At 65.8% G+C, this 57,671-nt stretch carries 47 protein-coding genes and 3 pseudogenes (2 of these 50 only partly in view); 26 read left to right on the top strand and 24 right to left on the bottom strand.

Features of this window, described 5'->3' with window-relative positions; translation table 11 throughout:
* Positions 1–211, bottom strand: the beginning of a protein-coding gene (locus AB4Y35_RS21735; protein ID WP_110383740.1) for a DUF4399 domain-containing protein. The gene continues 215 nt to the left of window position 1, outside the view; the window shows 211 of its 426 coding nt (coding positions 1–211); its start codon is at positions 209–211; its stop codon lies off the left edge, out of view.
* 527 nt (positions 212–738) lie between these two features.
* On the opposite strand from AB4Y35_RS21735, the pseudogene AB4Y35_RS21730 reads away from it, so the two are divergent.
* The 5 genes and pseudogenes from AB4Y35_RS21730 to AB4Y35_RS21710 all read left to right on the top strand — a co-directional run.
* Positions 739–1,878, top strand: a pseudogene (locus AB4Y35_RS21730) (formylglycine-generating enzyme family protein); the annotation flags it as partial.
* Between the two features lie 36 nt (positions 1,879–1,914).
* Positions 1,915–4,644 (top strand): xanthine dehydrogenase family protein molybdopterin-binding subunit, encoded by a 2,730-nt coding sequence (locus tag AB4Y35_RS21725; protein ID WP_368705871.1) that lies wholly within the window; start codon positions 1,915–1,917, stop codon positions 4,642–4,644.
* Positions 4,641–5,162 (top strand): (2Fe-2S)-binding protein, encoded by a 522-nt coding sequence (locus AB4Y35_RS21720; RefSeq protein WP_368705870.1) that lies wholly within the window; start codon positions 4,641–4,643, stop codon positions 5,160–5,162. Before AB4Y35_RS21725 ends, AB4Y35_RS21720 begins: the two co-directional genes overlap by 4 nt.
* Before the next feature lie 2 nt (positions 5,163–5,164).
* Entirely contained in the window at positions 5,165–6,193 is a 1,029-nt protein-coding gene (locus AB4Y35_RS21715; RefSeq protein WP_368705869.1) for a hypothetical protein, read from the top strand.
* 19 nt (positions 6,194–6,212) lie between these two features.
* Positions 6,213–6,977, top strand: coding sequence for a hypothetical protein (locus tag AB4Y35_RS21710; RefSeq protein ID WP_368705868.1), 765 nt, complete (start codon positions 6,213–6,215; stop codon positions 6,975–6,977).
* A 19-nt stretch (positions 6,978–6,996) separates the two neighbouring features.
* Here AB4Y35_RS21710 and AB4Y35_RS21705 read toward each other — a convergent pair whose 3' ends face one another.
* Positions 6,997–7,818, bottom strand: coding sequence for a flagellar brake domain-containing protein (locus AB4Y35_RS21705; protein WP_368705867.1), 822 nt, complete (start codon positions 7,816–7,818; stop codon positions 6,997–6,999).
* 296 nt (positions 7,819–8,114) lie between these two features.
* Here AB4Y35_RS21705 and AB4Y35_RS21700 point away from each other — a divergent pair.
* The 4 genes and pseudogenes from AB4Y35_RS21700 (at position 8,115) to AB4Y35_RS21685 (ending at position 12,880) form a co-directional block, all read left to right on the top strand.
* Positions 8,115–8,677, top strand: a pseudogene (locus tag AB4Y35_RS21700) (RNA polymerase sigma factor).
* Between the two features lie 16 nt (positions 8,678–8,693).
* The gene (locus AB4Y35_RS21695) at positions 8,694–8,996 is read left to right on the top strand and encodes a hypothetical protein (RefSeq protein WP_069262268.1); all 303 of its coding nucleotides are present in this window, start codon (positions 8,694–8,696) and stop codon (positions 8,994–8,996) included.
* 73 nt (positions 8,997–9,069) lie between these two features.
* Positions 9,070–10,851 (top strand): ABC transporter transmembrane domain-containing protein, encoded by a 1,782-nt coding sequence (locus AB4Y35_RS21690; RefSeq protein WP_368705866.1) that lies wholly within the window; start codon positions 9,070–9,072, stop codon positions 10,849–10,851.
* Between the two features lie 271 nt (positions 10,852–11,122).
* A complete protein-coding gene (locus AB4Y35_RS21685; protein ID WP_368705865.1) occupies positions 11,123–12,880 on the top strand; it encodes a peroxidase family protein in 1,758 nt (585 codons plus the stop codon).
* An 8-nt stretch (positions 12,881–12,888) separates the two neighbouring features.
* Here AB4Y35_RS21685 and AB4Y35_RS21680 read toward each other — a convergent pair whose 3' ends face one another.
* A complete protein-coding gene (locus AB4Y35_RS21680) occupies positions 12,889–13,629 on the bottom strand; it encodes a hypothetical protein (RefSeq protein WP_368705864.1) in 741 nt (246 codons plus the stop codon).
* Between the two features lie 266 nt (positions 13,630–13,895).
* Between AB4Y35_RS21680 and AB4Y35_RS21675 the strand changes: the two genes are divergently transcribed.
* Entirely contained in the window at positions 13,896–15,266 is a 1,371-nt protein-coding gene (locus tag AB4Y35_RS21675) for an MFS transporter (protein WP_368705863.1), read from the top strand.
* Positions 15,267–15,361: 95 nt separating this feature from the next.
* Here AB4Y35_RS21675 and AB4Y35_RS21670 read toward each other — a convergent pair.
* The 3 genes and pseudogenes from AB4Y35_RS21670 to AB4Y35_RS21660 form a co-directional block, all read right to left on the bottom strand.
* Positions 15,362–16,921 (bottom strand): annotated as a pseudogene (locus AB4Y35_RS21670) (phospholipase C); the annotation flags it as partial.
* A gap of 436 nt (positions 16,922–17,357) precedes the next feature.
* On the bottom strand, positions 17,358–18,104 hold the full coding sequence (locus tag AB4Y35_RS21665; protein WP_368705862.1) for an SDR family NAD(P)-dependent oxidoreductase: 747 nt from the start codon (positions 18,102–18,104) through the stop codon (positions 17,358–17,360).
* 69 nt (positions 18,105–18,173) lie between these two features.
* Positions 18,174–18,389, bottom strand: a complete 216-nt coding sequence (locus tag AB4Y35_RS21660; protein ID WP_368688047.1) for a hypothetical protein — start codon at positions 18,387–18,389, stop codon at positions 18,174–18,176.
* Positions 18,390–18,565: 176 nt separating this feature from the next.
* On the opposite strand from AB4Y35_RS21660, the gene AB4Y35_RS21655 reads away from it, so the two are divergent.
* Positions 18,566–20,509, top strand: a complete 1,944-nt coding sequence (locus AB4Y35_RS21655) for an aconitate hydratase (protein WP_368705861.1) — start codon at positions 18,566–18,568, stop codon at positions 20,507–20,509.
* A 29-nt stretch (positions 20,510–20,538) separates the two neighbouring features.
* Here the strand turns inward: AB4Y35_RS21655 and AB4Y35_RS21650 are convergent, their stop codons facing one another.
* The 7 genes from AB4Y35_RS21650 to sufB are packed head-to-tail and all read right to left on the bottom strand — an operon-like array spanning position 20,539 to position 26,523.
* Entirely contained in the window at positions 20,539–20,871 is a 333-nt protein-coding gene (locus AB4Y35_RS21650; RefSeq protein WP_368705860.1) for a non-heme iron oxygenase ferredoxin subunit, read from the bottom strand.
* A 1-nt stretch (position 20,872) separates the two neighbouring features.
* Positions 20,873–21,199, bottom strand: a complete 327-nt coding sequence (locus AB4Y35_RS21645) for an SUF system Fe-S cluster assembly protein (RefSeq protein WP_368694772.1) — start codon at positions 21,197–21,199, stop codon at positions 20,873–20,875.
* Between the two features lie 28 nt (positions 21,200–21,227).
* Positions 21,228–21,680, bottom strand: a complete 453-nt coding sequence (gene sufU / locus AB4Y35_RS21640; RefSeq protein ID WP_324141839.1) for a Fe-S cluster assembly sulfur transfer protein SufU — start codon at positions 21,678–21,680, stop codon at positions 21,228–21,230.
* Complete coding sequence (locus AB4Y35_RS21635; protein WP_368705859.1) at positions 21,677–22,930, bottom strand: SufS family cysteine desulfurase; 1,254 nt, start codon at positions 22,928–22,930, stop codon at positions 21,677–21,679. The genes sufU and AB4Y35_RS21635 overlap by 4 nt, the downstream gene beginning before the upstream one ends.
* Positions 22,927–24,252: a Fe-S cluster assembly protein SufD gene (gene sufD, locus AB4Y35_RS21630; protein ID WP_368705858.1), complete on the bottom strand. Its 1,326-nt coding sequence runs from the start codon at positions 24,250–24,252 to the stop codon at positions 22,927–22,929. The genes AB4Y35_RS21635 and sufD overlap by 4 nt, the downstream gene beginning before the upstream one ends.
* A complete protein-coding gene (gene sufC / locus AB4Y35_RS21625; RefSeq protein ID WP_368705857.1) occupies positions 24,249–25,061 on the bottom strand; it encodes a Fe-S cluster assembly ATPase SufC in 813 nt (270 codons plus the stop codon). The genes sufD and sufC overlap by 4 nt, the downstream gene beginning before the upstream one ends.
* Positions 25,062–25,074: 13 nt before the next feature.
* Positions 25,075–26,523 (bottom strand): Fe-S cluster assembly protein SufB, encoded by a 1,449-nt coding sequence (gene sufB / locus AB4Y35_RS21620; protein ID WP_368705856.1) that lies wholly within the window; start codon positions 26,521–26,523, stop codon positions 25,075–25,077.
* 157 nt (positions 26,524–26,680) lie between these two features.
* On the opposite strand from sufB, the gene AB4Y35_RS21615 reads away from it, so the two are divergent.
* The 4 genes from AB4Y35_RS21615 (at position 26,681) to AB4Y35_RS21600 (ending at position 29,127) form a co-directional block, all read left to right on the top strand.
* On the top strand, positions 26,681–27,937 hold the full coding sequence (locus AB4Y35_RS21615; RefSeq protein WP_368705855.1) for an MFS transporter: 1,257 nt from the start codon (positions 26,681–26,683) through the stop codon (positions 27,935–27,937).
* A gap of 85 nt (positions 27,938–28,022) precedes the next feature.
* Positions 28,023–28,286, top strand: coding sequence for a hypothetical protein (locus tag AB4Y35_RS21610; RefSeq protein WP_368705854.1), 264 nt, complete (start codon positions 28,023–28,025; stop codon positions 28,284–28,286).
* A gap of 81 nt (positions 28,287–28,367) precedes the next feature.
* Positions 28,368–28,628, top strand: a complete 261-nt coding sequence (locus tag AB4Y35_RS21605; protein ID WP_028204289.1) for a DUF1488 domain-containing protein — start codon at positions 28,368–28,370, stop codon at positions 28,626–28,628.
* Between the two features lie 343 nt (positions 28,629–28,971).
* Positions 28,972–29,127 (top strand): hypothetical protein, encoded by a 156-nt coding sequence (locus AB4Y35_RS21600; protein ID WP_169739106.1) that lies wholly within the window; start codon positions 28,972–28,974, stop codon positions 29,125–29,127.
* Here the strand turns inward: AB4Y35_RS21600 and AB4Y35_RS21595 are convergent.
* Positions 29,124–30,818, bottom strand: coding sequence for an ATP-binding protein (locus tag AB4Y35_RS21595; RefSeq protein WP_368705853.1), 1,695 nt, complete (start codon positions 30,816–30,818; stop codon positions 29,124–29,126). The genes AB4Y35_RS21600 and AB4Y35_RS21595 overlap by 4 nt on opposite strands.
* 259 nt (positions 30,819–31,077) lie before the next feature.
* Positions 31,078–32,499: a hopanoid biosynthesis associated radical SAM protein HpnJ gene (hpnJ, locus tag AB4Y35_RS21590; RefSeq protein ID WP_368688057.1), complete on the bottom strand. Its 1,422-nt coding sequence runs from the start codon at positions 32,497–32,499 to the stop codon at positions 31,078–31,080.
* A 299-nt stretch (positions 32,500–32,798) separates the two neighbouring features.
* On the opposite strand from hpnJ, the gene AB4Y35_RS21585 reads away from it, so the two are divergent.
* A complete protein-coding gene (locus AB4Y35_RS21585; protein ID WP_368705852.1) occupies positions 32,799–33,137 on the top strand; it encodes a hypothetical protein in 339 nt (112 codons plus the stop codon).
* Here the strand turns inward: AB4Y35_RS21585 and AB4Y35_RS21580 are convergent.
* The 3 genes from AB4Y35_RS21580 to AB4Y35_RS21570 all read right to left on the bottom strand — a co-directional run bounded on the left by AB4Y35_RS21580 (position 33,130) and on the right by AB4Y35_RS21570 (position 38,903).
* Positions 33,130–33,723: a recombinase family protein gene (locus AB4Y35_RS21580; protein WP_368705851.1), complete on the bottom strand. Its 594-nt coding sequence runs from the start codon at positions 33,721–33,723 to the stop codon at positions 33,130–33,132. The genes AB4Y35_RS21585 and AB4Y35_RS21580 overlap by 8 nt on opposite strands.
* Before the next feature lie 34 nt (positions 33,724–33,757).
* Positions 33,758–37,837, bottom strand: a complete 4,080-nt coding sequence (locus AB4Y35_RS21575) for a CheR family methyltransferase (RefSeq protein ID WP_368705850.1) — start codon at positions 37,835–37,837, stop codon at positions 33,758–33,760.
* Positions 37,838–37,913: 76 nt separating this feature from the next.
* Positions 37,914–38,903, bottom strand: a complete 990-nt coding sequence (locus AB4Y35_RS21570; protein WP_368705849.1) for a chemotaxis protein CheB — start codon at positions 38,901–38,903, stop codon at positions 37,914–37,916.
* A gap of 151 nt (positions 38,904–39,054) precedes the next feature.
* Between AB4Y35_RS21570 and AB4Y35_RS21565 the strand changes: the two genes are divergently transcribed.
* The 8 genes from AB4Y35_RS21565 to AB4Y35_RS21530 all read left to right on the top strand — a co-directional run bounded on the left by AB4Y35_RS21565 (position 39,055) and on the right by AB4Y35_RS21530 (position 48,101).
* The gene (locus AB4Y35_RS21565; protein ID WP_368705848.1) at positions 39,055–39,987 is read left to right on the top strand and encodes a hypothetical protein; all 933 of its coding nucleotides are present in this window, start codon (positions 39,055–39,057) and stop codon (positions 39,985–39,987) included.
* Entirely contained in the window at positions 39,984–40,655 is a 672-nt protein-coding gene (locus AB4Y35_RS21560; protein WP_368705847.1) for a gluconate 2-dehydrogenase subunit 3 family protein, read from the top strand. Before AB4Y35_RS21565 ends, AB4Y35_RS21560 begins: the two co-directional genes overlap by 4 nt.
* The gene (locus AB4Y35_RS21555) at positions 40,645–42,306 is read left to right on the top strand and encodes a GMC family oxidoreductase (RefSeq protein ID WP_368705846.1); all 1,662 of its coding nucleotides are present in this window, start codon (positions 40,645–40,647) and stop codon (positions 42,304–42,306) included. The genes AB4Y35_RS21560 and AB4Y35_RS21555 overlap by 11 nt, the downstream gene beginning before the upstream one ends.
* Before the next feature lie 60 nt (positions 42,307–42,366).
* Positions 42,367–42,519 (top strand): DUF6496 domain-containing protein, encoded by a 153-nt coding sequence (locus tag AB4Y35_RS21550; RefSeq protein ID WP_176732830.1) that lies wholly within the window; start codon positions 42,367–42,369, stop codon positions 42,517–42,519.
* Positions 42,520–42,684: 165 nt separating this feature from the next.
* Positions 42,685–43,704 carry a cytochrome c oxidase subunit II gene (locus AB4Y35_RS21545; protein ID WP_368705845.1) on the top strand — a complete coding sequence of 340 codons (1,020 nt, stop codon included), beginning with the start codon at positions 42,685–42,687 and terminating at the stop codon, positions 43,702–43,704.
* 1 nt (position 43,705) lies between these two features.
* Entirely contained in the window at positions 43,706–46,360 is a 2,655-nt protein-coding gene (ctaD, locus tag AB4Y35_RS21540; protein WP_368705844.1) for a cytochrome c oxidase subunit I, read from the top strand.
* A complete protein-coding gene (locus tag AB4Y35_RS21535; RefSeq protein WP_368705843.1) occupies positions 46,357–46,806 on the top strand; it encodes a hypothetical protein in 450 nt (149 codons plus the stop codon). The genes ctaD and AB4Y35_RS21535 overlap by 4 nt, the downstream gene beginning before the upstream one ends.
* Positions 46,803–48,101 (top strand): cytochrome c, encoded by a 1,299-nt coding sequence (locus AB4Y35_RS21530; protein ID WP_368705842.1) that lies wholly within the window; start codon positions 46,803–46,805, stop codon positions 48,099–48,101. Before AB4Y35_RS21535 ends, AB4Y35_RS21530 begins: the two co-directional genes overlap by 4 nt.
* A gap of 73 nt (positions 48,102–48,174) precedes the next feature.
* On the opposite strand, the gene AB4Y35_RS21525 is transcribed toward AB4Y35_RS21530, so the two are convergent.
* Positions 48,175–48,474 carry a hypothetical protein gene (locus AB4Y35_RS21525; protein WP_368705841.1) on the bottom strand — a complete coding sequence of 100 codons (300 nt, stop codon included), beginning with the start codon at positions 48,472–48,474 and terminating at the stop codon, positions 48,175–48,177.
* A 171-nt stretch (positions 48,475–48,645) separates the two neighbouring features.
* Here AB4Y35_RS21525 and AB4Y35_RS21520 point away from each other — a divergent pair, with 171 nt between their 5' ends.
* Entirely contained in the window at positions 48,646–49,383 is a 738-nt protein-coding gene (locus tag AB4Y35_RS21520) for an MgtC/SapB family protein (protein ID WP_368705840.1), read from the top strand.
* A gap of 24 nt (positions 49,384–49,407) precedes the next feature.
* Here AB4Y35_RS21520 and AB4Y35_RS21515 read toward each other — a convergent pair whose 3' ends face one another.
* Positions 49,408–51,195 carry a glycoside hydrolase family 15 protein gene (locus AB4Y35_RS21515; RefSeq protein WP_368705839.1) on the bottom strand — a complete coding sequence of 596 codons (1,788 nt, stop codon included), beginning with the start codon at positions 51,193–51,195 and terminating at the stop codon, positions 49,408–49,410.
* 299 nt (positions 51,196–51,494) lie between these two features.
* On the opposite strand from AB4Y35_RS21515, the gene AB4Y35_RS21510 reads away from it, so the two are divergent.
* Entirely contained in the window at positions 51,495–51,932 is a 438-nt protein-coding gene (locus tag AB4Y35_RS21510) for a CBS domain-containing protein (RefSeq protein ID WP_368705838.1), read from the top strand.
* A 15-nt stretch (positions 51,933–51,947) separates the two neighbouring features.
* Here AB4Y35_RS21510 and AB4Y35_RS21505 read toward each other — a convergent pair whose 3' ends face one another.
* The 4 genes from AB4Y35_RS21505 to katE form a co-directional block, all read right to left on the bottom strand.
* The gene (locus AB4Y35_RS21505) at positions 51,948–52,913 is read right to left on the bottom strand and encodes an NADP-dependent oxidoreductase (protein WP_368705837.1); all 966 of its coding nucleotides are present in this window, start codon (positions 52,911–52,913) and stop codon (positions 51,948–51,950) included.
* 21 nt (positions 52,914–52,934) lie between these two features.
* The gene (locus AB4Y35_RS21500; protein ID WP_368705836.1) at positions 52,935–54,728 is read right to left on the bottom strand and encodes a thiamine pyrophosphate-requiring protein; all 1,794 of its coding nucleotides are present in this window, start codon (positions 54,726–54,728) and stop codon (positions 52,935–52,937) included.
* 103 nt (positions 54,729–54,831) lie between these two features.
* The gene (locus AB4Y35_RS21495) at positions 54,832–55,653 is read right to left on the bottom strand and encodes a CHAD domain-containing protein (RefSeq protein WP_368705835.1); all 822 of its coding nucleotides are present in this window, start codon (positions 55,651–55,653) and stop codon (positions 54,832–54,834) included.
* A gap of 24 nt (positions 55,654–55,677) precedes the next feature.
* Positions 55,678–57,671 carry the 3' portion of a catalase HPII gene (gene katE, locus AB4Y35_RS21490; RefSeq protein WP_368705834.1) on the bottom strand. It continues 103 nt past the right edge of the window, so only the last 1,994 of its 2,097 coding nucleotides appear in the window; its start codon lies beyond the right edge, outside the window; the stop codon is at positions 55,678–55,680.

The following is a 57,671-nucleotide window of genomic DNA, read 5'->3' as shown; positions in this document are numbered from 1 at the left end:
CCGTGTTCGCCTTGTTGATCCCCTTGGGGCAGACGCCCATGTTGCGCAACCCCATGCGCACCCAGAACTTGCCGGTGGGAATCGTCGCGCCATCCGGCGGCCAGATGATGTAGACCTCTGCGCCGGGCGGCGACGGGGTGCGCTCGGCAAACGCGAGGCGCGGCATCAGAACGGCCGCTGCCAGGGCCAACAGGGTTGCTCTTCGTTGCATCTTCGTGCTCCTTGTTCGGCAGACGGCGCGCCGCTTTGGAGTTCGGTGCGTGTTCTACAGCTTAGGACGGATTCAAGCGGATGGAGATAAATCGGCGCGGCGCGGGCGGGTGCCACCCAGTTACTGCATCGCCCGGCGTGCGTGCTATTTTGTAGTTGTGCGCAGGCAGTGCGTTTGCCAGCGGCGGCTTGCGTATCACGCGAGCGCAGCCGGCGACTGCAGCGGGGTAGCGCACCGTCGGCATTGAAAGGCGATGACGCCTGGGTTGGCACCCGGGTTGGCACCTGATAGGGAGAACGAACATGTGGCGGCTAGTGTTGCCTGTGTGCCTCTTGATCTCGCTAGGCCTGACCTCGACACTACGCTCGGCCGCGCCCGCAGCGCATGACCGTTCGGCTCCGGCACGCGAGCAGCCGCGTCTCGAGCCGCAAGACCCTGGCCGGTACGCAAGCGCCCACGCCACGCATGAGCGCCTCACCGCGGCCAGCGCAGCGCGGCAACGCTATGGCGTCGCGATCGTGCGCGTCGGCCTGATGCCGAAAGACACCTCCCAGGAATATGAAATCACGTTCTGGAATTCGATCAAGGACAGTCAATACGCGAGCGACTATGAGGCGTACCTCAAGGCCTATCCGAACGGACGCTTCGCGCCGCTCGCGCAGGCCCGCCTGACACGTTTGCGTGCGGAGGCATCGAAACCGGCTGCAGCGTCCGCCGCGCCCGCTACGTCCGCCCAGCACCCAGCTAGCAGCCCCGCTGCCGCCGCGCCCGCACCGGCACCCGCGCCGGCGCCTCAGGCAAAGACACCGCCGCCCCCGGCCGCGCCGCCAGCCGCACAGACCAAGGCAGCGCCCGCCTCCGCACCGCCGGCCGCCGCAACGACCGCGGCAACGGCCGCAGCCGCGGCGGCAGTCGCGGCGAAGGGCAACCCTGCCCTTTCGAAGCCGGGTCCGCACGACATTCAGGACTGCCCATCTTGCCCGGTGCTGGTCGCGGTGACGCCCGGCAACTTCACCATGGGCATCGACACCGACGACGCCTCGGAGCGGCCCGCGCACCACGTGACGATCAGCCATAGCTACGCGCTCGCGAAGTATGCGGTGACGGTGGCGCAGTGGAACGCGTGTGTCGCCGCGAGCGCGTGCCCGCGCCTGTCGAACGAGAACAACGCCTCGCCGAACGCCCCCGTGCGCGACCTGAGCTGGGACGACGCGCAGCAATACGTGAAATGGCTTTCGAAGATCAGCGGCAAACCCTACCGCCTGCCGACGGAGGCGGAATGGGAATATGCCGCGCGCGCCGGCACCGAAACGCGCTACTGGTGGGGCAACGACATGCGCAAGGGTACGGCGAACTGCAAGGACTGTGGGCCGCCGTGGCACGTCGAGGCGCCCGACGACGTCGGCTCGTTCCCGGCCAATGCGTTCGGCTTCTACGACATGGCCGGCGGCGTTTGGGAATGGGTCAGCGACTGCTGGCACAACTCGTACAAGAACGCGCCGAACGATGGCCACTCGTGGGACGAGCCCAACTGCCAGACGCGCGTGATCCGCGGCGGATCGTGGCGCGACGGCGCGGGCTATATGCTCGCCGCCACGCGCTTCAAATACGACAGCAGCGTTCGCTACGAGGCCAATGGATTTCGCGTAGCGCGCGACATGAAATAACGCAGATTACGCTGCGGGTCTCGCCTGGAGACGCACATGGCTTGCGATGTTCCGATCACTCGCCGGACATTCCTCAAGGCCATGGGGAGCGGCGCGGTCACGATGTCGGTCAGTTCCATTACCGCATACGCGGCCGCCAGCCCAGCCGCACATGCCGCAACGGGCGCCCACGCCGCGCCACAGGCACCGAACGGCGCGCCCGACTGGGCGCCGGAGCCTGGCAAGGCGCGCTGGCGCATCGACGGCGTGAGCAAGGTCACGGGCGCGAAGATCTACGCACGCGATTACAAGGCGCGCGACTTCGACGGCTGGCCGAAAGAAGAAAACTGGCTATACGCGCTGCGGTGCAATTGTGTCGACAAGAATTTCGAAGACTTCGACCTGAGCGTATTGCCGCACGATCTTCGCCCGATCGCCGTGGTTTCCAACCAGACGTTGAATGACAATCGCATCTATCTCGCTGCCGAGAAAGATCCGGTAGCGAGCCAGGATATCTATCTTTTCGCACAGAAAGGCAAACCCGCCAATTGCTACGGCCAGCCCGTCGCCTTATTGATCTTCGAAGACTTCGACACGTATCGCCGCGCGAAGAAACTGCTCGATTTCAACGAGTCGGTGATCCGGTACGGCGCAACGGTACCGGAAAGCGCCATCACCACCTTGTATGCGACCGCATCCAAGGTTTATGTGCGCGACGACGCGAGGTCGTTTTCGAACCTCCAGAGGAGCAGCCTCCCCGTTGAGAAATTCACCAACGCACGCAACAGTGCAAGTAAAGAAATTTACGATCGGGCCAGCGCCAAGGTCGACAGCAAGGCCTGGCGCCAGTTCGACGGTGCTTTCAAAACGCCCGCCATCGATCCTGTCTTCATGGAGCCGGAGTCGGGGCTGGCGTGGTTTCAAGCGGATTCCGGTTGTCTGAATCTGGTGCTCGGTACACAATCGCCGCTCGGCGACGGCAAAGCCGTATGCAATGTGTTCAAGGACAGCAATATCGACGTCAAACACGTTCACGTGATCAGCTGCTACCCAGGCGGCGGATTTGGCGGCCGCGACGAGTCGTATTTTCCCGTTTATCTCGCGCTCGCCGCGCCCTTCGCGAAGGGGGCGTTGCGCTGGCAGCAGTCGCGCTATGAACAATTTCAGGTCGGCTTGAAACGCGCGGAAACGGATTTCACCGAGTCCATCTGGCTCGACGATAGCGGCAAGCTCCAGGCGCTCGTCAGTTCCTTCAGCTTCAATGGCGGCGCCAAGGAAAATCTCACGGGCCCGGTTGGCGACCTTGCCGCCATGAGCGCCATGAGCTGCTACGACATTCCGCGCGCCATTGCGCAAAGCTCCGTGAGTTATACACCCGCGTTGTTCGGCGGCTCGCAGCGCGGCTTCGGCGGTCCTCAGGCTTATCTCGCCATCGAAACGCTCATGGACGAGGCCGCCCAGGCGCTGCACAAAAGTCCATTCGACATCCGGCGCACTAACCTGCTCCGCAAGCAGCACGGCAAAACGCTCACAGGCGCACCCATTCTGTTCCATCTGCAACTCGCCGAGCTGCTGAACCCGCTTGAAGCGCACGAGTTATGGCGCAACAGGGAAAGCGTGCGCGCGCAACGCCACGCGCTCGGGTTGCGATATGGCGTTGGGCTCGCCATGTCGAACCAGGCCTACGGTACCGGCAAAGACGCGGTATTCGCGATGGTGCAGATTCAGCCGAACGCGGGCCTGCATGTGCTCACGCATTACACGGACATGGGCAATGGCGCAGCGACGACGTTGGCCCTGGCTCCTTCCGCATGCCTTGGGCAGAACGCGCAGAAAATCACCATGAACGAAGTCGAGGCGTTTCGGATACCGGGTTTCGATTACACAAAGCTGGGCATCCTGGATGCTCCCGGAAGCAAAGCGATCTCGGCCCCCTTTGGTTCTTCGAGCGCCTGCCTCGGTGCGTTCCATCACTTTCAGGCCGTAGACCGCGCCGCGATGGTGTTGTTGCTGCAAAGCGTGCTGCCTGCCGCACGTGCAATATGGAACAGCCCGCACGTCGAGCGGCATGACCTCGAGTGGACAAATGGCAAGCTGGGCGCCACCGGTCACCCGGCAATCAGCTGGCCCGCGTTGCTCGACGAGATCAACCGCCAGCAGCTGCCTACCGTGGCCGCCGCCCATGTCACCTATGCCGGCGGCTTCTGGAGAAGCCAGTACACGTTCGCGTCGGGCGCCGTCGTGATGGACTGCGACTACATCGCCGTTGGACCCGATACGCACCATCTCAAGGGCTTGCCTCACGGCGCGTTGCTGCCGCCACGCGATACGTTCAATTTCGGGCGCACGAACTATGCGCCTTCGGCGGCGCTTGTCGCGGTCTCCGTGAGCCCCGAATCCGGGCACGTGAGGGTCGAACATGTCGTCACGACGCTCAGCGCCGGCCGCCTGATCTGTCCAGAGATCGTGCAAGGCCAGTCGCAAGGCGCGGTGGCCATGGCGATGAGCAATGTGCTGAGCGAATCGTGCCCGCTGGGCAATGACGGCCCCGGCAACGGCACGTGGAATCTCGACCGCTACCTGATCACGCGCATGACCGACGTCCCGCGGCAGGAACTGATCACGCTGCCGCCGCCAGATGGAGACCATCACAGCGCGCGCGGCATCGGCGAGGCCGTGATGTGCCCCATCGCGCCGGCGCTGCTGAACGCGCTGGCCATGGCGACCGGGCATCGCTTCAGGGAAACCCCCGTCACGCCCGACAAGATACGCGAGGCCCTGAAGTGAACGAAGCCAACATCAGGATTCACGTAAACGGACGCGCTGTCACCGTTCCGGCCGCCGATACCGACATGAGCCTCGCCGAATTTCTTCACGAGCGAATGGACCTGACGGGAACCAAGGTGTGCTGCGGCATTGGCGCGTGCCGTGCGTGCACCGTGGGCCTGCGCAGCAGCCGCGACGCGCTGATGGAAAAGACCCTGGCGTGCGTCACGCCCGTGAGCGCGGTCGCGAATCAACATATCTACACCGTGGAGAGCCTCGCGGACGGCAACCGGCTTTCTCCGCTGCAGCAGACGTTTCTCGAGTCTTTCGCGTTTCAGTGCGGCTACTGCACGCCGGGCTTTTTGATGGCGGCGACCGCCATGCTCGAACATTTGAAGGCGTACCGCGTGAGCGCAGATCAGCTCGAAACGGAAATCGACACCTGGGTGGGGGGAAACCTGTGCCGCTGCACAGGCTACGTGAAGTATCGCGAAGCGATTCGCAAAGTCGCGCAAATGCAGATGAAAAGCGGAGGATGACCATGTCTGTCCGCGCCCGCCTGTTCGCTCTGTGCTTCCTCTTCGCCGTGCCGCTTGCTGCCTTTACGCATGAGCAGACCTTGCTCGAATACGCCGATCAATGCGTGAGGGAAATTGGCGAGATGCCGCCATTCAACTGCAATGACGGGACGGATATTCCCATTACGATCGATGGAAAGCCGCCCGGGCCCAAAGAGTCCCCTACGCGATGCGACAAGCCTTCTTTGTTGAGCCCGACTTCAGAAGCAAAAGGTCAATGCATTCCGTTTTCGAAAATCCTGAATCTTTCGCGCGGCAACACGCAAATTTCCGCGTATTGCCGTCGCGATGTGCTGCGCGAAGACAAGAGTCGGTTCTATGACCTCGTGGTCGTCGTGATGCATCACTCGGGCAACGGCAAGACCTGCTGGTTCGCCTCGAAGCCGCCACCGCCACCACCGATATCGCAAGCTGACGTGCCCGCGAGTACCGGAATCGTTGCGACACGTGTGCCGCCGCCCAACGAGAGAAAGCCGCCTGCAGGACAGCCCTCCGCAGTCGAATTCTGGGCGACACCCACCATGGTTGCCACCAGCACGCCGAAGAACCCCACCTGCCTCAAATGCCACGACGCCGGGCCCTTCATCTTCAGCCCGTATATCGGGCAAGTGTGGGACAAGGTGCCCACCGATCCATGGGGGAAGTATTCGAGCATCGGACAGGCTTTCTCGTCGTATCACCTCATGACGATGAGCACACCGGGCAACACCTGCATTGGCTGTCACCGCATCGGCAGCGAGCAGAGCTGCACCGCCTTTCTCGGGCTCTCTGTGGGCAATCAGAAAGCGCCTGGAAACGACCGGCTCGCCAACAGCTATCCATGGGACCACTGGATGCCGACCGACAACGCCATGAGCAATGAACAATGGGACAAGGCAAACCTCGCGTCAGTCAAAGCCTTGCTGGACTGCTGCAAAGACGCGGCCCACAAAGACCCGAATTGCACGTTCACACCCATGCCATCGGGTTCGAACAACCGGTCATTGCACTGACCCAAACGAGGAGCCTGAAATGGCAGCGAACGTGAGTGCGAGCAACGTCATATCCGATGTCACGCAAACCCTGCAGACCTTCGATCTGCTCGAACTGCAGCAATACACCCGCGAAAAGAGCTACTCGAGCACGGCCAGCAAGGACTTCCATCTCTTCTATGTAGGGCGCGACGACGTTCACAACATCCTCAAGTACGTCCTTTCCCGCGCGAGCGTTTCGCTTTACATGAACATGTTCGGATTCGACGACGAAGAACTCAACGAAATCCTCATGCAGCAGGCGCTCGACCCGACCATCACCATGATGATCACGCTCGACAAGAGCCAGGCGGGCGGCGTGCACGAAAAGAAGCTACTCGAATCCGATATCGCGCAGAACCCGGTCAAATTCAACACGTTCTTCGTGATCGGCGAGTCGGCGGCCCATCAAATCAGTCATACGAAGGGATTCGTGGCCGATGGCAAGGTGGGCGGCGAGGGATCGGTGAACTGGTCGGCGTCCGGCGAGGGCACGTTCGTGATCAAGGGCGCGCCGGGAGGTCCGGGCTACCTGGCGCAAAACAACACGCAGACCATCTTTACGGACCCCGACACGATCAACCGGTTTCAGACCGAATTGATCGCCGAGCACATGACGGCGAAAGCGCAGGGCTACACACTCGCCGCTGCACCATCGACCGCCACGCCGGCCGCGCCGGCCGTCAAAACCGCCGCGAAGACCACGACCACCGCTGCGGCCGCCAAAAAAATTGCGGCGGCGGCAAAACGCAGCAAGCGGAATTGAGCGCTATCGCGCGGCCCGTTCAGGTCGGCATGCCAGCCCAGTAAGACACGGCGTCCTGCCGGTCGAACACGAACGTCTTGAGGGCGACCTGGCTCTCGGGAGAAAGCGTGTCGAACTCGAGACCATGCAGGGTGAGCCCTGCCTGTGGGGTATCGGCGCGCAGATTGCGTATCACGGCGACGGCCTGGAACGTCGCCCCGACGTTGCCTGCTTCGATGGGGAACACCACGCATATGCGCTCGCCGACCTCGCCGATCTTGCGTCCGGCGGCGAGCGACATGCCCAGCACGCTGATATCGCAGCCAATGCCGAGCCGGTCCAGTTCCGAGCCCGTCAGGTCCACGCCATAGCGCACCGCGAGTTGCGTGCGTACGCGCACGGCCCGGCGTTCGCGCAGCCGGCGAATCGTGCCCGGTTCGGAGAGCACGAGATAGCGGAACGGATGCGTGCAGACCGCCTCGACCGTGCAGACGAGCCAGAACACGGCTTGTGTTGCGATCGCAACGATCTCGACCTGTTCGCCCTGGAACGGCTCCCACGCGGGTTTGGCCGCGGCGGGTGGCGTGACGAACATCGCGCCGCCCGGCCGGAAGCCGATCAGCCGGCACGGCAGCATCTCGCGCCCCGTGCCCGCCTGGCTGCGTATGCCCAGCAGCGCGCCAATGGCGAGGTTCATGTCGTCCAGCGTCAACGGCCCTTTGCCACGCTCGCCACGATCGGCCAGGCCGTCTTGCGTGCTCGCGAGATTCGCCTCCTCCGCCGTGTTGCGATAAGGCTGGAAGTGCGCGAAGAGGAAGTCGCGCTGCTCGCTGTTCAGCACCCCGCCTTGCGGCAGCAGCATCGTTCCGTCATGGTGAAACACCGCCAATGGCAGCGGCGTTTCGAGGGGCAGTTGCCCAGGGTCCCCGAGGAGTTCGAGAGTTTTTGACGCAGTACCGCTGCCAGGCTCGTGAAAGTGCATGACCGATAGCGTGTGAATTTGTTGGTTTTGTTCGATGCTGCATTGTGACCGAAATATAGCGAGCGATGTCAATAAAAATGCCGCTATTTCTGGCCTTGTTTAACGAAATATGCGCGCCACATAGAACTGCAGAAGAAGCGTCACAATATTTCTCTTTCCGGATCGTCTACACGGGTATGGAACCGCCGCCCACCCCCAGCCCGCAGAGTACGCAGGACCGCGAAATCGCCGACACCGTCGCCCGCGAGCGCCCGAGGCTGCGCAATTTCATCCGCCGCCGCGTGCTCGACCAGGACGAAGCCGAGGACATTCTCCAGGACGTGTTCGAGGAACTGGTTCAGGCGTGGCGGCTGCCGGAGCCCATCGAGCAGGTTGGCGCGTGGCTCTTTCGCGTGGCGCGAAATCGCATCGTCGACCGGTTTCGCAAACGCAAGGAAGTGCCGCTCGTCGAGCCGCAAGAAGATGAAAGCGAATACCGCCTCGACCTCGCGCTGCCCTCGCCCGACGCCGGCCCCGAGGCCGCGTACGAGCGCGCAGCGATGCTCGACGCGCTGCGCTCGACGAATTGCCCGCCAGCCAGCGCGAGGTGTTCATCGCGCACGAACTCGACGGGCGCAGTTTCAAGGAGCTGGCCGCCGCGAGCGGAGTTGGCGTGAATACGCTGCTGGCGCGCAAACGTTATGCGGTGCTGCATCTGCGCGAACGTTTGCGCGCGTCATGGGACGACCTCGAGCATTGAACCGAAGGAGAATCAAATGAAGTTTCGCCGCAAAATATTCGCCAAGGCGCTGCTGATGGTAGCGGTCATCGCCCTGCTGGGCGCCATCGTCATGGGCCTGTGGAACTGGATCGCACCGGCGATCGTGGCCAATGCGCATGCCATCGACTATCCACGCGCGATCGGCTTGCTGGTGCTGTGCCGGATCCTGTTCGGCGGCTTCCGCGGCCATGGCGGCTGCCGCCGACGCATGCACTGGCACCAGTGGCAACAGTGGCAGCACATGACGCCGGAGGAGCGCGAGCAACTGCGCAATGGCGCCACGCCGCCCGCGCAGTAAGCCAGCCCATGGCCAGCCTCGCCCCGCCGCGGGCTGGCACAATCCCTTCATTGCCGATCCGCCAGGAAGCTCCATGTCAGATGTCGCCGCCCGCCGCCCTTCACGCGTCGCGCCCCTTTTCGCCCTTTTGCCCTTCCTGCGCCCCTATGCGGGACGCTGGGCGCTTGCTTTCCTCGCGCTCCTGACCTCGGCGGGCGCGACGCTCGCGCTGCCGGTGGCATTCAAGTATCTGATCGACCGTGGCTTCGCGAGCGGCGATCGCACGCATATCGACCGCTATTTCATCGCGCTCTTCGTGGTTTCGCTGATCCTCGCCGCGGCGACGGCGCTGCGCTTCTACTGGGTCTCGTGGCTCGGCGAGCGGGTGACGGCCGACTTGCGGCGCGCCGTGTACGACCACGTGATCCGCATGAGCCCGCAGTTCTTCGAGACCACCCAAACGGGCGAAGTGCTCTCGCGCCTGACCACCGACACGACCCTGATCCAGACCGTGGTGGGCACCAGCCTCTCGCTGGGCCTGCGCAACGTGCTCCTCACCGTCGGCGGCGTAACGATGCTCGTTGCGACGAGCCCGGTGCTGTCCGGCTACATCATCGCGACACTGGTCGTTGTGGTCGCACCTATCGTCATCTTCGGGCGGCGCGTGCGGCGGCTTTCGCGCGCGAGCCAGGACAAGGTGGCGAGCGCCAGCGCCCTGGCGGGCGAAGTGCTCAACGCCATGCCCACGGTGCAGTCGTATGCCCAGGAGTCGTTCGAGGCAAAGCGCTTCGGCGGCGCCGTGGAAGCGGCCTTCGAAACGGCGCTCACACGCATTCGGGCGCGCGCCGGGCTCACGGCCGTGGTGATCGTGTTCGTGTTCGCCGCTGTCGTGTTCGTGCTCTGGCTCGGCGCGCAGGCCGTACTGGCCGGGCAGATGAGCGCCGGCCAGCTGTCCCAGTTCATTCTCTACGCGGTGTTCACGGCCGGCGCCGTGGGCGCCGTTGCCGAAGTGTGGGGCGATCTGCAACGTGCCGCGGGCGCCACCGAACGGCTGCTGCAACTGCTCGCCGCGCGCTCGCCGGTGGCGCAGGCGGCGGCGACCGTGCCGCTGCCCGCTCACGGCGCGGGCATCCGCTTCGACAACGTTGGCTTCTCCTACCCTTCGCGCCCCGGCATTGCCGCGCTCGACGCCTTCTCGCTCGACGTGCGCCCGGGCGAGCATGTCGCGCTGGTCGGTCCGTCGGGCGCAGGCAAGACCACGCTCTTTCAATTGCTGCTGCGCTTTTACGACCCGCAATCGGGGAGCCTCAGCATCAACGGTGTGCCGACGCAACAGGTTTCGCTCGCCGCGTTGCGCCAGGCGATCGGCGTCGTGCTGCAGGAGTCGGTGATCTTTTCGGGCAGTGTGCTCGACAACATTCGTTACGGCTCGCCCGACGCAACACTCGAAGCCGTCCAGCGCGCCGCGGCCATGGCGGCCGCGGCCGGCTTTATTGAGGAACTGCCGCAAGGCTACGACACCTTCCTCGGCGAGCGCGGCGTACGCCTTTCAGGCGGTCAGCGTCAGCGCATTGCCATCGCGCGCGCGATCCTCAAGAACCCGCCCATTCTGCTGCTCGACGAGGCCACCAGCGCGCTCGACGCCGCGAGCGAACGCCTCGTGCAAACGGCGCTCGACAACGCCGCGCAAAACCGCACGACGCTCGTCATCGCGCATCGTCTCGCCACCGTGCAGCAGGCCGACCGCATCATCGTGATGGAGCAAGGCCGCATCGTGGCGCAAGGCCGGCATGCGGAACTGCTGCAGAGTTCGCCGCTTTACGCGCAGCTCGCGGCGCTGCAGTTCGGCGCGCAACACGCGCATACCGTCACGTAACCAGCAGCCGGGCGGCCTGGGCACGATTGGCGATTGCCTACCTGCGTTGTCGAACGTTCGCAAATCGAAGCGCCGCCCAAGCGTGGGTTAGCGCACATTCAAAGCTTTCAGAAAGATTAATCCTGCTTCCTGTCAATCCGCCCTCTGAATTTGCGGCGATCGTCGCCGCCACCACCTCAAAATAATCCATTCAGTCCGAAGTCGAACGGGGTCCTTCGCCGGCTCGCCCGCGAAGTGTCTTTTCTGCGATGAATTACTTAGGAGAACGACGATGAATCCCCAAGGTACACCGCGCAACCTCGTCGAAGCCCATGCGGGAATGAGCGGCCTGAACGAAGAGTTGACTTCGATGTTCCCGCCGCGCTTCAACCACTATGCCCCCGCGGACCTCGCCGTACTCGCGCGCGGCATGCAGTCGGCGGCGGATACCGTATCGAACGATCCCGACCCGGAGGAGAACCTGTATGTACCGGCCGGCTACACGTATTTCGGCCAGTTCATCGATCACGACCTGACGCTCGATACCACCTCGCAGCTGACCTTGATCCAGGCGCGCACGACCGGCCAGCTGCCGACCAACCTGCGCACGCCGCGCTTCGACCTCGACAACGTATACGGCCCGGGACCCGACGACGCGCCCTACATGTATGCGGACGAGAACCACCCGCACAAGGGGATTTATCAGGGCGCCTCGCTGATCGAAGGGCACGACGATCTGCCGCGAACCCAGAATGCCTACAACGCTCGCGCGATCATCGGCGACAAGCGCAACGACGAGAATTCTATCGTCTGCCAGATCCAGATGCTGTTCCTGCGTTTTCATAACCGCGTGGTCGCGCGGCTCGCGAAAGCCGACGCCACGCTGCGCGGCAGCGATCTGTTCGAAGCGGCGCGCACGCAGGTGCGCTGGGCCTATCAGCGCGTGCTGGTCGAAGACTTCCTGCATCGGATCGTCGATTCGTCCGTCGTCGACGCCTTCGTGACCGCGCACGACCAGGACCGCGCGCATGCCTACAAGCTCTATGGTCCGGGTCCCGCGAGACGCAACCTGCCGCGCGAATTCACGGGGGCCGCGTACCGCTACGGCCACTCGGGCGTGCGCAACGGCTATGTGCTGAACGACAATTTCAAGGCACCGATATTCGACGGCACGAATACGAACGCGGACAGCCTCGTCGGTTTCGACCGGTTGCCCGAAACACACGTGATCGACGACTGGCAGCGCTTCTTCCCGCGCGAGCATCCCTTGCCTGGCGAAAAAGGCGGCCCCGGACTCGACGGCGCGAACAAGCCCGCCGCCGGTGTTGCCGACGATGCTTCGAACGGCGTCAAGCGTCTGCAATACGCGTACAAGCTCGATCCATCGCTCGTCGATCCGCTTTCGCAACTCCCGCACAGCGTGTCCGAAGTGCCGATTCCCGCCGCGGCAGACAAGCTGGCATCGGCAAAGGGCTTTCGCTCGCTCGCCATGCTCAACCTGTTGCGCGGCAACGTCTATGGCCTGCCGAGCGGCGAGACGGTGGCAAGCGCGCTCGGCGTGCCGCCGCTCGGTTCCGACGAACTCGTGGTCCGTACCCAGGTTTCGAGCGATCCGTCGAAGACCTTCCGCTTCGATCGCATCGCCTCGCTGAATGCCGATGGCGCGAGCCCGGCGCTTGGCGACACGTTCAAGGACGACACGCCGCTATGGTTTTATATCCTCGCTGAAGCGCAAGTTCCGATGCTCGAGCTTGCGCCCATCGGCGAGACGTTCAGCGAGGACGCGATGCTCGGCACGCAGGACGGCAAGCTCGGCGTCGGCGCATTGACGCGTCTTGGCCCGGTGGGAGGCCGCATCGTCGTCGAGGTGTTCTACGGGCTGCTGGACGAGGACCCGGATTCGATCATCCATCGCACCGGCAGCGCGCCCGCGCTCGAGGCCGAGATCTTCAGCAACGCGCCCGCCACGTTCTCGCAGATCATCGCGTTCGCGACCGCCGGCGAATGGCGGCTGATACCGCTGAAGGCCGTCGTCGATCTGGCGGCCTGAAGTCCCCGCTACCGAGGGGCGGCCAGGCGCGCGACGCTGCGCGCCTGGCGCGGCAGCACGATATACATGCCCCATGCCACGAGCAGGATCGCACGCAGTGCGTTCGCGAGTGGCTGCGCAGAGGAGACCCCTACATTGGTAATGGCGAGGCTGGCCGGCAAGGTCCACGCGTAAGTGATCACGCCGAGCAGCGTGGCGCGCCAGAAGCCGAACTGCCGGGGCGCGGGCATGGCGTGCGCGGCCAGCCCGCGTCGCACCATGTACCCCACGAGCGGCAGGCTGAGCAGCAAATACGCGAGCATGGGCACGATGAAGGGCATGCCGGCAATCGCAAGGGAAACGGCCGGCGAGGATTGCGCGAGGTCGTGCGGAACCCGGTTCGCGGCGAACGCCATGAGCGGCGTCGCAATCTTTCCGAGCGAGAGACGCAGCACGGAGAAGGCCACCACGAAGAGCAGCGCGCTCGCGAGCCACTGACGCCAGGCGCAGGACCACCAGAGATAAAGACGCCGGCCGAACGACACCCCGGGAGTCAGCGTAAACAGCGCCCACTTGTCACGGCGCGCCCCGATGCATGCGAGCACAACGAACAGCATGCCCGCGATGACGAATACGTCCTCACTCCACACGATCAATTGCAGAGGCTGATCGACGCTCGCCGAAGCCGGCGTGGACGAAGCGAAATTCTGCAGATGCCGCGCAATGTACTCCGAAGGGCTGAGGGCCTGCGCGGATTCCTGTGGCGTCATCGCGCCTCCGTGTTGCGTGATGCACTGCCGCATGGCGAGTTCATTCAAAATACGCACACTGCATCACAACGTGATATATCATCGAGTTGTATAACAACGTCTCAACCCATGCCGATCAAGATGGAGCGATAGCGAGGGACGTATCACTTCCACCCGATCCGGCGAAGCCAACATCCCGGCCGATTGGGGCACGTTTTTTGCGCACCACCGGGACCCTGGTCATGCGTTTTGCATTGGCCATATCGCCCTTGCCTTGGGGGTGCGAAATGAATGTCGATCAACCGGGAGCCACGCTCCTTTCGGAGGAAGACGCCCATCGTCAGTTGCGCCGCGCTGTGATTGCCAGCACCATCGGCACGACGATCGAATGGTACGACTTTTTCCTCTACAGTATTGTCACCGGGCTTATCTTCGCGAAGCTCTACTTTCCCGAATCCGACCCGCTCGTTGGCACCCTGCAAGCTTTTCTGATCTATGCCGTAGGGTTCATTGCACGGCCAGTCGGCGCGGCCATCTTCGGCCACTACGGCGATCGCGTCGGCCGCAAAGCCACGCTGATCGTCACGCTGCTGCTGATGGGGCTCGCCACCTTCGCCGTGGCCTTTGTGCCGACCTATGCATCCATCGGCATCTGGGGCGCCGTTCTGCTCACAGTGCTGCGCTTCATTCAGGGCGTGGGCGTAGGCGGCGAATGGGGCGGCTCGGTCCTGATGTCGATGGAATGGGCGCGCACCAATTCGCACCGCGGCTTCGTCGCTTCGTGGCCGCAATTCGGCGTGCCGGCGGGACTCTTCATCGCCAATCTCGTGGTGCTCGCCGTCAGTGCGTTCTCCGGAGACGCCTTCATGACGTGGGGATGGCGGGTGCCGTTCCTGCTGAGCATCGTGCTCGTCGCGATCGGCCTCTATATCCGGCTGAGCATTCTTGAAACGCCGATCTTCGCGAAGCTCCTCGCCGAGAACAAAATCGAGAAGACGCCGATGCTCGAAGTCATTCGCCGCCAGCCCAAGGACATTCTCCTCTCGGCGTTGGCGCGCATGGCCGAACAGGCGCCGTTCTACATCTACACGGCCTTCGTCTTCACGTATGGCGTGAAGACGCTGCACGTTTCGCGCGACCTCATGCTCACCGCGGTTCTGGCGGCCGCCGTGCTGCAGTTCGCGACCATTCCGTTCTTTGGGCACATGTCCGACCTGATCGGCCGCAAGCGCATGTATATGATCGGCGCGTTGGCCGCGGGCATCTTCGGCTTTATCTACTTCGGCATGCTCGATACGAAAAACACGGCGTTGATTTTCGCGGCCGTGGTGCTGTCGCTCGTGCCGCACGCCATGCTCTATGGTCCGCAGGCGGCGTTCATCGCCGAATCGTTCACGGGGCGGCTGCGGTACAGCGGCGCCTCACTCGGTTATCAGCTGGCTTCCGTGATTGCGGGCGGCCCGGCGCCGCTGATCGCAACGGCGCTCTTCGCGTACTACCGCACGGGTTATGCCATTGCGATCTATATCGCCGTGTGTGGGGTGATCAGTCTGCTCGCCGCCTGGCGCATGGGCGATTACACGAACAAGGATATTTCGCGCGAATACGACGACGCGCGCGGAACAGGCGATCACGGGCACGCATCTCACCCTGCGTGATCGACTGCTGAAAAACACAGCGCGCCCCTGCTGGACGAATCCCGCAGGGGCGCGCTTCTTTTTACCCATCAACAGCGATCAGCGATCCTGAACGCTCAGACCTTCGGTGCCTTGTCGAGCACCACGCCCGTCGTCGGGTCGAGGTACAGCTTGCGGTCTTCGTGGCCGCGGCCGCGGCGGTCGAAGTCGAACATGCCCATGATGCTGCCCGACGTCGCATCGAACGAACCGCCGCCGATGCGCTGACCGTCAAGCCAGTTGTCTTCGATGAAACGCACCACGGAAGACTGGTCGATCAGCGTATGGTCGACGTAGTTCTCGCGCGCCCACGGCGAGATCACGACGAACGGAATGCGCGTGCCCGGACCGCAGCGGCCGTTCACGGGCTTGCCGTTCAGGCCGGCAGGCGCCGAACCCGTGCCGCAGATGCCGGCGGCCGTCAACTGGTCGGCAACGCTGTCGTACGAAGCGCTGGTGGGCTGCGCGTAGGCATGGTCGTACCAGCCGTCCGAGTCATCCCATGCCACGATCACGGCCGTATCTTCCCAGTCGTTCTGCTGCTGCAGGAAGTTCACGACCTTCGCGACGAACGCCTGCTCGTCGAGCGGATCGGAATAACCGGCGTGGCCGTCCTGGTAGGCCGGGGCCTTCAGGAAGCTCACCGACGGGAAATTGCCCGCCTTCACGGCAGCGAAGAAGTCGTCGGTATCGTACTGGTGATTCGCCGGGTCGGGGTTGCCGTTCTTGCCCTCGGTGTGCCCGATCGCGGCGAGCGAGCTGGGACGCAGGTGCTGCGGATTCGAGGTCGAAGCGTAGTACTGGAACCAGTTGTGGTGCGGAATATAGTCGGCCGTCGCCGCACCGACCACCGGCGAGAGCGTGCTGCGCTTGCAGCCGGTCGTGCCGTTGCTGTTCGTCGTCGCGAGGTTGAAGCCGCCCATGAAGCCGCCCCACGAGACGTTACGCGCGTTCAGCAGGTCGCCGATATTCTTGCCGGTCATCTGCGCCGTGTCGGTGGCGCTCGAGCAAAGATCGTAGGCCGGATCGACGTCGTTGATCATCGTAAAGCCGTTCTGGCCGTCGTTCACATAGTACGAACCGGCGACCGAAGGCTTCTTGGTTGTGAGTACAACCTTCATGCCGTTGGTCTGGCCCGAGACCACTTCGAGCGCGCCGGGCGTCGACGGACCGTAGGTCGACGTATAGGCGTTGTCGCTCATCGCGAAGTGCTGGGCGTAGTTCCACAGCGCCGTGACGGTGTTGCCGTCGTAATAGCCCATCACCTGGCCCTTCGTGCCGAACGCGCCCGCGCCGCCGCTCGTGCCGTTACCCGTGTACAACGGGAACAGGTCGGCGTGGCCGTCGTCGTATGCCTGCTGCTCGGCCGTATACGCGTGGTTCTGGTCGGCCGTGGCCGCCTGCGTGCGATCCAGACGGAACGGATTGGCTGCGCCCGTGCCATTGGCCGTGTTCGTGAAGTTCGGGTTCTTCGTCAGCAGCGTGCCAGAAAGACCGTTCACTTCGGGCGTACCGGGTTGCGCCCTGAATGCAGGCTCGCCGGACGGGTTGGTCGCGTGCGGATAAGTCGCGAAGTAATGGTCGAACGAAACGTTCTCGCCATAAATCACGACCAGGTGCTTGATCGGAGTGGCGGTGTGATTGTGTTCCGGATGATTCTTGTCGTGATCGTCACCAGCACTCCACGCAACTGTCGATGCGAGTGCTGCGGCTGTGAGCGAACCAACTGCGACATGACGCCATTGCATTTTCGGCTCCTGGTTGGTTTCGTATTGTCGGGATCACCGTGAAGCCGGGTGAAGGCGTTATGCAGCTCGCATCGTGGCGCTCATGCCAGCTGAATGCGGAGGCTACACGGCATGAGGATTAAAGCATCGGGGTATGAATGCTCAGCGTCAGACTCCTTACGAAATATTTTCGACTGGAAAGTTTGGCGCCGAATCGTCGAAGCGATAAAGCCAGACTAAATTCAGGTATGAAGATTGCGCAGCGCGCTGATGCGCACCGGTTAGCAAACAAGGTGAACTAAATGAACCGGGCCGCGACGCGGCGGCCCGAAAATGAACAGGCGGCCTAGATGAAACTGACGCCGCCGTTGACGGCAATGGTCTGCCCAGTGACGAAGCCGTTGCCGACCACCATCAACACGACCTGTGCGACCTCATCGGCTTCACCGAGGCGGCCAACGGGCAGCCGCTCGGCGACGTTCGCCGCTTTCAGCGGCGCGGCCATTTCCGTGTCGATGGGTCCCGGCGCCACGGCGTTCACGGTCACACCTTCCCGTGCCACGCGCGAGGCGTAGCCGCGCGTCAAGCCTTCGAGGCCCGCTTTCGAAGCGTTGTAATGAACGCCGACGAGGCCCGCGCCGCGCGCGGCCGCCGACGACAGATTGACGATGCGGCCCCAGCGGCGCGCGCGCATGCCGGGCAGCACCGCCTGCGTGCAAAGAAACGCCGACTTGAGATTGACGGCGAGCGTGTGGTCGAATTCGGCCTCTGTAAGCGACTCGATGTCGCTGAACGTGCCTGTGCCGGCGTTGTTCACGAGCACATCGACCGCGCCGAGGCGGCGCTCGATCTCGCCGATCATGCTCGTGACCTCGCTGGCCGACGACACGTCGGCGCGCACCGCGAGCGCGCGGCCCCCGGCGCTTTCGATCTGCGCGACGACCAGGTCCGCCTCGTCAGCGCGCTGGCGGTAGTTCACGCCGACCGCGGCGCCAGCCGAAGCCAGCGCCATGGCAATGGCGCGGCCGATCCCGCGCGAGCCGCCGGTCACGAGCGCAACGCGATGATTGAGGTCGGGTAAAAGAGCGGACATGGCGGACTCCTTCAGCGTTGGGTTGCCACTGCACCGCCGCCCTTGCGCAAGACGCTCGCCTTGACGCGCTCACGGCGCGGTGCCGATGCCGCCGCCCGGGCCCGCCAGTTCGCCGTCTACGCCCAGCCCGGCCGCATGGCCGTGGGCGTTCGCACGGCCGCCACGGCGCGAAAACGGCGGCGTGCGCAGCTTCGCGCGGCGACGCGGCCCGGAAACCGGGTCCAGATAGAACATGACGAGCGTGCCTGCCGCGGCGGCCGCCGCGAGATGGAACAGTGCCTTCATGGATGCCTCTCGATAGTTGCAACGCATGCAAAGCGCGGAGACCGGCGCGATCGGCGTGATCGAGTCGATCGGCCATTGCATCGATCCGCGCACCCATTATGCCGCCGACAGCTGGGCGCAGGCATTGCTCCTTTCGTTTGCAAAGCCCCTATGCCCACCCAGAATGAGGGACGATCATGCACCTCAATGTCGCTCAAAAACTCATCGCTTCGCATCTCGTACACGGCAAGCTTTCCGCGGGCGATGAAATCGGCATCTCCGTCGACCAGACCTTGACCCAGGACGCAACCGGCACGCTCGTCATGCTCGAACTCGAGGCCATGGGCCTCGATTACGCAAGAACGAAGCTCAGCGTGCAGTACGTCGATCACAACCTGATCCAGGAAGATTACCGCAATGCCGACGACCACCTCTTCCTGCGCAGCGCCGCCGAACGTTTTGGCCTGTGGTACTCGAGGCCCGGCAACGGCGTGAGCCACCCCTGTCATCAGGAAAACTTCGGCAAACCCGGCGCAACCCTGCTCGGCTCCGACAGCCACACGCCCGCGGCGGGCGCACTCGGCATGCTGGCGATCGGCGCGGGCGGGCTCGAAGTGGCGCAGGCCATCGCGGGCGAACCGTTCCTCACGCGCATGCCGCAAATATGGGGCATCCGGCTCACGGGCAGCCTGCCCGACTGGGTCAGCGCCAAAGACGTGATTCTCGAAATGCTGCGCCGCCATGGCGTCGATGGCGGCGTCGGCAGGATCATCGAATATCACGGCCCGGGTCTCGCGGGTCTGAGCGCGATGGACCGTCACGTCATCGCCAACATGGGCGCGGAACTCGGCGCGACGGCGAGCGTATTTCCCTCCGACCGCGAAACGCGGCGCTTCTTGCGCGCCTGGCAACGCGAGAACGACTGGAGCGAACTGGGCGCCGATGCGGGGGCCGCTTATGACATCGAGGACGAGATCGATCTCTCGTCGCTTGTGCCGCTCATTGCCATGCCTTCGAGCCCCGGCAATGTGGTCACCGTGAAAGAGGTGGCCGGCGAGCCCATTTATCAGGCCTATATCGGCTCCTCCGCCAATCCCGGTTACCGCGATTTCGCGGTCGCCGCGGCCATCGTGCGCGACAAGGCCGTGCACGAGCGCGTGTCGTTCGACGTCAATCCCACGTCACGCGCGCAGCTCGAGATGCTCTCGCGCGAAGGCTACGTACAGGATCTGCTGCACGCCGGCGCACGCTTGCATCAGGCGGGCTGCAACGGCTGCATCGGCATGGGCCAGGCGCCGGCCACGAGCACGCTGTCGCTGCGCACCGTGCCGCGCAATTTTCCGGGCCGCTCGGGCACGCCCGAAGACAAGGTTTGTCTCGTGAGCCCGGAAACCGCCGCGGCGTCGGCGCTCGCGGGGGAAATCACCGACCCGCGCACGCTGCCCATGCCCTACCCGCGCATCAGCGACCCCGATCACCCCATTGTTCATCGCGCCATGTTCGCGAGACCGCTGGCGCGCGCAGACGCGGCCGAAGTCGCCTTGAAGAAGGGCCCCAACATCGCGAGCCTGCCGGACTTCGAGCCCTTGCCCGAAAGCTTCGATTTACCCGTGTTACTGAAGGCGGGCGACAACGTGTCCACCGACGAAATCCTGCCCGCGGGCGCCCGCGTGCTGCCGTTTCGCAGCAACGTGCCGAAGCTGGCCGAGTTCGCCTTCGAGCGCATCGACGACACTTACGCGAAACGCGCGCGCGACACGGGCGATCACTGCGTGATTGGCGGCGGCAACTACGGGCAGGGCTCGAGCCGCGAACATGCCGCGCTCGCGCCGCGATTTCTCGGCCTGCGCGTGGTGATTGCCAAAAGCTTCGCGCGCATTCATGCCCAGAATCTCGTGAATTTCGGCATTCTGCCGCTCACGTTCGCCAATGAACAGGATTACGAATCGATCGAATCCGGCGACACGCTCCATTTCGAGGGCATCCAGACCGCGCTAGCCTCGGGCAAGCCGTTGAAGATCACGCTGGAGGATGGCAAACGCACGCTCGAAACCCGCCATACGTTGACGCAACGGCAGGTCGAGTACCTTCGCAGTGGCGGCGTGCTCAACTGGACGCAGCAACGACTGCAGCGTACGTAAGACGTGCGGCGTGGGCGCGAGCTCCGCGTTCAGGAAAAGCCTTCGTCCCAGCGTGTATCGCGCACCTGCACCATGCCCGCTTCCACGCGCACCGCGAACACCGCGACGTCCTCATACGCGGGCGGCGCGAGCACCTTGCCCGTCTTGATGCAAAAACGGGCGCCATGGCGCGGGCAAATCACCTCGTCGCCCTCCACGTCGCCGCCCGTGAGCACGCCGCCGTCGTGCGGACAGGTGTCCTCGATCGCATAACAGGTCCCGTCGAGATTGAATACGGCGACCGCTGTGCCGTCCACATCGACGCTGCGTACGGAACCCGGTTGAAATCCGGCGTATGGCGCCACGTCCACCCAGTCGGCCATGTCAGAGCATCCCCAGTTGCAGCAGCGCCGCTTCGGACATGCGCGCCCTCGTCCACGGCGGGTCCCAGACCAGCTCCACGTTCGTCTCGCTCACGCCTTCCACCTCGTTCACGTATTCTTCGACCGTGCCGGGGAAGGTTTGCGCGACCGGGCAGCCCGGCGCGGTCAGCGTCATGCGGATCGTCACGTGACCCGTTTCGGCGTCCACGTCCAGTTGATACACGAGCCCCAGATCGTAAATGTTCACCGGTATCTCCGGATCGAACACCGAGCGCAGCGCGTCGATCACGCGTTCGCGCAGGTCGTTGCTCGCCGTTTGCGTATTCATCGTCAATTGCCTCCAGGCACGCGCAGAGTCATTCCGTCGATACGGTCCCGCGCTCGTCGCGCAACGCGGCGTGCAGCGTGTGCCACGCGAGTGTCGCGCACTTGATGCGCGCCGGAAATTCGCGCACGCCCGCGAGCACCGCGAGCTTGCCGAGCCCTTCGGCAGAGGCCGGGCGGTCCGAAGGCGCCGTTGCCATGGCGTGAAAGCGTTCGAACAGCGCCTCGACTTCCGCTTGCGTGCGGCCCTTGAGCGCTTCGGTCATCAACGAGGCCGAAGCCGTTGCGATCGCGCACCCCGCGCCCTCGAAGCCGGCGTCCTTGACCACGCCGTCCTCGATACGCAGATACAAGGTGACGCGGTCGCCGCACAACGGGTTGTAGCCTTCGGCGCTATGCGTTGCACCGGGCACGGTGTGACAGTTCCGCGGCCGCCGGTAATGGTCGAAGATCGTTTCCTGGTACAGCTCGCGCAAGTCGCTCATAGCGGAAATACCTCCTCGACGCGCGCGAGGCCGTCCAGCAGCGCGTCGACTTCGGCGCGCGTGTTGTACAGCGCAAACGAGGCGCGCACCGTGGCCGGCACGCCATATCGGTCCATCACCGGCATCGCGCAATGATGGCCCGTGCGCACGGCCACCCCGCACTGGTCGAGTATCGTGCCGATGTCGTGGGCGTGCGCGTTCTCCATGACGAACGAGACGATGCCGAGTTTTTCTTTCGCCGTTCCAATCAATCTCACATTAGGCATCGTCCGCAATGCTTCGTCGGCATACGCTAGCAGATCGGCCTCGTGCCGTTGTGCCACTTCCAGGCCGATCGCACTGACGTAGTCCAGCGCAGCGCCGAGCCCGATCGCGCCGGCAATGTTCGGCGTGCCCGCTTCGAAGCGCCACGGAATGACGTTGTACTCGGTCTTCTCGAACGTCACGGAGCGGATCATGTCGCCGCCGCCCTGCCATGGCGGCATGGCTTCCAGCAGCACAGCCTTCGCATACAGCGCGCCAATGCCCGTGGGCCCGTAGATCTTGTGCCCCGAGAACGCGTAGAAGTCGCAATCGAGCGCGGCCACGTCCACGGGAAGATGCGCAATCGCCTGCGCGCCGTCGACCAGCACCGGCACGCCGCGCGCATGCGCAAGCTCGATCATCTGTGCAAGCGGATTGACGGTGCCCAGCGCGTTCGACGCATGCGCCACCGCCGCCATGCGCGTGCGCGGGCCGAGCAGGCGCGCGAAGGCGTCGAGGTCGAGCGTGCCGTCGTCGTCGATCGGCGCCACCTTCAGCAGCGCGCCCGTCTGCGCGCAGACGAGTTGCCACGGCACGATATTCGAGTGATGCTCCATCGCGGTGATGAGCACTTCGTCGCCGGGTTGAAGGCGCGGCCGCGCGTAGCTTTGCGCCACCAGGTTGATCGCTTCCGTGGTGCCGCGCGTGTACACGATCTCCTTCTCGTGCGCCGCGTGGATGAAACGCGCAATGCGCGCGCGGGCGCCCTCGTAGGCATCGGTCGCGCGCTGCGACAGCAGATGCACGCCGCGATGCACGTTGGCATTGTCGTGCTCGTAATAGGCCTGCTCGGCGGCGATCACGCTCGCGGGCTTCTGCGTGGTCGCCGCGTTGTCGAGGTACACGAGCGGCTTGCCGTGCACGCTTTCCCGCAGAATCGGAAAGTCGCGGCGCCAGCCGATGACCGCTTCGGCGTCGGGAATGCCCACCGGTTCGAGTAGATTCATGACAGTCCCCGCAGGTACTCGCCGCCGGGCAGGCGCGCGAGCAGCTGTTGTGTGAGCCGGCCGCGCAGCGCGGCGCTTTCCACGCGATCCACGCTCACGCGCGCGAACGACCACACGAGGAGCGCTCGCGCCATGCGCTCGTCTATGCCGCGCGAGCGCAGATAAAAGAGCGGGCTCTCGTCGAGCTGGCCGACGGTCGCGCCGTGCGTGCACTTCACGTCGTCGGCGTGAATCTCCAGTTGCGGCTTCGTGTCGATCTCGGCGTTGCGCGAGAGCAGCAGATTGTCGTTGCCTTGATGCGCGTTCGTCTGCTGCGCGTCCTGATGCACGATCACGCGGCCATCGAATACCGCATGCGAAGCGCCGTCGAGCACGCCGCGATAGTATTCCCGGCTCGTGCCGCGCGGCATCTCATGGTCGATGCGCGTGTGATGATCCACGTGCTGCCGCGCGCTGACGAAATACAGGCCGTTCAGGTCGGCTTGCGCGTCTTCCGCGTCGAGGCGCGTGTCGATCTGCGTGCGCGACAACGCGCCGCCGAACGCGAACGAGTGCGAGGTGAAGCGGCTCGCGCGCCGCTGCGAAACGCCCAAGTGCGCGATATGAAACGCGCTGCGCGCTTCCTGCTGGATACGGCAATGCTGAACGTCGGCCTCTTCGTCGGCGACGATTTCCGTGGCGGTGTTGACGAAATAGGCTTCGTCGGTAATGCCCGCGAACTGCTCGACGATCGAGCAACGCGCCCCCCGCTCCGCCACCACCGCGTTGAACGGATGCATGGCGAGCGCGGCCTCGCTGCTGAAGAACAGCACGTGCAGCGGCCAGTCCAGCGCGCAGCCGGGCGGCAGCACGACCACGTAGCCGTCGCTGCGAAACGCGCCGTTGAGCGCCGCGAAGCCGTCCTCGGGCGCACGCCGCGCCATGATCGATTCGACCCGCTCAGGAATCCTGCGCATCGCCTGCGCGAGCGTGCCGACGAACGCGCCTTCCGGCAAAGGCGGCAAGGACGAGAGCTTCGGCACGTGGCGGCCGTTCACGAACACGATACGGCCGCCCGCGTCGGCGGGCACGAGGTCGTCGATCAGGCGGGCGTAGTCGGTTTGCTCGCCGTCCGAAGGCATGAAATGCCAATGCGGCTTCGCAATCGGCATCACATTGGTGTATTTCCACGCTTCGAGTTGCGTGCCGGGAAAGCCCAGCGTCTCGAACCGGTCGAACGCGTGCCGTCTCGCCTTGCGCAACCACGGCAGCTCGACGCCCGCCAGCGTCCCCGCCATCGTGCGGAAGGCGTCGCGGTAATGCTCGCGCGTTGATTCGCTCATCGTTGCTCCCTGGCCGCTGCCGTGTGATGCGTGCCGGCGCCTTGCCCCGCTGCCGGTCCGTCGCCATCCTGCTCGCCGAGCCAGCCATAGCCCTTGCGCTCCAGCTCGAGCGCGAGCTCACGCGAACCCGAGCGCACGATGCGCCCCTGCGAAAGCACGTGCACCTGGTCCGGCACGATGTAGTCGAGCAGGCGCTGGTAGTGCGTCACGAGCACGATGGCCCGGTCCGCGCTGCGCATCTGGTTCACACCACGGGCGACGAGTTGCAACGCGTCGATATCGAGCCCCGAGTCGGTCTCGTCGAGAATGGCGAGACGCGGCTCCAGCACCGTCATCTGCAGCACCTCGTTGCGCTTTTTCTCGCCGCCCGAAAACCCTTCGTTCACGCCCCGATAGAGCAGGTCTTCCTTCATCTCCATGGCCGCCATTTTTTCCTTCACGAGCGCGAGAAAGTCCATGGCGTCGAGTTCCGCTTCGCCACGATGCTTGCGCTGCGCGTTGAGCGCGGCCTTGAGCAGATAGATATTGCTCACGCCCGGTATTTCCACCGGATACTGAAACGCGAGAAAGAGCCCGCGGCGCGCGCGCTCGTCGGGCGCAAGCGCGAGCAGGTCGCAGCCGTCGTACTGCACGCTGCCCCCCGTGACCACGTATTGCTCGCGCCCCGCCAGCACATGGGCGAGTGTGCTTTTGCCGGAGCCGTTCGGCCCCATGATCGCGTGAACCTCGCCCGCATTCACGCGTAAATCCACCCCGCGCAGAATCGGCTTGCTTTCCACTTCGACATTCAGATTGCGAATTTCCAGCATTCTTTTCTCCCTCTCAACCTACGCTGCCTTCCAGGCTCACGCCCAGCAGCTTCTGCGCTTCCACGGCGAATTCCATCGGCAGTTCCTTGAGCACGTCCTTGCAAAAACCGTTGACGATCATCGACACCGCGTCCTCCTCACTGAGCCCGCGCTGCCGGCAATAGAACAGCTGGTCTTCGCCGATCCGCGACGTGGACGCTTCGTGTTCGACTTTCCCGCTCGGGTTCTTCACCTCGATATAGGGAAACGTGAAGGCGCTGCAGCGGTCGCCGAGCAGCAGCGAATCGCACTGCGTGTAGTTGCGCGCGTTCTCGGCCGAGCGCGCCATTTTCACGAGCCCGCGATAGGCGTTCTTGCCGCGGCCGGCCGAGATCCCCTTCGAGAGAATCGTGCTGCGCGTATTGCGCCCGATATGCACCATCTTCGTACCGGTATCGGCCTGCTGATAGTGGTTGGTGAGCGCCGCCGAATAGAACTCGCCGATCGAGTTGTCGCCCTGCAGGATCACGCTCGGATACTTCCACGTAATGGCGGAGCCGGTTTCGACCTGGGTCCACGAGATCCTCGCGTTGGCCTCGCGGCAGTCGCCGCGCTTCGTCACGAAGTTGTAAATGCCGCCGCGCCCTTGCGCGTCGCCCGGATACCAGTTCTGCACCGTCGAGTAGCGGATTTGCGCGCCTTCCAGTGCGACGAGTTCCACCACGGCGGCGTGCAGCTGGTTTTCGTCGCGCATCGGCGCGGTGCAGCCTTCCAGGTAGCTCACGTAGGCGCCCTTGTCGGCCACGATGAGCGTGCGCTCGAACTGGCCCGTGTTGCGCGCGTTGATGCGGAAGTAGGTGGACAACTCCATCGGGCAGCGCACGCCCGGCGGGATATAGCAGAACGAGCCATCGCTGAAGACGGCCGAGTTGAGCGTCGCAAAGAAGTTGTCGGTGTACGGCACGACCGAGCCGAGATACCGGCGCACGAGGTCCGGATGGTCGCGCACCGCTTCCGAGAACGAGCAGAAGACGATGCCAAGCTCGCCCAGCTGCCGCCGGAACGTCGTGGCGACCGACACGCTGTCGAATACCGCGTCCACGGCCACGCCCGCGAGCATCTCGCGCTCCTGCAGCGGCACGCCGAGCTTTTCGTAGGTGCGCAGGAGTTCCGGATCGACTTCGGCGAGGCTCTTCGGACGGTTCGCCTGCGTATGCGGCGCCGAGTAGTAGGCGATGTCCTGGAAGTCGATGGGCGGGTGTTCGATGCTCGCCCAATGCGGCTCGGTCATCGTGAGCCAATGCCGGTAGGCGGCGAGCCGCCATTCGAGCATGAAGTCCGGCTCCTGCTTGCGCGCCGAGATGAGACGGATCACGTCCTCGGACAAACCACGTGGCAACGTGTCCGACTGCACGTCCGAAACGAACCCGTGCCGATATTCCCGCCGCAGCAATTCCTCGAATGTTTTCGCTTGTGTATCCATGACGTTATTACGGTCTCCTTTACACTCATGACCTCATTCTAGAACCCCTGGCAAAACCCTGGCATGGCCGGGGTTTAACCGCAGCGCATGACGCGCGCAGCAGGCACGCCCGATGCGAAAGACCCTTCTTGCAAGAGAGAAATGACAACGCATCCGCGTGAAGCCGACCCTTCCACTACTGGCCGTCAGTTTCTTCGCCGCGGACGTGCAGGCGGGCGCGGGCCCCTTTCTCGGCATCTATCTGCAGGCGCATGGCTGGACGCCCGAAACGATCGGCACCGTGCTGACCCTGGGCGCGGTGGTCGGCACACTCGCGACGGTGCCCGGCGGCGCGCTCGTCGACGCCGTTTATCACCGCCGCGCGGTGGTGGTCGGCGCCAGCCTGTTGACCATCGTGGCCGCTTGCGTCATCTGGCTCTCGCACGGCTACTGGCCGATCGCGTTTTCGCAGATCGCCACAGCCGTCGGGGGTTCGGTGATGGGCCCCGCGTTGACGGGATTGACGCTCGGCATGGTCGGCCGCAAGAACTTCGACCGGCAATACGGACGCAACCAGGTCGCGAACCATGCCGGCAACATCATCGCCGCGGCGTTGTCCGGCGCGCTCGGATGGTGGCTCGGCATTGCCTACGTGTTCGTGCTGGGCGCGGCATTCGGTCTCGCGTGCATCGCGTCCGTGCTGCTCATTCCCCCGCGTTCGGTGCACCGGCACTACGCGCGCGGCCTCGTGCACGACGACGCAAAAGATCGTTCGCAGGTGCGCGCCGAGCGCATGCGCATGCTGTTGCACTGCCGCCCGCTGCTGCTGCTCGCCGCGTCGCTCGCGGCGTTCAGCCTCGGCAATTCCGCCATGCTGCCGCTCTACAGTCTTGCCGTCGCGGCGGCGCATCACGGCGACGCCAACCAGATCACCGCCGCCAACATCATCATCTCGCAGGTCGTGATGCTCACGGCCGCGGTCTTCGCAAGCCGCATCATTCGCCGCTGGGGCTTCTGGTGGGTCATTCTCGCGACGCTCTTCACACTGCCGCTGCGCGGCGTATTCGCCGCGTGGCTGGCGTCGCCGTGGGGCATCCTGCCCGTGCAGGTCTTCGACGGACTCGGCTCCGGTTTGCAGAGCGTCGCCATCCCCGCCCTCGTGGTGCATTTGCTGCATGGCAGCGGCCGCGTGAATCTCGGTCAGGGCGCCGTGCTCGCGGTGCAGGCCGCGGGCGGCTGCCTGAGTCCGCTGCTGGGCGGGTGGCTCGCCAACCGCTTCGGCTATCCGGCGGCGTTTCTCGCGCTCGGCAGCCTCGCCGTCGTCGCGCTGGCCATCTGGGTCACACAGGGCGCGACCATCCGCCGGTCGTGCGACACGCGCCGCGACGAACTGGAACAACTCGCCGACGTCGACACATCGGCGTTTTTTCACTGACGACGATGGCCGCGAGTGCACGCTAGCAGGCATGCGATTCGCGACACCCTGCCGGCACATGACGAAGAATGCCAATGGAGAAGCCATGAAGCCACTGCATGTTCCCGTCTGGGGCGCGATCGCCTGTGTGGCGCTCGCCGCCTCCTCGCTGTCGGTCAACGCACAGACCCAAACGCCCGCTCATCCCCCTGCGCCGCCGATGGTGAAGCCGCCGGCAGCCGTGCCTGGCACGGCAAGCGACTCGAACCCCACCAACCCCGACAACATGCCTGTGAAAAAACCCAAGGGGCCCGCCACCCACGACAAGATGATGCGCAGCGACCCCGCCAGCGACGCTCAGGCCAAATAGCACAAAAAGAAGCGCAAAAAGAACTCACCATTGGCTGCACCAGGCTCTACCCTTAAACGATAGAACTCACGGAGGACCAAGATGAGAATCGAATTCACGAGTCGCCGTCACGCTGTGGCTGCCGCACGCGTCGCGTTCGAAGCCAACGTGGACAACCGCCCGGTATGGTGCAGCGTGTCGCTCGACGCGCTGAACGACCGCTTCGGCAACACCGGCACGTCGGCGCATGCGCTATTGAGCGCCTTCGAGGCGAACCGCCCGAGCATCGAACTGGCCGCGCGGCACGCGCTGGAGAAAAACGGGGGCCAGTCCGTGGAACTCGAAACACGCGATCTGGAGTAAGCGCGCCGACGCAAGCGCAACCGCAACCGGGTTCGAATCGTCAGCCGAGGTGGCCTGCTCCAGGCAGGCCTCGATACTTCCCCAAAGGACTCAAGAGCGCTCGTCCGAGTGCCAGTTTGGCGAAGCCGAAGTGTCCACAATGGCCGGCATCCGTACACACCCGCGCGGTTCAATTGCACATCGCAACCGGCTAATCTTTTCTTGCGTCCGCGACCAGCGCCACCCTTTCGTGTGCGTCGCGTTGTTTCCCCCGGCGCTTGCCGCGGAACGCACCCTGCCAGCCACACTACGCTTGAACCCGTTCGCCTCGACGCGACGGCCCTGACGTGACAAGGAGGCAGACATGGACGCACTACAGTGGGGAACCGCCATCGGCGTCATGGTATTGGTCATCGCGGCCACGGCCGTGATCGCGCACTATCGCCGCGAACGGCGCCGCGCAAGCCTGTTGCGCAACCTCCACCACCACAACGGCATCCGCTCTTCGCACCTGCGCTAGCCGGCCTCGCGCCAGGCGTCTTGCGCGCACGTCGCGAGCATAGCGCGCAGCCGTCCGATATCGGCGGGCTTCGCAAGATGTGCATGGAAGCCGGCCGCCAGCGCGGCCGCTCGGTCACCGTCCGAAACATGGCCGCTCAGCGCGACCAGCATCACGTCGGCGTGATCCGGCATGGCGCGCATGCGCTCCGCCAGCTCGTAGCCGTTCATGCCCGGCATGCCGATATCGACGAGGGCGAGATGTGGCTTCCATTGCCTCAACACAGTCAGTGCGCTCGTACCGTCGCCGGCCGTTCTGACTTCATGCCCTTCCAGCTCGAGCAACGCGCCGAGTGCGAAACACGCGTCGGCATTGTCGTCGACGATGAGCACGCGCGCCGGGCCGTTGCCCGCCAGCACGGCGGCGAGCGGCTTGACGGCTGCGGCGCTGCCGGTTCGCACGGGAATCGAGAGACGCGCCAGCGTGCCGCGCCCGATCCCCTCGCTCGTCACGAGAATCTCGCCGCCATGCAGCTGCGCGAGCCGCTGCGCGATGGGAAGCCCGATGCCGAGCCCCCCTTCCAGCCGCGCACTCTTGCCCGCGAATTGCGCAAACGGCTCGAAAATGCGCGAGAGCACGGCCGGGTCGATCCCGACGCCGTTGTCGCGAATCGAGATCTCGACGCAGCGTGCGTCGCCCGTGTCCTTGTGTTCGACGACGAGCGCGATCTCGCCACCGTCGGGCGTATAACGCACGGCATTGGACAGCAGGTTCACGATCACCTGCGTGAGCCGCGTCGGGTCGGCGAACAGCCGCAGGTCGCCGGCAAGCGGATGCACGCTCAGCGTATGCCTGCGCGCCTGCGCACGCTCGCGAATGGAGGCGAGCGCGTCGGAGAGGATTTCGTTCAACGACGCATCGGTGGGGTCGACGCTCAGCTTGTCATGGTCGAGACGCGAGGCATCCTGCAGTTCGTCCATCAGACGTTTGAGCTGCGCGATCTGGCGCTGCGCAACCGCGAAGTATTCGCGCTGCGGCGCGCGGTCTTCGGAGATCATCTGGAGCGCCTGGAACGCGTTTTCGAGCGGCGCGAGCGGGTTGCGGAACTCGTGCGCGAGCACGGCGATCACTTCCGAATAGCGCTGCGTCTGCATGCGGCTATGGTCGCGCGCCTCGACCAGATCGAGCGCCGAGCCGGCCACGGCGGCAAACTCGCTGAGCACGCGCTGGTCTTCGCGGGTGAAGCGCGAACGTTCTTCGAGCGAGGCGGCCCAGATCGCACCCAGTTGCCGCCCTTTCGAAACGATGGGCAGGATGAGCGCCTCCTGCACGACGGCGCATGCGGGGGCGAGAACCGGGAAATCGTCGCTCAGCGCGGTGAAAAGCAGCGGCTTGCCGGCTTCGAGCACGACGGCGCACGGACAGTCGCTCCAGTGGATTCGGGTTCCGCACAGGTTCGCGAACTTGCCGGCCACGCTGTGCCAGCGAAAGTAGCGCTCTTCGCCTTCGTGTTCCAGCAAACTGATGCCGGCCGATTGCGCGCAGCACAGACGCATTGCAAAGTCCGCAATCCTTTGCAACAACACTTCGCGCGAGTCCAGTTGCGCGGTGACCAGAGCGAGCAGCGCCTGATTCTCGCGCGCATGGTCGGGCGCGCGCGACGGCCGCGCATCGATGTCGGCGATGGCGGGCGACCTGCCTTCCGGTGCCATTGCGGTCTCCTCCGGTGGCCCGATGAAGCTATTTATGGCGTACGTAATAGGGCTGAGCCATTTTATGCACCGCCGGAAAGAATGTTAATTGCCGCAGGTCGTTCGTAATGACAGCATTTCGGACAGGCGCGTACTGCAAGCCGCAGCGCGAATTACGCGCAATACTGCCGACGAAAAAAGGCGGCGACTGTGACGGAAGGGTGACAAGGAAAACGCCCGGAAATGCCGGGCGTTTTCCTTGAAGGGGACGCCGGCGGCTTCAGACCTTGCGCGCGCGGAGATATTTGAAGAACTCTGCGCCCTCCTGCAGGCGCCGCTTCATCATTTCCCAGCTCACCAGCATCTCGCGGACGATTTCCCAGATCTTCGAGGGCCGGAAATAGAAGCGCTTGTAGAACTCTTCGACGCCAAGGTAGATCTCTTCGCGCGACAGATGCGGATAACCGATCGTCGAGGCCTGGGTGCCGGCCGAATTGATGAGCGTGATGACCTTGGTATCGTTCAGCCAGCCATTTTCGACCGCCTGCTTATGCAGCACCGTGCCGGGATAAGGCGCGGCGAGCGAGACCTGAATGGTATGGGGATTGATCTCTTTCGCGTACTGAATGGTCTTCTGGATCGTTTCGTGCGTCTCGCCCGGCAGGCCGAGGATGAAGGTCCCGTGAATCTTGATGCCGAGCTTGCGGCAATCCTCGCTGAACTGGCGCGCGAAGTCGGTGCGCACACCCTTCTTGACGTTGACGAGAATCTGGTCGTCGCCGGATTCGAAGCCCACGAGCAACAGCCGCAAACCGTTGTCCTTCATCACCTTGAGCGTCGAGTACGGCACGTTCGCCTTGGCATTGCACGACCACGTCACGCCCAGCTTGCCCAGCCCGCGCGCGATCTCTTCGGCGCGCGGCCTGAGATCCGTGAACGTGTCGTCGTCGAACATGATCTCCTTGATTTCGGGCATGTTGTCCCGAATCCATTTCACCTCTTCCAGCACGTGCTCGACCGAGCGCGTGCGATAGCGATGGCCCCCCACCGTATGCGGCCAGAGGCAGAACGTGCAGCGGGACTTGCAGCCGCGCCCCGTGTAGAGCGAGAGATACGGATGCTTGAGATAGCCGCTGAAATAATGCTCGGGCGTGAGGTCGCGCTTGTAGATCGGCGAGACGAAGGGAAGCTGATCCATGTCTTCGAGGATCGGCCGGGCGTCGTTGTGCATGATGCCGCCGTCGGGCAGCCGATAGCTCAGGCCCAGGATCGAGTCGAACGGCCGCCCCTGGGAGATCTCGAGACACGTGAAGTCGAATTCTTCGCGGCACACGAAATCGAGCGCATTGCTCGCGGTCAGCGAACCATGCGGATCGACCGCCACCTTGGCGCCGATCATGCCGATGAGAATCGTGCTCTTGCGCCGCTTCAGGTGCTCGGCGAACTGGATGTCGCTCTGGAACGAGGGCGAACTCGTGTGAATGATAATGAGTTCGTATTCCTGTGCAATATCCAGGGTCGCTTCGAGCGTCAGGTCGTCCGCGGGGGCATCCACCACGCGGCTGCCTTCGACCAGCGCGGCGGGCTGAACGAGCCACGTGGGATACCAGAACGAGCGGATTTCGCGCTTCGTCTGGAAGCGCGAGCCCGCGCCGCCATCGAAGCCTTCATACGAAGGTGCCTGCAGAAACAGCGTTTTCATGAATGCCCTCGGAGAAAAATCGTGAATTTGTCTCGAAGCCTACAAAAACATGACACTTTTGCTGGTTGGCGGCTTTGCCCGGGTCAAGAATACTACGACTTGCTGCCGCGGCACGTCGAAAAAACGTCTGTACCCGCTTATCGAAAGCCCCACTTAACAAGGCCGCCGCCGGTCGAACACAGTAGAACCCCCGCATTCGTCGGCATGAGCGATGCTTTCTGTACTATATTTTTCTGGCATCCGCAGCAGCATTCACAGCGCTCCAAACCGGGAGGCGATGTATGTCGCGATATCACGACATGCCGGAAGGCGTGCCGGTTGGCAATGGCCACCGTATCAGCCCAGCGGACTTTCTGCTGATGGCAGGCTTTCTCGCCTACCGTGCCCCGCTCGCATCGGTCGATGCCCGAGCGGCGGCCCGGCGTATCCTCGATGCGGTGCTCAGTGCAGCGGCCGCGCACGGCTTCGCGGATTCAGCCGTGCTCGAATCCATGATGGCGAGCGCCGAAAAATCGGCCGATGTGCGCAGTCTCGCGGAGCAAGCCAGCGCGGCAGTGGGTGACACGTTCGCTTACATGCAGGTGATACGCGGGGCGGGCGTCGCGCTGGAAGCCGACCCTTATACGCTGGTTACTTGAGAACCGGTGTTCCCGCGGCGGCGCGTATGCGCAGGACCGTCTGCCGCGAAGTGCCGAAGCGCCGCGCCACCTCGCTCACCGAGAGCCCGCTGCCCAGCGAGCTCATCACGCGCGCGCGGTCGTGCGCCGAGAGCGAGGCGGGCCTGCCCGTGGGGCGCCCGCTGCGCTGCGCGGCCTTTAGGCCGTTGCGGCTGCGTTCGCTGCGCGTCGCCGCCTCCATGCGCACCACCGCGCGCAGCATCTTGACCGCTTGCGGCTCGGGGCGCCCCGTGAGATCGACGCCGCCCAGTTCGACACAGCGCACGCCAATCTTTCCCTTGCGGCAGTTGAGCAGCGTGGCGAGCACGTCGCGCGCGTTGCAGCCCAGGGCGGAAAGCTGCAGAACCACGAGTTCGTCCTCGGGATCGATGCGTCCGAGCAGCCTCGTCAACGCGGGCCGTTCGGCGGCGGCCACATACGGCGCCACCGCGTCCATGGCCACGCGGCTGAGCGCCACCGTGTAGCCCGCCTTGTCGAGCTGGATCAGTTCCCGCTCGGGAAACTCGCCCTCGCTTGCGCCGTTGATGTAGAAAAACGTCCGTTGCACACGTGGCTCCCGTACTCGCCCGGAGGCGCGCGAACTAGCGTCGCAAGCGCGCGAAAGTCGCCAGCAGGTCTTCGAGCATCACCGGCTTCTTGAGGTGCGCGTCGAAACCCGCCTGCTCGGACTGCTCGACATCGGCCTCCTGGCCAAAGCCGCTCAGCGCGATGCAGATCACCGATTCGAGCGCGGGCTGCGAACGCAGCTTGCCGATGAACTCGTATCCGTCCATGCCCGGCATGCCGAGGTCGGAGAGCACGAGATCCGGCGCGTTGCCGTTGAGCAGCGTCAGCGCTTCCTCGCCGCTCGTGGCCGTCTGCACGTTCGCACCCTCGCTCTCCAGCAGCAGCTTGAACGTTTCGACTGTGGTGGCGTCGTCGTCGACCATCAGGATATGGAGCCCCTGCAGCGACGCCATGGCCGCGCCGTCGCGGCTTTCCGCATGCGCGAACGAACGCTGCATCGGCAGCGTCACCGTGAACGTCGCGCCGCGCCCGAGGCCCTGTGACTCCGCGCGCACGCTGCCGCCGTGGATCGTCACGAGTTCCCGCACGAGCGCAAGGCCAATGCCGAGACCCGAGCGCCGCGCAGCGGACTGGCGGCTTTGCTTGTACATGTCGAAGATATGCGGCAGGAGCGCCGGTTCGATACCGGTGCCGGTGTCCTTCACGCGCAGCACGGCTTCGTCGTCGGCGACGTCCAGCGAGACGCTCACCGAACCGCGATTGGTGAACTTCATCGCATTGCTGATGAGGTTCCAGACAATCTGCTCGATGCGCGTGAAGTCGGCGTGCAGGATCACTGGCGTCTGTGCGATCGAGACGTTCAGCACGATGCCGCGTTGCTGCGCCTCGAACTGCACGGCGTGGCAAACGCGCTGTACGATCTCGCGCATGTCCACCGCCGAACGCATGACCGAGAGCTTGCCGGTGCGCACGCGCGAAATATCGAGCAGGTCGTCGATGATCTGCGCCTGGCCCACCACGGTGCGCCGGATCGTGTCCGCGGCGCGCGTGAGGTTCAGGCTCTGGCGCGTTTCCGGCGCCCGCGCAATGAGTTCCGCGCTCGCCGAGATCAGATTGAGCGGATGCTTGAGTTCATGCGACACCACGGCGAGAAACTCGTCCTGGCGCCGCTGTCCGTCACGCTCGCCGGCGTCGCGCACCTGTTCGAGCGTGGCGTCGCGCAGGTCCGCGTCCGCGGGCACGAGTTCGCCCAGGTCGCGCGCGATCTTGGCAAAGCCGCTCACGCCCGCTTCGTCGAGGCGCGAAAGCACGCCGCTCGCGAAAAAGCGCGTGCCGTCCTTGCGCAGGTGCCAGCGCTCTTCGTCGGTGCGGCCGTGCTGGCGCGCGAGCGCGAACTCGCGGTCGGCGACCTTGTTCACACGGTCTTCTTCGGTCGAGAGCAGATCGGCGGACTGGCCGATCATTTCGGCCTCCGTATAACCGAAAATGCGTTCCGCGCCCGCGTTCCAGCTCGTGATGTAGCCTTCGTCGTCGAACGTGATGATCGCGTAGTCCTTCGTGCCCTCGGCGACGATGCGCATGCGCCGCTCGCCTTCGCGCAACTGGTCTTCGGCCTGGCGGCGCCCGGTGATGTCGATGAACGAGAGCACCGCGCCGTCGATGCGGTCTTCGGTCGTGCGGTACGGCACGAAGCGCGCGAGATACCACCGCCCGTCGTTGCTCTTCAGCTCGCGCTCGATCAGGCGCAGCGAGTCGAAGGCTTCGGCGGCGTCGTCGGCGAGCTTGTCGTATTCGAGCCGGTGCGTGATGTCGAGCAGCGAGCGGCCGATATCCGAGGGAATGATGCTGAACACGTCGGTCGCGCGCGGCGTGTAGCGCTTGATGCAGATGTTGCGGTCCACGAAGATCGTGCCGATATCGTTCGCCGCGATCAGGTTCTGCAAGTCGTCGTTGATCTTGCTGGTCTCTTCGACCTTCGACTTCAGCTCCGCGTTGACGGTGGTGAGCTCCTCGTTGATCGACTGCAGCTCTTCCTTGCTGGTTTCGAGTTCCTCGGTCGCCGAGCGCAGTTCCTCGTTGATCGCCTGCAGCTCCTCGTTGGACGCCTTCAGTTCTTCCGTCGAGGTTTCCGACTGCTCGATGGTCGACTGCAGCTGCTCCTTGGTGCGCTGCAGTTCGCGTTCGAGCTGCGTGATGATCGGGTCCTTCTGCACGTCCACGGAAACCGTTTCCGCCCCGCTCATGCTGTCTTCGACTTCGTCGAAGAGCACCAGCACGAAGTCGGCGTTGGCCTCGGGGTCGTGCACCGGCCGCGCCGTCATGTTGACGAAATACGAGCGCCCGTCGCGCTCCAGACGCACGCGCCGCGCCTCGACGCTGCGGTTCGTGTGCAGCGCCTGGTAGATCGCGGTGCGCAGTTCGAGCCGCAATTCCGGGCGCACGGCGGCGACGATGTTGTGCGAAGGCTCGCCGCCCGAATACTGGAGGAAGCGGCCCGCGCGGTCGGAAAGATGCACGATTTCCGAATCGCGGCTCACCAGCACGCTAGGCGGCGCGTACTGTTCGACGAGGCGCTGGTGCAGGTCGCCGAACGAAAAGCGGCGGCGCCCCGGCGGCTGCACGGTCGCGACCACGGGCCGCGCGTTCATCGTGCCGGAAATCGCCACGGGCACCGGCGTGTCGCCGCGCACCGCCATGTTCGCGCGGTAAATGCGGTTGCGCTTGTCCACCACCGTGAACATCGAACTCACGCTGTCCGCCGACTCGGAGCTGCCGAGGAACAGCACGCCGCCCGGGCGCAGCGCGAAGTGGAACATCTTGAGGATTTCGATCTGCGCTTCGCGATCCAGATAGATCAGCAGGTTGCGGCAGCAGATCAGGTCGAGGCGCGAGAACGGCGGATCGCTCAGCACGTTGTGATGCGCGAACAGCATGTGCTCGCGCAGTTCTTTCTTCACACGATAATGCGCGGCGTCCTTGGAGAAGAACTGGCGCACGCGTGCCGGCGTGACGTCGGCGAGGATCGAGTCGGGGAACAGGCCCGTGCGTGCGAACGAAATCGCGCGTTCGTCGATGTCGGTTGCGAAGACCTGGAACGAGGTGCCTTCGGTCGACTTGAGCGAGCGCTCCTGGAGCAGCATCGCCAGCGAATAGGCCTCCTCGCCCGTGGCGCAGCCCACCGACCACACGCGGATGCGGTCCTGTTCGCCACGCCCTTCGAACAGCTGCGGCAGGACTTCGCGCTCGAGCACGTCGAACGCTTCCTTGTCGCGGAAGAAGTTGGTGACGCTGATGAGCATGTCCTGCAGCAGCGCCTGGGTTTCCTCGGGATGCAGATGCAGATGGTCGCGATACGCCTGCAGGTCGGTGATGCCGTTGACCTGCAAGCGCCGTTCGATGCGGCGCAGGACCGTGGCGCGCTTGTAGTGGCGGAAATCGTGCGCCGTGCGCGTGCGCAGGATGATCATGATCTCGCGCAGCGCCCGCTCGGCCGCCTCGTTGATATGCTCTTCGCGCCGCTCTTCGGTTTCGGCGACGGGCAGTTGAATTTCCTTCGTCGTCGACCAGAGGTCCATCAGCCGCTGCGGCATCTCCGCCGCCGTGATGACGAAGTCGACCATGCCGGTGGCGATGGCGCTGCGCGGCATGCTGTCGTATTCCGCTTCCGAGGGATCCTGGGCAAACGTGATGCCGCCCATTTCCTTGACGCGCGAGAGGCCGGCGGAGCCGTCCGAGCCCGCGCCCGAGAGCACGATGCCGATGGCGCGCTCGCGATGCGTTTCGGCGAGCGTGCGGAAGAACACGTCGATCGCGGCGCGGCGGCCCTCCTGGGGCTGACTGGGGGACACGCGCAGATAGTCGTCCACCATCGCCAGATCGAGTGACGGTGTGATGACGTACACGTGGTCGGGCTCGATGGGCGTCGGGCTCGTCACCTCCGTCACGGGCATGCTGGTCGCCTTGCGCAGCAGCGCGGCCATACTGCTTTCGTGGTCGGGCGCGAGATGGACGACCACCACGAACGCCATGGAGGTGTGGGAAGGCAGGGAATCGAAGAAGGCCAGCAGCGCGCTAAGGCCGCCCGCCGATGCGCCGATACCGACGATCGGATAGTTGGTCTGGCTGCGGGGCATATGGCCACGTCGTTTCGGCATGGTTGCCAGGTCCTGAAGATGGAATGAATAGCGTTCGCACCAGCGCGTCCCGCAGGCCGCGTGTGCTGCGCCGACATTATCCCTCCAGGAGCATCGACTGCAATAGTCCTGCCGCATCGCCCGCGCGCCGCGCGGTTTCGTCCTCCCGCTGTTGCGCATCGCGGTCGCCGCACTGCCGGTAGTGCTCGCTCTGGGCACGGCTCATCGATTCGCGCTCGCGCAGCGCCCGCAGCGCGTCGCGCAGCGCCCGCTCCACGTCGCGGCTACGGCCCCGGTTGAGCGAGGCCGCCGTATAGGCGTGGCCCGTGTGGCAGCGGTAGCGCAGCAGACGCGAGTAGTCGAGGCGCCAGAGCGTGCCGTTGCACTCGGGACACGTGAACGTCGAAGGCGTGCCGATGCGGTTCAGATCGCCGGCCAGTCCGTTGCCCTCGCGCCACGCGCGCTGCTCCGTGCTGATGAGTTCGGCGCTGCGGCGCCTCGCGAGGATTTCGTCGGCCGTCGCGGGCGGCACGCGGCCCGTCAACTCCACGAGCCGGTGGGCCATGCCCGCGATCGGCAGGATGTAGTCGGCAAAAGGCGCGGCGTTGAGCGGCATTTCGCTGGCGAAGGCGTCGGACGGGTCCTGGACGATCCCGGTGCCGCCACAGGCATGGATGGCCTCGAGGCCGGACGCGCCGTCGTCGAGCAGGCCCGTGAGGATCACGCCGATGCCGCGCGGCCCGAGTTCCGAGGCCACGCTGCGAAACAGCGGGTCGATGGCCGGGCGGGCAAAGTTCTCCTTCGCGGCATGCACGAGACGCAGGCGCGTGCCCTCGACGATCATGTGCTGGTCGGGGGGCGCCACGTAGATCCGGCCGGGCGACCAGGTTTCGCCGTCCTCGGCATGCACCGCGCGCAGCGGGCCTGCGCTGCTGAGTAGCGACGGCAGATGGCTGTAATGGCTGCCCACGTGGAGCACGATCGCGACCGTCGCCTGCAAGTCGGGCGGAAGCCCGGACACAAGACTTCGAAGCGCATCGACGCCGCCCGACGATGTGCCTATGGCGATGAAGTCTCGGTAGATCAATTTGTGTCCAGGCTGGCGGGTGAATTGGGGTTAATCAATCGTGTGGCGCAATTGCCGTGCCTGCACGGGTGGCAGAGAACGGGCGCGGGTGCCACGGCATCTGCCTTGCTGTTTCGTCTGGGACTGACGAACCGGGACGGAGGGCAGACCGATGATACAATCCACGCGCGCCGCCGCGGCCATGGCGAGCGTCGCGGCGGGCGCCGCGCTCGCGATCTGGTCCACGCGCAACCTGCGCGAATCGGCGCACGCGCGTGCGAGCGGCAAGCACGTGGCCGCGGCGCGCAGCTTCAATCATGGGTCGGCGCTGCTCGCGCTCTCCGTGCTGGCCGACAGCGCCATGGAGCACTATCGCGGCTCGTTCGAAAACCGTGCGATGTATCTGCCGCCCGCCGTGGCGCTCTGCGCGCTCGCCGCGGCGCTGCATGGCGGCGCGGACCGGCGCGCCGCCTCGCACCGGCTACGACATGCGGTCCAGCTCACCAGCGCCGCGACCGGCGTGACGGGCACCGCCTTCCATCTTTACAACGTGACGAAACGGCCCGGCGGATTCAGCTGGCATAACGCCTTTTACGGCGCGCCGGCGGGTGCGCCCTTCGCGCTGGTGCTCTCCGGCGTGCTGGGCGCGGTCGCCGAGCAGTTGCGGGACGAGCCCGGGCACGACCCGCGGCTGTTCGGCATGCCCGCGGGCAAGGCGCTCGCGCTGGTGGCCGGCGCGGGGCTGCTCGGCACGGCGGCCGAAGCGGCGTTGCTGCATTTTCGCGGCGCATTCCAGCATCCGGCGATGTATGCGCCCGTGACCATCGTGCCCGTGAGCAGCGCGCTGCTCGCGCATGCGGCGTGGGCCCCGCCCCGCCATGCGGCCCGCGCGAGCGTGTTCGCGCGCTTCTGGCTGCGGCTCACGGCGGCGCTCGGCTTTGCGGGCTTCGGCTTTCATGCGAACGGCGTGGCGCGCGCGCAGGGCGGCTGGCGCAACTGGTCGCAAAACCTGTTCGCGGGGCCGCCCCTGCCCGCGCCGCCCGCCTTCAGCGCGCTCGCGCTCGCCGGGCTCGCCGCGTTACGCATGCGGGAGACCGAACGATGACCCGAACGCCAACCTATCCCGGCTACGACGTGCTCGCCAAACGCGACACGCCTTCGTGGGACGCCCCCACACGCGCGGTGATCGAGTCACGCCTGAACACACCGAACCGGGCGCGCTATCTCGGTCCGTCGCACTGGCAAACGCTGGTGGCGCTGTGCGACACGATCGTCCCGCAGCCCGGCAACGCCCACGGCGAGCCCGCCCCGCGCGTACCGGTCGCCGCGCTCGTGGAAGGCAAGCTGCTCGACGACCGCCGCGACGGCTTTCGCGACGCCCGCCTGCCGCCGTTGCGCGCCGCCTGGGAGACGGGGCTCGCCGCCCTCGATGCGGAAAGCGTGAAGGCCTACGGCGAGCACTTCGCGCAGTTGCAGGACGAACGGCGGCGCGCGCTGGTCGCCCGCATGCAGCGTGGCGAACTGCACAGCCGGGCCTGGCGCGCCATGCCTTGCGACGTGTTCTTCAAGAAGCGCGTGCTGCACGATGTGAGCGCCGCCTACTGGTCGCACCCGCTCGCGTGGAGTGCGATGGGCTTTGGCGGTCCGGCGAATCCGCGCGGCTACGTGCGCCTTTATACGAACCGGCGCGATCCGTGGGAAGCCGTCGAAGCCGCCGACGAGAGCGACGCGGCGCACGAGGCCGCCCGCAGGGAGAACGACCGTGTGCGCTGATCTCGCCAACTTGACCGACGCCTGCGAGGCGCCGCGCGGCAAGCACGGCCGCGCGCCCGACGTGTTCCGTCGCGGCGGCTGGATGCCCATGCGCGAATACGCGCTCGACGACCCGGTGGATTTCGCCATCGTCGGCACCGGCGCGGGGGGCGCGACGCTCGCCTGCCGGCTCGCCGAGGCGGGCTTTCGCGTGGTCGCGTTCGACGCGGGCGCGTGGTGGCGGCCGCTGGAAGAATTCGCCTCCGACGAGACCCATCAGGCCAAACTCTACTGGACCGACGAACGCATCTGCGACGGCGAGAACCCCTTGCAGCTCGGCAGCAACAACAGCGGCCGCGCGGTGGGCGGCAGCACCGTGCACTTCGCCATGGTCTCGCTGCGCTTTCGGCCCGAATGGTTTCAATCGCGCACGAAGCTCGGCTACGGCGTGGACTGGCCGCTCGACTGGCGCGAGATGTGGCGCTACTACGCCGAAGTCGAGCAGGCGCTCGGCATCTCCGGGCCGGTGAACTATCCGTGGGGACCCAAACGTCCGCGCTATCCGTATCGCGCGCATGAAATCAACGGCGCGGGCCTCGTGCTCGCGCGCGGCTGCGAGGCGCTCGGCATTCCGTGGGCGCCCACGCCGCTCGCGACGCTCTCCGCGCCGCGCGGCGACGCGCACCAGTGCGTCTATCGCGGCTTTTGCGTGTCGGGCTGCTCGACCAACGCCAAGCAGAGCGCGCTCGTCACGTGGATTCCGCGCGCCGTGCGCGCGGGCGCCGAAATCCGCGATCTCGCGATGGTGGGCCGCATCGAAACCGACGCGCTGGGGCGCGCCGCCGGCGTGCATTTTCATCGCGAGGGGCGCTGGCATTTCCAGCGCGCGCGCAACGTGGTCGTGGCGGGCTATGCGATCGAAACGCCGCGCCTGCTCCTGCTCTCCGCGAACGGACGCTTTCCCGAAGGCCTCGCGAACCGCTCGGGACTCGTCGGCAAGAATCTCATGGTGCAGACGAACCAGGCCGCGTGGGGCGCATTCGACGACGAGATCCGCTGGTACAAGGGGCCGCCTTCGCTGGCGCTCACCGAACACTGGAACTATCAGGACGCCGGCAAGGACTTTCACGGCGGCTATTGCTACATGAGCCAGGGTCCGCTGCCGCTCGTCTGGACGGCGACGCAAACGAGCCGCGGCCTGTGGGGCGACCCGCTCATGCGCGAAATGACGAAGTACAACCATCAGGCGGGCCTCAAGATGGTGGGCGAGACGCTGCCGCAGGAACGCAACCGCGTGACGCTCGCCGACGAGAAAGACGCGCTCGGCCTCCCCGTGGCGCGCGTCACCTGGTCGATGGGCGAGAACGACCGCCGGCTCGTGAACCACGCGCTGGACTATATGAGCCGCGCGCTCGCCGCGGCGGGCGCGCGCGACATCTGGACCCAGGACGACGACACCTGCCACCTGAACGGCACGGCGCGCATGGGCGGCGACGCGCAAACGAGCGTCGTGAATGCGGACTGCCGCTCGTGGGACATCCCGAATTTGTGGATCTGCGACGGCTCCGTGTTCCCGACCGTGGGCGGCGTGAATCCGTCGCTCACCATTCAGGCCGTTGCGTGCCGCACCGCCGACCGCATCCGGGCGCTGGCCGCGCGCGGCGAGCTTTGACGATCATCGCGCGGGCACGCATTGTGCGTTGACGCAGAGGTTTTTCAAAAGGAGGCCGCCATGCCACTCAGCAAGGGAAAAACTCGCGAAGCGATCTCGAAGAACATCAAGACGGAAGTCAAGCAAGGCAAGTCGCAGAAGCAGGCCGTTGCCATTGCGCTGAACCAGGCGCGCAAGTCCGGCGCGAAGATTCCAAAGAAGAACCAGAAGTGATCCGGCGCGCCGCGCATGCGGCGCGTCTTTCATTGCGCACCGGGTTCCGTGCCGGGTTAGTTAGCCATCCTCGCCAACTTCGGAAGAGCGCGTAGCGGGAATGCCGGGATTGCGCAGCGCGTATGCCTGGCTCGCGCAGCGAAGCGGCGCGCACGGGCATGCCCGGTGCGCAAGCGAAAAAACATTCTGGATGCCTACGTTGCTGCGCCGCTCATGACCCCACTCGCCTACTTCCTGCACAGCGCGGGCCCCGCATCGGGTCCGGTGCAGGCACTCGACTGGGGCCTCGCCGCCCTGTGCGTGGGGGTATGCATCGTCATTGCGTGGCTGCTCTATCTGGCGATACGGCGCAAGCGTCGCGGTCGCGCGGCGCAAGGCGAAGCGTTGTCGCAAACCAACGTCGCCGACGAGCAAGGCGAGCGCACGGCGAACCGCATCGTTGCCGTCGGCACCGCGATTTCCTCGCTGCTGCTGCTGGGCGCCCTCGTGGCGATGCTGCGCGTGCTGGCCGCCGTGGCCGACCCGCCGCGCGCGCCCTCGCTCACCGTGACCGTCACGGCTTACGACTGGTGGTGGAAAGTGACCTATCGAACGCCGGCGGGCGCGAGCTTCGAGACCGCCAACGAAATCCATATCCCCACGGGCGAGCCCGTGCGCGTCGATCTGCAGAGCGCCGACGTCGTGCACGCGTTCTGGGTGCCGGCGCTCGCGGGCAAGACGCAGGCCATACCCGGCCAGGTCAATCACCAGTGGATCGAGGCAGACCGTCCCGGCGTCTGGCGCGGGCAGTGCACGCAGTTCTGCGGGCCCCAGCACGCGCACATGGCCATGGAAGTGGTGGCGCAGGCCCCCGCCGATTTCTCGCGCTGGCTCGAGGCGCAACAGCAGCCCGCCGCCGCTGCGCAAAGCGGCGCGGCGCAGCGCGGCGAGCAGCTGTTCGCCGCGCGCTGCGGCGGCTGCCATGCGGTGCGCGGCACGCAGTCGGGCGGCATGCAGGCGCCCGACCTCACGCATCTCGCCTCGCGGCGCCTGATCGCCGCGGGCACGCTCGCCAACACGTCCGTCAACCGGCTCGACTGGGTCGCGCATGCGCAGCAGCGCAAGCCCGAATCGCTCATGCCCGACATTGCCCTCACCCCCGCCGAGGCGAGCGACCTCGGCGCGTGGCTCGACACACTCCAATGACATGAACGATATCCCAGCCTCTCCTGCCGCTTCCGACCGTCCCGCCAGCGCGACGGTGCCGCGCCGCCCGCGTGCGGGGCGCCTCTCGCGCGTGCCGGAAACGGGTACGGCGCCGCTCGACGAAGCCACGCTGCGCCGCCTCGAAGAGATCTGGGAAACGCGCCCCGGCTGGCGCGGCTGGCTCTCCACGGTGGATCACAAGACCATCGGCATCCGCTACCTCGTCACGGCATTCGTATTCCTCGTGCTGGGCGGCGTGGAGGCGCTCATCATGCGCGCGCAGCTCGCGCGCCCCAACGAAACGCTGCTCACGCCCCAGCAGTACGACCAGCTCTTCACGATGCACGGCGTGACGATGATCTTTCTCTACGCGCTACCGGTGCTGAGCGGCTTTTCGAACTACCTGTGGCCGCTCGTGCTCGGCTCGCGCGACATGGCGTTCCCGCGTCTGAACGCGCTGTCGTACTGGGTCTTTCTCGGCGCGGGCATTCTGCTCTACGCGAGCTTTCCCGCGGGACAGGGTGCCAATGCGGGCTGGTTCAACTACGTGCCGCTTTCCACGGCCGCCTACGACCCCGGGCCGAACATCGACGTCTACGCGCTCGGCATGGTGCTGCTCGGCATTTCCACCACGGTGGGCGCGGGAAACTTCGTCATTACGTTCCTGCGCATGCGCGCAAGCGGCATGTCGGTCGCGCGTCTGCCGATTCTCGTCTGGGGCACGCTCACGGCTTCGGCCGCCAATCTGCTCGCCGTGCCCTCCGTGAGCCTCGCGTTCCTCATGCTCTGGCTCGACCGCAACGCAGGGGCGCACTTCTTCGACATCTCCGCCGACGGGCGCCCCCTGCTGTGGCAACACCTCTTCTGGATCTTCGCGCACCCGTGGGTCTATGTGGTCGTGCTGCCCGCCATGGGCATCGTGTCCGACGCGCTGCCCACGTTCTGCCGCCGCCCGATCGTCGCCTACGCGGCCGTTGCGCTCTCAACGGTCGCGACCATGCTCGTGGGCTTCGAAGTATGGCTCCATCACATGTTCGCGACGGGCCTGCCGCCGCTCGCGCTGGCCTTCTTCGGCGCGGCCAGCATGGTGATTTCCGTGCCTAGCGCGATTGCCGTGTTCGCGTGGATCGCCACGATCTGGACCGGCAGGCCCGTGTTCAAGACGCCGTTCTACTACTTTGCGGGCTTCGTGCTGATGTTCACCGTGGGCGGCGTTTCGGGCGTGATGACCGCCGCCGTGCCGCTCGACTGGCAGCTCACCGACACCTACTTCGTCGTGGCCCACCTCCATTACGTGCTGCTCGGCATCAACGTGTTTCCGGTGCTGGGCGGCCTCACGTACTGGTTCCCCAAGTTCACCGGACGGCTCATGCACGAGCGCTTCGGCAAGTGGACCTTCTGGGTCACGTTCGTCGGCTTCAATCTGGGCTTCTTTCCGATGCACATCTCCGGGCTCCTCGGCATGCCGCGGCGCATCTATACGTACCCGGAAGGCATGGGCTGGGATACGGCCAACCTGCTCACGAGCATCGGCGCGTTCGTGTTCGCCATCGGCATCGCCATGTTCATCGGCAATGCACTCGTGAGCGCGCGGCGCGGCGCACGCGCGAGCGCGAACCCGTGGAACGCGGCGGGCCTCGAGTGGGCGACCTCGTCGCCGCCGCCTCCGTACAACTTCGCGATCCTGCCGAGCGTGCGCTCGCGAGACCCGCTCTGGCAGCCCGATGCGAATGTGCCGCGCCCCGGCTACCTGCTCCATCGCGGACGCGAGGCGCTCGGCGTCACGCCGCTCGCGGGCGAACCCGATGTGATCCTCAAGATGCCTGAGGACAGCTACGCACCGTTCGTGCTGGGCGTGGCCTCGACGCTCGTGTTCGTCGGGCTGCTGTTCCATTCGACTCAGTTCACCGCGCTCGCCGGGCTCGCGTGCGGACTCGCGCTGCTCTCGTGGCTGTGGCCGCGGCGCTCGCTCGGTCAGCGCGAACCGTTCGCGCCGCAAGGCACCACGCCCGCCGGCAAAGTCGCCGAGACGGCGGCCGAGTCGATCACGATCCGAAGCGAAGACGAAACCCTCGCCCTGCCCGTGGGCAGCGCCGGCGAACATGCGGGCGGCTGGTGGGGCGTGCTCACGCTCGTCGTGACGGAAACCGCGCTGTTCGGCTATCTGCTTTTCTCTTACCTCTATCTCGCTTCGCAGAGCGCGCAGCCCTGGCCGCCCGAAGGCCTGCCCAAGCTCGGCATGAGCGGACTGAACACGGCGCTGCTGCTCACCAGCAGCGTGTTCGTGTGGCTCGCGGGCGCGTTCGTGCGGCGCGCGCGCTCATGGCCCGCGTTCTGGTCGATGATCGTCGGCATTGCGCTCGGCGTCGCGTTCGTCACGATCCAGTTCTTCGAGTGGCACGACCGGCCCTACGGGCTCGCGACGCATCTTTATGGTTCGCTCTACTTCACGATCACGGGCTTTCACATGGCTCACGTGATGGCGGGCGTGCTGATGCTCGCCGCGCTCGCGTTCTGGATCGCGCGCGGCTACTTCGACGGCCGACGCGATGCGGCGCTCACCATTGGCGGCCTGTACTGGCACTTCGTCGACGTGGTGTGGCTCTTCATCTTCTCCGTGCTCTATCTGTCGCCTTACTGGATGCGAGGACGATGATGCAGCCCGCCGCTCCCGCGCCCCCGGCCCCGCCAGCGCCCGTGCCCGCGCGCGTCAGGCCCACGCTGCGGCAGCAGGTTGCCGTGTGGTACGGCATTTTTGGCGTGCCGGCCATCTGGGCGGGCCACGTGCTGTTTTGCCAGACGCTCGCGGCCACCGCCTGCGCGGGCGGCGTGCCGCAACGCAATGGCGAGCCCTGGCAGGTCGTGCACTGGACGCTGGCGCTCGTCTCCGCCGCCGCGTTCGCGCTGGCGCTCACCGGCGCGCTGCTGGCGCGGCGCACGTGGCGCGAAAGCGCCGCCGTCAACACGCCGCAGCGCGACACCTTCCGCTTTCTCGCGTGGAGCAGCACGGCTGTTGCCGTGGCGTTCACGATCGCGCTCGTGTTCACGATAACGGTGCTGTTCGCGTTGCCGCTCGAACGGCTATGCGGAGCGTTGCGATGAACGCCCGCGCTTGTTCGAGCGTTATGCTCGCCGCCCTCGTGCTGCTCGCCGGCTGTCACCGCGACGAGCCGTTCGCGACGACGAAACCGCCGCCCGACGCCGCCCAGATCGCACTCGGCGAAAAGCTCGCGAAAGCGGGCGATTGCGCTTCGTGTCACGACTCCGCCAAACGCGAACCCTTCGCCGGCGGTCTCGCCGTCAATTCGCCGTTCGGTCCGATCTACGCGAGCAACATCACGCCCGACCCCGTGCACGGCATCGGCGACTACACGCCCGCGCAGTTCGCCGCAGCCTTGCAGCGCGGCGTGGCACGCGACGGCAAGCGGCTCTATCCGGCGATGCCTTATCCGTCGTTTGCGGCGCTCCACGCCAGCGACGTGAACGCGCTCTATCAGTACTTCATGTATGGCGTGAAGCCGGTGCCGAACGCCGCGCCGCAAACGCAGCTGCCGTTTCCGTTCAACCAGCGCTGGGTGATGCTGATCTGGCGTCTCGCGTTCGCACAACATGGCCGCTTCGAACCGGACCCCGCGCACTCCGCGCAGTGGAATCGCGGCGCGTGGCTCGTGCAGGGACTCGGCCACTGCGGCGCGTGCCACACGCCGCGCGGCCCCGCCTACAACGAAATGGGCTACACGCAAAGCAGCCCGCTCTACCTCACGGGCGGCGTGACCGACCACTGGTACGCGCCGAATCTCACGGGCGACCCCGGCAGCGGCCTGGGCCGCTGGAGCGCCGACGAGATCGCCGCGTTCCTGCGCGACGGCCACAACGACCGCGCCTATGCGTTCGGCGCCATGGCGCCCGTGGTGGGCGCGAGCACGCAATACCTGGGCGACGACGATCTGCGCGCCATCGCCACCTACCTGAAGTCGCTGCCCGCACGCGAGGCGAGCGGCCAGTATGCCGATTCCGCCGCCGCGCGCGCCTCGACCATGGCGGCATTGCACGGCGGCACGCCAGAGCGGCCCGGCGCCGGGCTCTATCTCTCGTACTGCGCGAAATGCCACGGCGCCGACGGCGCCGGCAAACCCGACAAGGCGCCGCCGCTTGCGGGCAGTGCGCTCGCGCTCTCGTCCGACGCGACCAGCGTGCTGCGCCTCATCGTCGAAGGCAGCCAGAGTCCGCAAACGAGCAACGGCGGCACGCCGCGCAAGATGCCCGCGTTCCGCACGCAGTTCACGGACAGCGAAGTCGCCCAGGTGGCGAGCTTCGTGCGCGGCGCGTGGGGCAACAACGCCCCGCCCATCGCGCCCGCCGAAGTCACGCGGCTGCGCGGCGCGATCCACCGTTGAGTACGTCCTTAACCACATGGCGCGCGGTTGCGAACGACCGCGCGCCATGTGGATCAGGGGCTATCTGACGAGTTTATTGCCCCTTGGTGTCGCTGCTTGCGTCCGCACCTGGGGTGTTGGTCGTGTCGTTCATCTGTTTGGACATCTTCTTCGTGTGCTTCTTGTGATGGGTAGTCTTGTGCGTCGTACCGGTCGCGGAAGGATTCTGCTCGACGCCTTGCGTCTGCGCCGGATACACCTCGCTCGCGCCGCCGGTTGCAGCGCCCGGACTCGTGCCGCTGCTGCCGCCGCCCGAACCCTGTGCGAGCGCGAAACCCGATGTGGCAAGGGCCGCGCTCGCTAGTGCAGAAATGAAATAGTGTCGTGGCTTCATGGTTAGCTTTCCTCGTCATCGTCGGGATGGAAAAACGGGCGGCCATGCTGAATACCACCCGCGCGCGCGCCCTTCATCCCGCACAGGGTGTGCCACACCCGCAAGCGACTGCCGCAGCGCAAGGGCATACGGCTTGCGCGCGCTTTTGCGTCACTCTGGCCCGAGCCCGCGATGAACCCCGCCGCACTCATGAACCCGATGCCGCTCGTCGTTACCTGGCCCGATTTCGCGGCCCGGCTGATCGTGGCCATCGTGGCCGGCGCGCTGATCGGCCTGAATCGCGGCGAGTCGGGCAACGCGGCCGGGCTGCGCACGACCTTGCTCGTGTGCCTCGCCGCCTGCCTCGCCATGCTTCAGGTGAACGTGCTGCTCGTGCTGCATGGAAAACCTCAGGATTCCTTTGTGACGCTCGACCTGATGCGGCTGCCGCTCGGCATTCTTTCGGGCGTGGGCTTCATCGGCGCGGGGTCGATCCTGAGAAAGGACGGACTCGTGCAAGGCGTCACGACCGCGGCGACCATGTGGTACGTCACGGTGATCGGGCTTTGCGCGGGCGGCGGCCAATACGTGCTCGCCATTGCGGGCACCTTGCTCGGCCTCGTCGTGCTGCACACGCTCGAGCACATCGAGCATCGGCTGCCGCGCGGCAGACGCGCCTATATCACGCTGGGCCACGATGCCGGCGACGACGCCCGCAAGCTGCTCGACGACGCGTTGCGAGGACGCCGCTGCCGCGTGGTGCTGCTCGGCGTCACGCATCACACGGCGGAAACGGCGTCACACCAGCGCCTCGATGCGTCGTTCGAAGTGCGCTGGCTGGCGCCCCCCGGCGACGACGCCGTGGAAACCGCGCTTTCGTCGCTCGTCGCGCGGGTACACGAAGAAGCGTCGTGGTCGATCGAGCGATGAGCCTGGCAATGCGCTCGCGCGGCCTCACCTGGCGCGGCGATGGCCTTGCGCCGATCCGCTCAGCAGCATCGCCGTCTTGACCACGGCCAGATGACTGAGCGCCTGCGGAAAATTGCCCGCCAGCCTTTTCGCGCGCACGTCATATTCTTCGGCGAGCAAGCCGACGTCATTGGCCACGGCGAGCACGCGCTCGAACTGGGCGACGGCCTCGTCCTTGTCGCCGCGCAGGTAGAGACAGTCGGCCATCCAGCACGAACACGCGAGGAAGGTGCCTTCGTCGGGCGCTTCGTCGCCCCCGCGGCGCCAGCGACGAATCAGCCCGCCTTCGCCCAACTCGGCGCGAATTGCATCGATGGTGGCCGACATGCGCGGCTCGTCGGCTTGCATGAAGCCCACCAGCGGCATGAGGAGCACGCTCGCATCGAGCGCCTCGTCGCCGTAACCGCGCACGAAGGCGCCGCGCCGCGCGTTCCAGCCGCGTTCGCAGACCTCTTCGTGCAGGGCCTTGCGCATCTGCAGCGCGCGTTGCACCTGCGGGTCGCCCATGCCCGGACCATCTTCGCACCAGTGCTTGATGAAGCGGTCGAGCGCGACCCACGCCATGACGCGCGAGAGCGTGTAGTGGCGCGCGTGGCCACGCGTCTCCCAGATTCCCGAGCCCTGCTTCCCGCCATGATCGAGCAGCCAGCCGATCAGGCGCGCTTCGAGTTCGGCTTCCTCCTGCGCCGCGACGATGCCCGCGCGCCGCGTGAGGTAGAGGCAATCGAATGCCTCGCCGAACACATCCGGCTGATACTGCGTGCACGCCGCATTGCCGAAGCGCACGGGCCGCGCGCCCTGCCAGCCCGCGAGGTGCTCGACCTCGCGCTCGCGCGGCACGTGGCTGCCATCCACGCAATACATCACGTGTATGTGCCCGCGCACGTGGCCGATCGTGCGCAGCAGCCAGTCGCGCCAGGCGCGCGCTTCGTCGTGAAAGCCCGCTTCGAGCAGCGCTTCCAGCGCGAAGCTCGCGTCGCGCAGCCAGCAATAGCGATAGTCCCAGTTGAGTTCGCCGCCCGGCGCCTCGGGCAAGGACGTCGTGGGCGCGGCGACCATCGCGCCCGTCGGGCGGTAGACCAGCGCATAGAGCGTGAGCAGCGAGCGCCGCACCGCCTGCGGCCAGAGCGTGCGATCGTTGTCGAAGTGGTCGATCCAGCGGCGCCAGTGACGCTGCGTGTCGTGCAGCGCCGTGACCGCGGATGCCGGATCGACGCCCCCGGCCTCGCCCTGGCATAGCGTGAAGACGAAGCGCTCGCCCGCGCGCACGGTGAACGCGGCCTTGAGCGCCTGCGCGTGAACGCGCAACGGCACCTCCGCGCGCAAGGTCAATGGGCCACACGCAGCGTGCACGGTCGCCGCGCCGTTTGCGTCTATCGCGGCTCGCGCAGCGGACCCATCGGCGCCTTGCGGCTGCACGATCATGTGCATATCCACACTGCCGTGCGTGCCTTCGACGATGCGCATGATGCACGCCTCGCTGCTATCGGCCGCCATGAAGTCGGTCACACGCGCGCTGCCGTGCTCGCCCTCCCAGCCGGTTTCGACCACGAGCGTGTCGCGCTGGTAGCTGCGGCTCGCGCGGCTCGCCGGATCGGCGGGCGCAAGGCGCCAGTGGCCATCCGCTTCGCCGCCGAGCAGCGCGGCGAAGCAGGGTTCGCTGTCGAAACGCGGCCAGCAGAGCCAGTCGATCGAGCCGTCGCGAGCGAGCAGCGCCGCGCTGCAACCATCGGCAAGCAATGCGTAATCTTCGATGAGGCGTGTTCGGGTCATGGACTTTAGCGCCATCCGCGCACGAATGGGCGCGATCGAACCTGTGCGAGCACTTCGGATTCCCGAAAGGTTCGCAAGCACAATGAGGGCGCGTCCCTTTGCGACGGCTGCGTACCGTCTTTTCGCGTTGCAGTGGGCCACGCGCCAACTTGCATCAATTACGCGTAAGGCTTGAAACGCGTGCGCAGCGCGCCTTCAGGCTGCGGCATGCGGTTTTTGGCGGCGCGCGGCACGCGCGATGCGCGCTCCAGTGTTTCGTTGCCGTACTTGTCAACGGAGGAACACAATCGGAGGTGCCTATGAGCCAGATACGCGAAATCATGTCGAGCGACGTGGTGAGCATCGGGTCCGCCGCGACGATCCAGCAAGCCGCCGAACTGATGCAGCATCACGATATCGGCGCCCTGCCTGTCTGCGACAGCGGACGCGTGGTCGGCATGGTGACCGACCGTGACATCGCCGTGCGCGCACTGGCGGCGCGCCGTGCGCCGCACGACCCCGTCTCGCGCATCGCCACCGTAGGCGTGGAATGGTGCTACGACGACGAAGACGTCGATACCGTCCAGCGCCGCATGGCCGAGGCGCAGGTGCGCCGCGTGCCGGTCGTGAACCGCCGGCGCGAAATGGTCGGCGCGATCTCGATCGGCGATATCGCCACGCGCTGCGCAGGCGTCCAGCGCGCACGCCTCACGAATACACTCGAGGACATCTCGCAGCGCCGCGTCCGCGCAGCGTGATAGCGCAAAACGCGATCAAAGCGCGTCGTGCCACTGACGCATCACCACGAGCTTGCCGTGCGGATGTCCCCCGGCGAGCCGCTCGAAGCCCCTGGGCGTGTGATCGAAGTCGAAGCGCTCGACCACTTCGGCCTTCACGGCGCCTTTCTCCACGAGATCGACGATATGGGCGAGCTGCGCGCCGTCCGCTCGCGCGGTGTAGCGCGCGGCGCGCGCGCCGTGGCGGCTCGCCTGCGCCTGCGAAGGTTCGCCCAGCGTCGAGACCATCGCCCCGCCGTTCCTGACGACCTGCCAGGAGCGGTGCTGGGCTTCGCCGCCCACGAGGTCGAACACGAGGTCCACCTCGCCCGTTGCCTCTTCGAAGCGCTGCGCGTGGTAGTCGATGACTTCGCTCGCGCCGAGCGCCAATAGCGCGTCGCGTTCGCTCGCCGAGGCCGTCGCGACGACGCGCGCGCCGCAATGGCGCGCGAACTGCACGGCGAAGCGCCCCACGCCGCCGCTCGCGCCTTGAATCAGCACGCGCTCGCCGCCTTGCAGCTTGCCGTGCTCGAACAGCCCCTGCCACGCCGTGAGCGCGGCCAGCGGAATGGCGGCCGCCGCGTCCACGGCACAGGTGGCGGGCGCGGCCGCCAGCGCGGTTGCGTCGACCACCACGTAATCGGCGAACGCGCCAGGTCCCTGGCCCACGAACGCGCAGATGCGCGCGCCTTGCGGCCAGGCCTGGGCGCCTTCGCCCCTGCTCACCACCACGCCCGCCACATCGCGGCCGAGCGTATAGGGCAAGTCGCCTTCGGTAACGAGCGGATAGCGGCCCTGCAGCGTCTTGAGATCGACGGGATTGAGCGCGGCGGCCTGCACTTCGATCAGCACTTCGCCGTGCCCGGGCTCGGGCACGCTCAGGCTCTCCTCGCGCAACGACTCCACGCCGCCAAAGCGCGGCACGCGCCACGCGAGCATCGTCTCGGGAATATCAGCGTCCATCGATGGCTCCTTGTGCACGCATCACTTCTTGCCCGGGATGACACTCGCCATCACCTGGCGCGCCGTGTTGGCAATCATGCCGCCCTCGTCCGGGTCGCCTTCCATGAGCGCGCGCGCGAAATGGCGCGCCTGTTCGATCGTCACGTGCGGCGGCAGCGGCGGCACGTCGGGATCGGTCTTCACTTCGAGCACCACGGGGCGCGGCGAGGCGAGCGCCTGCTCCCAGGCGTCGCCCAGCTGCTCCGCGTTGTCCACGTAGATGCCCGTGAGCCCCACCAGTTCCGCAAAACGGTGATACGGCACGTTGGGAATGTCCTGCGAGGCTTCGAATTTCGCGTCGCCCTGCATCACGCGCTGCTCCCAGGTGACCTGATTCAGGTCCTCGTTGTTGAACACGCAACAGATCCAGCGCGGGCTCGCCCACTGGCGCCAGTACTTCGCCACGGTCACGAGTTCGGCCATGTTGTTCATCTGCATGGCGCCGTCGCCCACGAGCGCGATCACGGGCCGCTCGGGATGCGCGAACTTCGCCGCGATGGCGTACGGAACCGCCGCCCCCATCGAGGCGAGACCGCCCGACAGCGAACACATCATGCCGCGCCGGATCTTGAGGTCGCGCGCATACCAGTTCGCACACGAGCCCGAGTCGCTCGTGACGATCGCGCCATCGGGCAGGCGCGGCGACAGCTCGGTCACCACGCGCTGCGGGTTCACCTTGCCGCTCGTCGCCGCGTGCGCGCGGTCCTCGAGCACGCGCTGCCAGCGCTCGCCCGCATGGATGAGGCGGTTGCGCCAGCTCGTGGCGTTCTTCTGCTCGAGCAGCGGCAGGAGCGCACGCAGCGTGGCCGCGCTGTCGCCCACGAGGCTCACCTCCATCGGATAGCGCACGCTCAGCATGCCCGCGTCGATATCGATCTGCACCGCGCGCGCGTCGCCTTCCTTCGGCAGGAATTCCGAATACGGGAAGCCGGAGCCGACCATCAGCAAGGTGTCGCATGAGGACATCATCTCGTCGGTCGGCTTGGTGCCGAGCAGGCCGATGCTGCCCGTCACCCAGGGAATGTCGTCGGGCACCACGGCCTTGCCGAGCAGTGCCTTCGCGACGCCCGCGTGCAGGCGCTCGGCCACGGCGACCACCTCGTCGCCGGCATGCATCGCGCCCGCGCCGACCAGTATCGCCACCCGGTTGCCCGCGTTGAGCACCTCGGCCGCGCGCCTGAGGTCCGCCTCGCGCGGCACCACCTCGGGCGCGCTGTAGCCCACGCCGGAATGCGCCGTGCCGTGCTTGCGCGCGGGCGGCTCGTACTCCAGTTCCTGCAGGTCGTTGGGCAGCACCATGGCCGTGACCGTGCGCCGCGAGCGCGCGATGCGCACCGCGCGGTCCACCACGTGGCGCACCTGTGCGGGCACGCTGGGCTGCTGCACGTAGGCGCCCGCCACGTCCTTGAACATCGAGACGAGGTCGAGTTCCTGCTGATAATGCGCGCCGAGCGCGGCGCGCGCCTGCTGGCCCGCGATGGCGAGCACGGGCATGTGGTCGAGCCGCGCATCATAGAGCCCCGTGAGCAGGTGTGCCGCGCCCGGCCCCGACGTGGCGATGCACACGCCCAGCTCGCCCGTGAACTTGGCGTGCGCGCTCGCCATGAAGGCGGCCATTTCCTCGTGGCGCGCCTGCACGAATTCGATCTTGCCGTGTGCGCGCTGCAGCGCGCCGAACATGCCGTTGATGCCGTCGCCGGGATAGCCGTAGATGCGCCGCACGCCCCATTCGTGCAGCCGCTCGACGATGAAGTCACTCACTGTGGTGGTCGCCATGTGCCGTTCTCCTTGCGGATGGTCCGAGTCGTTTGCCGTGTTGGCGTCACCCGCGCAAACGCCGAACCTGGAGCCGGGCGAGACTGGCGGCTTTCATGTCCCCTTAATCGAGCAGCTTCGCCGCTTTTTTCCGGCGCTTCTTGCGTTCGCGACGCAGCGCCGAGAGCGCGGCATCGGCCTTCGCACCGTCCGCGAAGATCTCGCGATGCTGCGCGAGCAGGTGTTCGCTCGCGACCGCATCGTTCAGCCCGCCGAAACGATCCTGAAGTTTCTTGAGCGACTTCACACCCCGGTTTTCGCGGCGCGGCAGTATCGATCCGAAGAACTCCAGCAGATAACGCAGGCGCTTCGCCCCCTTGCGCACCTCGTGCCACGCGGCATAATCGCGGCGTTTTGCGCGGCGCGCTCGCCGCATGCGCTTAGCCAGCGACCGGCGCGCCACGCGCACGCGTTCGCGCGCGAGGCGCTCGAGCGGCGTGCGGCGTGGCGACGTGTTCAGCGCCCGGTTCACCTCATGCAGCATGTCGCGCAGCGCGTGCTTGAGATCGGCGGCAGAAAGCGTCTGTCGAGCATGCTCGCGGGCCGCGTGTCGTACCGACGAAAGACGCTCGTTCGCGAGCGCGCCGTCCTCGCCCAGCAGCGAGACAGCGATGTCCCAATCGCGCGCCTCGCCCGCGGCCGATGCCGCACGCTTGAGAAATGCGCGCTGCCGCTCGACCCGCGTGCCCCCTAGTAGCGGCCGCCACGCCCACAACAGCGTGCGCAGCCGCCGCAACGCGACGCGCAGCCTGTGCAGCGTCTCCGGCTCGGTGTCGAGCGCGGCGACACGCCCAAGCGCCTCGTGCACCAGCGGCTGCGCATAGCGCGAGAACTGCGATTGCGCGTCGCTGCGCGCGTTTTTCGGTCGTGTCCCTGGCTTGTCCATTTGAACTTTCCCTCCCACACGCGCTCACGCCGGCACCGCCAGCGTCTGCGTCATGCGCGACCACACGCGATGCTGTCCTGCCGCTTCGATGAATTCCTCGAGCACGCGCTTGAGTTCGGCTTCGTCGCCGCTCGCGACGCCGTCCGCGTGATCGGGCAGCTGCGCGGCGGACAGCACGAGCCGCCCCGTATCGACCGCGCCGATCGCCTTCAGATGCTTGAACGCTTCGAGCACGAAGTGACGCGCATCGCCCGACTGCGTGAGCGCCTCCGTGGCCTTCTCGCCGCCGGGGACGAACACCGCATCGAACATGACGGAAGGCATGCCGGTGACGGTCGCATCGGGCGCAATATCGCCGATCGGCGCAAGCGTGGGCGCGATGACGAGCGCCGTTGCGCCCTCCAGCGCAAAGGCATCGCGCAGCCGCGTGAGCATGGCGGGGTCCGCGCCGGGCGCGGTGAGCAAGGCGATCTTGCGCGCCTTGATGCCGGGCTGTACGCGATTGAGCAGGCTGAGCGAGGGCGAACTGGCCGTGCGCGGCTTGCCGGGCTTCGCGCCCGCTTTTGGCTTTGGCAAGCCGAGCGCCTGCGCCACGCTCGAGGCGAGGTCCGCGTCGATATTCGCGAGAATGGCGTTGACCTGGCGCTCGCGTATTTCCGGCTTCGTGACCTTGCCCAGTTCGAAGGTATAGGCGGCCTTGATATGCGCCTTCTCCGGCTCCGACATGCTGTGGTAGAACATCGTGGCCTGCGAGAAGTGATCCGCGAACGACTCGCTGCGCACGCGGATCTTCACGCCGTCCATGCGTTCCTGGTAGCTTTCGAAGCCGCCGTCCTTCGGCTGCGTTTCCTTCGGCCACCCGCCGCTCACCGAATTCGGCTCGTACGAAGCCTGGCCGACGTTGAGGGTTTGCCGGTGCATCGCATCGCGCTGATTGTTCTGGTACGGGCAGACCGGCCGGTTGATCGGAATCTCGTGAAAGTTCGGGCCGCCAAGGCGGCTGATCTGCGTGTCGGTATAGGAGAACAAGCGCCCTTGCAGCAAGGGGTCGTTCGTGAAATCGATGCCCGGCACGATATGGCCCGGATGGAACGCGACCTGTTCCGTCTCCGCGAAGAAGTTGTCCGGGTTACGGTTGAGCGTCATCTTGCCGATGATCTTCACCGGCACCTCTTCTTCGGGCACGAGCTTGGTCGGATCGAGCAGATCGAAGTCGAACTTGTGTTCGTCGCTCTCTTCGATGACCTGCACGCCCAGTTCGAACTCGGGATAGTCGCCGCGCTCGATCGCTTCCCACAAGTCGCGCCGGTGAAAGTCGGGGTCCTTGCCCGCGATCTTCTGCGCTTCGTCCCACAGCAGCGAGTACGAGCCCAGCACGGGGCGCCAGTGCCACTTGATGAAGCGCGCGTGACCCTTGGCGTTGACGAAGCGAAACGTATGCACTCCGAATCCTTCCATGGTGCGCAGGCTGCGCGGGATCGCGCGGTCGGACATGGCCCAGATGACCGTGTGCGCGCTCTCCGGCACGAGCGAGACGAAGTCCCAGAACGTATCGTGGGCGGTGCCGCCCGTGGGCATTTCGTCGGGGGCTTCGGGCTTCACGGCATGCACGAAGTCGGGGAACTTGATCGCGTCCTGAATGAAGAACACCGGCACGTTGTTGCCCACCAGATCGAAGTTGCCCTCGTCTGTGTAGAACCTGGTGGCGAAGCCGCGGATATCGCGCACGGTGTCCGACGAGCCGCGCGGGCCCTGCACCGTCGAAAATCGCACGTAGACGGGCGTTTCCTTCGCGGGGTCCTGCAAAAAGCCCGCGCGCGTGAGTTCGGCCTGGGACTCGTACACGCGAAACACGCCGTGCGCAGCGGAACCGCGCGCGTGCACGATGCGCTCGGGAATCCGTTCGTGGTCGAAGTGCGTGATCTTCTCGCGCATGATGAAGTCTTCGAGCAGCGAAGGGCCGCGCGCGCCCGCACGCAAGGTGTTCTGGTTATCGGCGATCTTCACGCCCTGGTTGG

It is taken from the genome of Paraburkholderia sp. EG286A (assembly GCF_040965375.1).
Lineage (GTDB): Bacteria > Pseudomonadota > Gammaproteobacteria > Burkholderiales > Burkholderiaceae > Paraburkholderia.
Note: the sequence above shows the minus strand (reverse complement) of the source record. Positions and strands in the feature narration are given on the sequence as shown.

Coding starts and splice junctions, on each gene's coding strand:
- AB4Y35_RS21705 (WP_368705867.1), bottom strand. CDS start 7,818: ATGCTGCTGCCGCAAGGCGGGGTGCTGAACAGCGAGCAGCGCGACTTC.
- sufU (WP_324141839.1), bottom strand. CDS start 21,680: ATGAGCGACTTGCGCGAGCTGTACCAGGAAACGATCTTCGACCATTAC.
- AB4Y35_RS21595 (WP_368705853.1), bottom strand. CDS start 30,818: ATGGCACCGGAAGGCAGGTCGCCCGCCATCGCCGACATCGATGCGCGG.
- AB4Y35_RS21650 (WP_368705860.1), bottom strand. CDS start 20,871: ATGGCCGACTGGGTGGACGTGGCGCCATACGCCGGATTTCAACCGGGT.
- AB4Y35_RS21655 (WP_368705861.1), top strand. CDS start 18,566: ATGCACCTCAATGTCGCTCAAAAACTCATCGCTTCGCATCTCGTACAC.
- AB4Y35_RS21515 (WP_368705839.1), bottom strand. CDS start 51,195: ATGACCCGAACACGCCTCATCGAAGATTACGCATTGCTTGCCGATGGT.
- AB4Y35_RS21530 (WP_368705842.1), top strand. CDS start 46,803: ATGAACGCCCGCGCTTGTTCGAGCGTTATGCTCGCCGCCCTCGTGCTG.
- AB4Y35_RS21560 (WP_368705847.1), top strand. CDS start 39,984: ATGACCCGAACGCCAACCTATCCCGGCTACGACGTGCTCGCCAAACGC.
- AB4Y35_RS21535 (WP_368705843.1), top strand. CDS start 46,357: ATGATGCAGCCCGCCGCTCCCGCGCCCCCGGCCCCGCCAGCGCCCGTG.
- AB4Y35_RS21600 (WP_169739106.1), top strand. CDS start 28,972: ATGGACGCACTACAGTGGGGAACCGCCATCGGCGTCATGGTATTGGTC.
- sufC (WP_368705857.1), bottom strand. CDS start 25,061: ATGCTGGAAATTCGCAATCTGAATGTCGAAGTGGAAAGCAAGCCGATT.
- AB4Y35_RS21710 (WP_368705868.1), top strand. CDS start 6,213: ATGGCAGCGAACGTGAGTGCGAGCAACGTCATATCCGATGTCACGCAA.
- AB4Y35_RS21525 (WP_368705841.1), bottom strand. CDS start 48,474: ATGAAGCCACGACACTATTTCATTTCTGCACTAGCGAGCGCGGCCCTT.
- AB4Y35_RS21585 (WP_368705852.1), top strand. CDS start 32,799: ATGCCGGAAGGCGTGCCGGTTGGCAATGGCCACCGTATCAGCCCAGCG.
- AB4Y35_RS21520 (WP_368705840.1), top strand. CDS start 48,646: ATGAACCCCGCCGCACTCATGAACCCGATGCCGCTCGTCGTTACCTGG.
- sufD (WP_368705858.1), bottom strand. CDS start 24,252: ATGAGCGAATCAACGCGCGAGCATTACCGCGACGCCTTCCGCACGATG.
- hpnJ (WP_368688057.1), bottom strand. CDS start 32,499: ATGAAAACGCTGTTTCTGCAGGCACCTTCGTATGAAGGCTTCGATGGC.
- AB4Y35_RS21685 (WP_368705865.1), top strand. CDS start 11,123: ATGAATCCCCAAGGTACACCGCGCAACCTCGTCGAAGCCCATGCGGGA.
- AB4Y35_RS21725 (WP_368705871.1), top strand. CDS start 1,915: ATGGCTTGCGATGTTCCGATCACTCGCCGGACATTCCTCAAGGCCATG.
- AB4Y35_RS21680 (WP_368705864.1), bottom strand. CDS start 13,629: ATGACGCCACAGGAATCCGCGCAGGCCCTCAGCCCTTCGGAGTACATT.
- AB4Y35_RS21715 (WP_368705869.1), top strand. CDS start 5,165: ATGTCTGTCCGCGCCCGCCTGTTCGCTCTGTGCTTCCTCTTCGCCGTG.
- AB4Y35_RS21575 (WP_368705850.1), bottom strand. CDS start 37,837: ATGCCGAAACGACGTGGCCATATGCCCCGCAGCCAGACCAACTATCCG.
- AB4Y35_RS21510 (WP_368705838.1), top strand. CDS start 51,495: ATGAGCCAGATACGCGAAATCATGTCGAGCGACGTGGTGAGCATCGGG.
- AB4Y35_RS21645 (WP_368694772.1), bottom strand. CDS start 21,199: ATGAATACGCAAACGGCGAGCAACGACCTGCGCGAACGCGTGATCGAC.
- AB4Y35_RS21675 (WP_368705863.1), top strand. CDS start 13,896: ATGAATGTCGATCAACCGGGAGCCACGCTCCTTTCGGAGGAAGACGCC.
- AB4Y35_RS21695 (WP_069262268.1), top strand. CDS start 8,694: ATGAAGTTTCGCCGCAAAATATTCGCCAAGGCGCTGCTGATGGTAGCG.
- AB4Y35_RS21495 (WP_368705835.1), bottom strand. CDS start 55,653: ATGGACAAGCCAGGGACACGACCGAAAAACGCGCGCAGCGACGCGCAA.
- ctaD (WP_368705844.1), top strand. CDS start 43,706: ATGAACGATATCCCAGCCTCTCCTGCCGCTTCCGACCGTCCCGCCAGC.
- AB4Y35_RS21565 (WP_368705848.1), top strand. CDS start 39,055: ATGATACAATCCACGCGCGCCGCCGCGGCCATGGCGAGCGTCGCGGCG.
- sufB (WP_368705856.1), bottom strand. CDS start 26,523: ATGGATACACAAGCGAAAACATTCGAGGAATTGCTGCGGCGGGAATAT.
- AB4Y35_RS21690 (WP_368705866.1), top strand. CDS start 9,070: ATGTCAGATGTCGCCGCCCGCCGCCCTTCACGCGTCGCGCCCCTTTTC.
- AB4Y35_RS21605 (WP_028204289.1), top strand. CDS start 28,368: ATGAGAATCGAATTCACGAGTCGCCGTCACGCTGTGGCTGCCGCACGC.
- AB4Y35_RS21660 (WP_368688047.1), bottom strand. CDS start 18,389: ATGAAGGCACTGTTCCATCTCGCGGCGGCCGCCGCGGCAGGCACGCTC.
- AB4Y35_RS21505 (WP_368705837.1), bottom strand. CDS start 52,913: ATGGACGCTGATATTCCCGAGACGATGCTCGCGTGGCGCGTGCCGCGC.
- AB4Y35_RS21550 (WP_176732830.1), top strand. CDS start 42,367: ATGCCACTCAGCAAGGGAAAAACTCGCGAAGCGATCTCGAAGAACATC.
- AB4Y35_RS21635 (WP_368705859.1), bottom strand. CDS start 22,930: ATGAATCTACTCGAACCGGTGGGCATTCCCGACGCCGAAGCGGTCATC.
- AB4Y35_RS21500 (WP_368705836.1), bottom strand. CDS start 54,728: ATGGCGACCACCACAGTGAGTGACTTCATCGTCGAGCGGCTGCACGAA.
- AB4Y35_RS21610 (WP_368705854.1), top strand. CDS start 28,023: ATGAAGCCACTGCATGTTCCCGTCTGGGGCGCGATCGCCTGTGTGGCG.
- AB4Y35_RS21665 (WP_368705862.1), bottom strand. CDS start 18,104: ATGTCCGCTCTTTTACCCGACCTCAATCATCGCGTTGCGCTCGTGACC.